This is a genomic window from Shewanella sp. MF05956 (assembly GCF_059758055.1).
In genome coordinates, this window is the sequence record NZ_JCAYNV010000017.1 from 1 (window position 1) to 57,671 (window position 57,671).

A 57,671-nucleotide genomic window follows, 5' to 3' on the forward strand; every position below is an offset into this window, starting at 1 on the left:
ACAAGAAGACAATTTCGAATAACTCAATACCTGTGAATGTCCACACAGATTTCTTGTTTAGATTGTTAAAGAGCGTACTAATACCAAAAGAATCAATCTTTCGCTTAGTGGCCGTTGACGCTAGGTCCTTGGCTTGGGCTGCGTATTCTACGCTTTCCCGTCTCGGCGTCAAGTGTTTTTTCAAACTTTCTTTTCGCCTTGAAGGTTTCAATTTGAATCCTTCAAACTGACTCGTCATTGGCGTGAGCCGCTTGCCGTGTCAGTGGTTGCGCATTATAGGGAGCTTAAAATATTGTGCAAGCGTAAAAAGCATAAATATGACAAAAACATGACCGAGAGGTGTTTTTTCAATCGAAAAGAACAAAAAAGGGACTATTCGTCCCTTTTTTGGCTATTTTGCTCGGTTCTAGCCACCAAAGAATCGTGTTTCCTGTTTGATTTCTATTGGACTACCGTCTATTTGTGCATTGATCTTAATGTCTATCTTGGTAATGGTTCTTTTTAGCTCAATAGGATCAACTGCAATACTAATCGGTAGGGTTAACACTTCACCCGCTTCAATCGCAACATGTTGTGGGCCAATCCACTGAGCGTTTGCTAGACCTTCTACACTTAACTCATATTCTTGAGGTTGTTCTGTCTTATTAAGGATTTTAATGGTGAAGGTATTCTCAGTATTCCCTTGGCTGTTTTCACGGAATAATGAATTACGATCACGAATCACATCCATACGTACCGGTGCAATGGTCGCACTAGCATAAATAAAGACAAGAATCATGACGGTGAGTACCACGCCATAACCGACCAGTTTAGGTCTTAATACTTTCTCTTCTATATTGTCGAGTTTGTTTTCGGTGGTATAACTAATTAAGCCTTTGTCGTAGCCCATGCGCTCCATTGTGTTGTCGCACGCATCGATACACGCACCACAGTTAATACATTCGTATTGCAAACCATTACGAATATCAATACCTGTTGGGCATACCTGCACACACAAGTCACAGTCGATACAGTCACCTAAGCCCATCTCTTTAGGATCTTGCTTGCGTGTTCTTGGACCTCGAGTTTCACCGCGTTTTGTGTCGTAACCTACTATATAGGTATTTTTATCAAACATTGCGGCTTGGAATCGAGCATACGGGCACATGTGAATACACATGATTTCACGCATCCAACCGGCATTACCATATGTAGCAAAGGTAAAGAAGATTACCCAGAAATAGATCCCGCCACTGGCATTAAGGGTAATAAAGTCGATGTAGAGCTCTCGACTCGGAACAAAGTAGGATACGAATGTGGTGGCGGTGAGTAATGAAATTAATAACCACGATGTGTGCTTAGCGGCTTTGCGCCATAATTTATTAACACTCCATGGCATTTGATCGAGTTTGATGCGCTTATTACGTGCGCCTTCGAACTTCTCTTCAAACCAGATGAAGATAAATGTCCATACGGTTTGTGGACAGGTATAACCGCACCAGACTCGACCTAGGTAGGTTGTGACAAAAAACAGCCCAAATGCGGCGATAGTAAAGAGTGCTGCGAGCAAGGTAAGATCTTGTGGCCAAATCGTTAAGCCAAACACGTGAAACTTTTGCTCGGCTAGATTAAACCATACCGCTTGGCGATCTCCCCAAGGTAACCAAGGTAGTAATAGAAAGAATAACATTGCTATCCATCCCATCTGACGACGTAGTGTGGTCCACATACCATCAATAGCGCGTACGTAAATACGGTTGCGCGGATTGAAACGGTCTGCTTTACTGGCATCAGGTTGGTGGATTTTAATACGTTGTTGTTTAGAGAAATCCTTGGGGTTAGATTCTTTCGTCATTTTACAGCCTTACTGCTTTAATATTGAACGATAACTAGCTTATTATATAGGTAATAACACATTATTGGATAAAAAGATGAGAGGCTGGATAGGTTTAGCAATAATCGCGGGCGTTATTTATTATTTCGCGACAGAAACAGACAAACTTGATAAGCCAATTAATGACATCAAGAGTATGTTCACTAAGGCTGACAATAAGCTAGATTCGATGACAGGCACAAAAATCATCCGCGTCGACAAGCATATTCCACAAGTTAAAGCAGAAATTTACGAGCGATTATCGACGATAGAAATTCGCGAGGTAGATGGTATATTTGTGAGCAATGAAAGTATTGCTGAGTTTAAAAATCAATACTGCAATAGCAGTGCCCGTCACCCGGTTTTTAGCAAAGAAAATCTACAATTTATTTGCGATAAAATCTGAGTGAGTTAACGCTTTTACGGTAACAAATTGACCTAAGTATCAAATAAGCCTAGCCTTTGTGTAATATTTACAATAGGGGCTAGGTTTTTTTATGACACAATCACAACCTGAATCAGTATCAGACATCTTTGACCCAGCCTTATGGGATGTTGTCGAAGGATTCAACTTTGAAGACATCACTTATCATCGCGCAAAATCCCAGGGAACTGTGCGTATCGCAATCGACCGTCCAGATTGCCTTAACTCATTTCGTCCTAAAACTGTAGACGAACTCTTTTTGGCTTTAGACCATGCCAGACAATGGTCTGATGTGGGTTGCGTACTCTTAACCGGTAATGGTCCTTCGGCAAAAGGGCAGTATTCATTTTGTGCGGGCGGAGATCAACGCATACGCGGAAAAGATGGCTATAAATACGAAGGCGCTGAAGAAGGTCAACCTGATGTTGCGCGTATGGGCCGCTTACATATATTAGAAGTGCAACGGATGATCCGCTTTATGCCTAAAGTGGTCATTGCGGTTGTGCCTGGTTGGGCTGTTGGCGGCGGCCACAGTTTGCATGTAGTGTGTGATTTAACGTTAGCATCTAAAGAACATGCTGTATTTAAGCAAACCGACCCTGATGTAGGCAGTTTTGACTCTGGATACGGCAGTGCTTACTTAGCCAAGATGATTGGTCAAAAACGCGCTCGTGAAATTTTCTTCCTTGGCTTTAATTACACCGCCGAAGAAGCCTTCAATATGGGCATGGTTAACCGAGCAATACCACATGCTGAACTGGAAACAGAAGCATTAGCTTGGGCCAAAGAGATTAACTCAAAATCGCCGACAGCAATGCGCATGCTTAAATATGGCTTTAACATGACGGACGATGGTTTAGTGGGCCAGCAACTGTTTGCAGGTGAGGCTACTCGTTTGGCTTATGCGAGCGAAGAGGCTCAGGAAGGTCGGGATGCATTTTTAGAAAAACGAGATCAGGATTTTTCGCGTTTTCCTTGGCACTACTAAGGCAGAGCTTATCTGCTAAGCTGGAAAATAGAACACTGCAACCTCATCGATAATAAAGGCTCTTTTAAAGGGCTTTTATTTATTTTCGGTTAAAAACCTTAACCCTAATCGAAATTACCACTTAAAACAATCGAATCGACCCTCTTTACATGATAATGAGAACTGTTATCATTAAATTAAATCAAACGGGGGTCTTCATCATGAAAAAAACAATCAGCTTTGCCATTTTACACTTCAGCGTTGCATTTACGATTACTTACTTATTAACAGGAAGTATTATTATTGGCGGTACGATTGCCCTACTTGAACCAGCGGTAAATACTGTGGTGTTTTATTTCCATGACAAAGTATGGAAGAACATTGAGTCCAAGCAAGCCAATGCGATAGAAATATCTGCTGAGCAGGCTCAGCTTGCGAGCTAGTAACACCATGGCAGGAATAACCATGATGCTACCAAAGTAAAACTATACGAGTTTAACGATTGCGACGTCATAAGCAGCAAGGTTTGCGCTGCCTAGCACATATTGACCTTGTAACTCACTCGGTACGGTTTGTGAGTAGCCTGCATAGTTAAATAAATAAGCATAATTACCACGTTGCACAAGACGCATGTCTTTTGGTAGTGCAATGGTTACTAGCCCTAATTCAGCCGCCAACACAGTAAAATACTCGAGTAAAAATGCACCACATGTCAGCGTTGCCACATAACTGGTATTTTGATGACGCGCGACCGCTGGGTTACCGTCATGATAAGTCGCGACAACACTAACACCCTCAGCAAGCTCTAGCTCTTCACGCCAACACTGACTTTCAAATTTAGCCCCGTTAAAATGCAATACTTCACTGCAATCTGGACGAATGGTTTCGGTTGATAGCACTTTTACAGGCACTAATGTTTGCAACACGCCAGGCGCTAGCGTCGGTACTAATGACAATTCATCGGTTTTACTGCCTGAGCGCGGACCTATCACCAGGTGTACGTTAGCTTGCTGGCATTTATCAACAAATGCTTGTGGCACGATGGGTAAACATGGTGCAACGACGAGAGCATACTGAGTTAAGTCGTGGTCTACAGATACAAAATCAACGGCTAACCCTAATTGGCGTAACGCTGAGTAATAAGCGAATTCAACCCGTTGATGATTATAACTGTCACCCTGGCGTTCAATTTCGGTCACCCACTGACTATTTGCCCCCGTTACTATCGCCACTTTAGCTTGTACAGGATTGCTAATGGTAAAATCAACTTTGGCCAATTCATCACGCATTTGTTCCACTTCTGACCAGGCTGCAGCTTTTGAATTGTCGTTACGTTTAATACCTGCATGCATCTGCTCTTGAGCAAAAGGCACTTGGCGCCAGCGGAAATAACATACGCAGTCTGCGCCATGAGCAAAGGCTTGCCACGACCATAGCCTGACCATGCCTTTTTCTGGACGCGGATTATGGTGCGCCCAGTTTACTGGACCAGGTTGCTGCTCCATCACCCAAAAGTTTTTATTGCTGACGCCACGGCTTTGGTCAAACGAATAGCTTGAAAAGTCAGGGTGACCGGTACGCATATAAGGTTTAAATTGTTCCGCTGGCATATGCTTAAAGAACATGTCGGAACGGCCTAGCGGATAATTATCATAACTCACAAAATCAAGATTTTTGGCTAACGCAAAGTTATCTGCCTGCGTGTCTACCAGCGGAATAAAGTTGTGGGTGACAAAACGGTTAGGGGCATGGGCACGAATGATTTCAATCATCGCATCATGAAACTTAACTACTTGGTCAGAACTAAAACGACGATACGCCAATTGATGTGCAGAGTTGGTTTCGGTCACGGCTAAGATAGGTAATTCGATTTGCTCAAAGTCTTGGTATTCCATCGACCAAAATACATTACCCCATGCAGTGTTGAGCTTTTCAACATCATGCTGGTAATAGTCTTTACACCACTGTTGAAACGCTAACTTAGCGACTAACGAACCGCTATGTGTTGTGTCATGACACGCTATTTCATTGTCGGTTTGCCAACCACATACGCTTGGGTGCTTACCGTAACGCTCAGCAATCACCGTTGAAATACGCATGGCTTCACGGAAATAATTTTGGCTAGAAAAATCATAATGACGACGCGAACCAAAGCCACGTGTAGTGCCGGTGTTAATGTCGACCGGTAAAATGTCTGGGTATTTATCGATTAACCATTTAGGAGGTGTTGCCGTTGGGGTGCACATGATCACCTGTAGCCCTTCATTGGCAAGCGTTTCAATCGCACGGTCTAACCACTCAAACGAATATTCTCCGTCGCGTGCTTCAATTCTAGACCATGCAAACTCGCCAATTCGCACATACTGCAATCCGAGCTGACGCATTTCTTTCGCGTCTTGTTGCCACATAGATTCAGGCCAATGCTCTGGGTAATAGCAAACTCCTAACATGTTAATCTCCAATAAATTGTGCGTAAACCTCAGGTGAACACTAGGGCCTGCTGATCTTTGCTGGTTGAATTTTGTTCGAGTTAAAAACGTTTTAATCGAGACGAATGGATTGATGCCTAGTCATCTAAGCAAAATTCATTCAACAAAGAGTAAAACGTTTTTAGCCGAACCCTTCGGGCAGCGTTTGTTGGCCATTTTTACTGCGTTATCGACTTTTTATGTAGAATAACTACACATCGAAGTCTCTGCCGCGCAGTTGTAAATGTGAGTAATGGCCAACAATTCGCTGCAAAAACAACCTTGAAAGATCAACAGGCCCTAAAATCACAGTTATTTTGTTCTAATGTCATAGCCCGAACAATGGTTATTTGACGAAATTTTAATGACAGATAATATACTAACTTAGTATTTATATGATATATAGTATTTTAAATAACGGGTTCTTTGTAACCGCGGATATCAATGGCTCAATCCATGGTATTACGCTTTCATTATGCAGCACAGAACTGTTAAACGAGACTCTCAATCAAGGAATGTTTACTCATGTCGGATCATCCACAATTCGTTTTGCTAAATGGCCAGCACACCAGCTTGGTTGTTGATTGCAGCAATAAAACCCCAGCAATCTTATATTTTGGCAAAAAGCTATCGTCAAAAACCACCTACGACATGATGAAACAACTTAGCACAAGGCAAGAAGCTAAGTGTTCTGTTGTGGTTGAGGCACCGATTTCGTTGTCGCCTTTAATGGGTGAAGGCTTTACTGGCGCACCAGGCATTGAAGTGTTTGATAATAATATTGCTTGGTCTATTGGCGGCACACTAACCTCAGTTACTCAACCCTCTGCCAACGAAGCGATTTTTGAGTGTATCGACAGTTTGCGTAATCTCAGCGTAAAGCATCATTTAACGCTAGACCCCCATTCTGACGTGCTCAGTGCCACCACCCAACTAACCAATTTAGGTAATAGCACTGTTAATGTGAACTGGTGTGCAGCGCCTACTATTCCAATGCCATTGCACATTGACCAAATTATGTCTTTTGAAGGCCGTTGGTCTAATGAGTTTCAACGTAAATCGTTCGATATGTTCTTAGGCAGCTTTGTGCGTGAAAACCGTAAAGGTAAAACATCGCACGACAACTTCCCTGGCATGGTAATGCACAACAAACTGACCCACGAACAAGGTGGTGAGTGTTATGGCTTCCACTTAGGTTGGAGCGGTAACCACAAAATGCGCGCAGAACTACTGGCTGAAGGTCGCAGTTATGCGCAATTAGGCGAGTTATTAATGCCAGGAGAACTCGCCCTAGCACCCAATGAGTCTTACACCAGCCCGACACTTTATACCGCATACTCAAACCAGGGTTTTAGTGGGTTGTCGCATCATTTTCACCAGTTTGTACGTCAATCATTAATCACCGACAAAGTGCGCCAAAAACCACGCCCAGTGCATTACAACACCTGGGAAGGGATTTATTTTGACCATGATGTCGCGGTTTTACAGTCACTCGCCACTCAAGCGGCAGACATTGGTGCTGAGCGCTTTGTACTTGATGACGGTTGGTTTAAAGGGCGTCGTGGTGACTTTGCCGGTTTAGGTGATTGGACTGTTGACCGTGAAATCTACCCAGACGGTTTGCAGCCATTAATTGATCATGTCAATAACGTGGGTATGGAGTTTGGCTTATGGTTTGAACCAGAAATGGTTAACCCAGACAGTGACTTATATCGTAACCATCCAGAATGGGCACTGCAAACTGCAGGTAACGAGCAACTTAAATTTAGAAAACAGTTGGTGCTAGACATGACCAACCCAGCGGTAACAGATTATTTATTTAATGCGATTAACGACATTTTGGTTGAGTACCCGCAAATCGTCTACATAAAATGGGACATGAACCGCGACTTAAACCACGCGGGTAACCTAGCTGGCAAGCCTGCAGTACACCAACAAACACTGGCGGCTTATGCGTTAATAGAACGCTTGAAGCAAGCACATACTCATGTTGAAATTGAAAGCTGTTCGTCTGGTGGTGCGCGTGTTGATTACGGTGTTTTACGTTATACCGACCGTGTTTGGACGTCAGACTCAAACGACGCATTAGACCGACTTACCATTCAACGTGGTTGCTCATTCTTTTTCCCAGCAGAAGTGATGGGCGCTCACGTAGGTCCACGCGATTGTCATATTACAGGCCGCAATATTAGTATTGCCATGCGCGCCGCGGTGGCGTTCTTTGGTCATATGGGTATTGAAATGGACCCGCGTGAATTAACCGACGACGAACGTCAGCAATTACAACAAATCATTAAACTGCACAAAAAGCATCGTCAATTGATCCACAGCGGTAAGCTAGTACGCTTAAATTCCGATGGAGACTCAATTAATTTTGGTATTGTTAACGATAACCAGTCACAAGGCTTATTTGCTTATAACAGCGTAAAAGAAACTCAACGTACTAATCCGCCTAAGTATCACTTTGCCGGATTAGATGCAGACAAAGATTACACTTTGTCATTAGTGTGGCCAGCTGGGTTCTCGTTCTATTCGCAATCAATATTGAGCGTAATAGAAAACCAAACCTTTAGCGGTGAAGCATTGATGACCTTTGGTATGCAATTGCCGATTACCTTCCCGCAGACTTCATTGATTTTTGAGTTAAACCAAGTCAAATAAAAGGTTTTACCCATTCAACTTATCCCCATAAGCAAAAGAGCATCTAGATTAGATGCTCTTTTTATTATCGGTCTATCAACTTACGATTATAACTTCGACTCAATCAACTCAAGCGCTTCTTCTAAAATCATCGACACCGCAGCACGTGTTTGTTGTGGATTGCGTGCTTTTATCGCTTCAAAAATCTCAGCGTGTTTTTGTACATCTGCGCCCGGTACACCTTTAATTTTATTGGTGTATCGAATACTGACTCTAAGCGCAGTGCTGATAAACTCAGTCAACTGCACAAAAAACCGATTACCACTGGCAATCAAAATACTGGTATGAAAAGCAATGTCGGCTTCTAACGGATCATCTAATCCTTGCTCTGCTTCCACCATCCGTTCGAGGGCTTTTTCGATTGAGGCTATTTGCTCGTCAGACGCATTCATGGCGGCAAGCGCCGCAGCTTGTGGCTCTAACGCAACACGTACTTGAGTAAATTCTTTTAATAAGGCTAATGACGGCTTGCTGCTCAAAATCCACTTTAATACGTCGGTATCAAACATGTTCCAATGGCTTTCTGGCAACACTCGAATACCTTGCTTAGGCCGCGATGATATCAACCCTTTAGCAGACAACATCTTAACCGCTTCACGAGTAGAGCTGCGGCTTACATTATATTCAATACATAAATCAGCTTCTGACGGCAAACCTTCACCAACAGGGTAAACCCCTTTAACAATGGCGATACCTAAATCATGGGTGAGCTGGTGGGTTAAATTTTGACGCGGTGAAGTGCTCATGCCTTTTACTGTCCAATACTTAGTACATAAATCTGTTATATCATATTTAAATGCAATAACGATATAACTTTGTTTTACTCGTTGTTAATGTTAAAAATAACTAAAAATAAATAGTATTTATCGGATTAAGTTGTTAATCCAAAGTACCGCTAGTTAACCATAATCAAAAATAATAGGTTTGGAGCGTTATCTGTGAGTCAGTCCACTCAGTACCAAGACTTAACAAACAAAGTCATCTTTATTACCGGCGGAGCCAGTGGTATTGGTGCGGCAATGGTTGAAGCCTTTGCCCGCCAACATGCCAAAGTCGCCTTTATCGATATAGACCAGCAAGCGGCTGATGCCCTCAAGCAAAAACTGGCACAATATGACCTCACCTCTATTTGGTTTCGAGCCGTCGATGCCACCGATTCAGAGTCACTTCAATTAGCCATTAGGGACGTTGCTAAACACTATGGTCGCTTTGATGTGTTAATTAATAATGTTGCCAATGACGCACGCCAAGATGTTGAAACGATTTCGGCACACGACTGGCACAAATGCATGCAAATCAACCTAGACCCAGCCTTTTTTGCCTCCCAAGCAGCGTACACCCAAATGAAACTCCAGCATTCGGGCAGCATTATTAACTTCAGTTCAATTACGGCATTATTAGGTTCACAACAAATGACCGGCTATGTGACGGCAAAAGCGGGCTTAATTGGGATGACACGATCATTGTCTCGTGAATTTGGTGAGGCAGGGATCCGCGTCAATGCCATTTTACCGGGATGGGTGGCCACAGAAAAACAACTCGCGAGTTGGCTTACCGAGCAAGAAGAACAAAAATGGACCGATGCTATGGCATTAAAACGTCGTATCACCCCAGAGGACGTCGCTAAGTTAGCACTATTTTTAGCATCCGATAACAGTGAACTCATCACCGGACAGTGTATTAATATTGACGGTGGGAGAGCCTAGTTTGTTTACTGAACATCAACACTTTATTGCCGTGGATTGGGGAACAAGCCATTTACGCGCTTACCTGTGTTTGGCCGAAGCCAATAAACCGCTTACCGTACTTGAGCAAGGCAACAATGTCGGCGTAAAGAAAATCATTACCGATTTTCAAACAACGTTAATGGACTGTATCGCGCCTTGGGCAGCACACTTTGGTAAATTACCCATCTTGATGATAGGTCAAATAGGTTCCAGTATCGGCTGGAAAGAAACCCAATACCTAGCCTGTCCGATTTCGCCGACAGAAGTCATTAGCGCAGGCACCCGCTTTAATTGCCAGGGCCACCAAGTGACTATTTATCCAGGTTTGCGCTGTCAATTACACAACCATTTACATGATTCTATGCGCGGCGAAGAGTTCCATTTGCTTGGTTGGTTAGCCATGGCACCACAGCACTTACAAGGTCGACATTTAGTGTGCTTACCTGGTACTCATACTAAATGGGTATTAATTGAAGATGGTAAAGTGGTGTTATTTAAAACGGCGCTAACGGGTGAATTATATGACTTATTGTCGTCTAATAGTGTCCTTATTCAAGAAAGAGTCTCTGATTTAGAGTTTGATTTTGACGCCTTTATTCAAGGGGCAGATTTTAGCTTATCTTCTGCGACCGACAATTTTGCTCATGGATTATTCAGTGTCCGCAGCAAACAATTGTTTGAGGGATACACCACCAAACAAGCCCACGCGTATTTGTCTGGTTTATTAATTGGTGGTGATGTGCGCGCCGCAAAATATGCCACTGAGTGGCAATTAACCCAATTAAGCTCGGTGGCCATTATTGGCCCGGCCCATCTTAATCAATGCTTTGCTAAGACACTTAATTTTTGCAATATCAACACTACATTATGGGATGTCACCGAAGCCACACTCGCAGGCTTCAATGTGGTGTACCAGCAAGCGATAAAAGCCAGTAATGATTAGTATTTCATCTTGTATTGGCGAGCTTATTCAGGTTATTCCCTCACAAAACCAATTGGGGGAAAATGCCTTATGGCACCCGCAGCATCGGGCAATTTATTGGATAGATATTATGGCGGGCGACATCCATAAATACACTATCGATGACCAAACTCACCAACAATATCATTTACCTTACCGTATCGGCAGTTTTGCATTTTTAGCCGACCAGGATGCACATCAAGTGATTGTGGCATTTGAGCAAGGTTTCGCGCTGTATCATCTTGAAACACACGCAATGACCTGGCTTAGCCAACCCGAAGTCACGCTGCTTGGTAATCGTTTTAATGATGGTCGCACCGATCGTTGCGGCCATTTTTGGGCTGGTACCATGGTTGAAACACGCCACACGCAAGAGCAGCAAGGTAGCCTTTATCGTGTAGACCACCAAGGGCAACACCATAAAACCTTTAGCGATATAATGATATCGAACGGCTTATGTTGGAGCCCTGATGGCAGTATCATGTATCATGCTGATTCTGAACGCCATTGTATTTATCAGTACAACTATTGCCAGCAAAGCCATGCATTAAGCCAAAAGCAGCTCTTTGCCACAACAAAAAATCATGTATTCCCTGATGGTTCTACCGTGGATACCGACGGTTTTATGTGGAATGCGCAATGGGGCGATCACAGCGTAGTGCGCTATAACCCTGATGGTGAAATAGTTGAAAAACTGGTTGTTCCTGCGGTGCAGCCATCGAGCGTGGCAATAGGTGGGCCTAACTTAGATTGGCTGATTGTCACCACATCTCGTATCGAATTATCACCACAACAATTATTAGACTACCCGTTGTCTGGTAATGTGTTTATTTACCAATTAAATAATGTCACAGGTATTGTCGACACCCCTTGTGGCCTGCTAAAAGCCTAAACTAAAACACCAATATCAACAGGGATATTGGCGCTTAATATGATTGCAACTTAACCTTAGTTCAGGCTAATACGGCTTACCTAGCCCGCCTGTTGCGAGGTCTCAACCACGTTAGCCTGAGCTGCCTGCATATAGTCGCTCAGGTGCTGTTTTTGCTCTGCAGAAAAATGTAATCCAAGCTTCGTTCGACGCCACAGCACATCATGGCTAGTGCAAGCCCATTCGTTTGCCATCACATAATCAACTTCTGCTTGATAAAGCCCATAGCCAAAATCGATGCCTAATACTTCAGCCGAACTTGCATCATTTAGAATATATTGGGTTCTCGAGCCGTATGTCCGTAATAAACGACCGAGGCTTTTAGGTGTTAGCCACTGATATTGCTGCTGATAAATACGGGTTAACTCGGCTAAATGACTAAAATCACCGCCGGGTAATACTTGCTGCGCAGTCCAAGCCTTGCCCATGTTAGGGTGAAACGGCTTAAGGCGATTCACTGCCGCCTCGGCCAGTTTACGATATGTGGTAATTTTACCGCCAAATACCGACAACAATGCCGCTTTGCCTTTAGGGGCATCAACAATAAAGGTGTAATCACGCGTAACAGATTGAGCCGATTCTGACTCATCATCCATCAAGGGTCTCACCCCAGAAAAGGTATGCACAATGTCTTGTTCACTGATCGTAGTTTTAAAATAATGATTAGTAATATTAACCAGATAATCAATTTCTTGCTGATCAATCTTCACATCTTTGGGATCACCAACAAAATCAACATCCGTGGTGCCAATCAATGAAAAATCATCTTCAAATGGGATCACAAACACAATTCGCTGATCTTCATTTTGTAAAATATAAGCGTGTGGTTGCTGGTGGATTTTAGGCACCACAATATGGCTACCTTTTACTAAACGGATTTTTTGCGGTGAAGGTTGCTTGATGACATGACTAAATAAGCTCGACACCCAAGGGCCTGAAGCATTCACCACGGTTTTAGCCAGTACGTCTCGTAGCGATTGATCCGCTTGGCTTTGTAAGGTTAAACGCCATAGCTCATCTTGACGCTCTGCATTAATACATCGCGTTTGGGTACAAATTTGCGCACCTAACTCTTTAGCCGCTAGCGCATTTAACACCACTAAACGAGAGTCATCTACCCAGGCATCTGAATATTCAAAACCTTGAACAAAGCTTGGTTTTAAAGGACTGTCAGCACTAAACGCAATTTTTCTTGAACCGCTTAACGTAGCGCGCGAGGCCAAATTATCATATAAAAATAATCCAAGGCGGATCATCCATGCTGGGCGTAAATGCGCTTGATGCGGGAGTCTGAACGTTAATGGGGTAATTAAATGCGGCGCTTTTTTCAATAGCACTTCTCGCTCAGCCAAGGCTTCTTTAACTAAGCGAAACTCATAATGTTCTAAATAACGTAATCCGCCATGAATTAACTTACTGCTATTAGACGAAGTCGCCGAGGCTAAATCGTTTTGTTCACAGAGCAATACACTCAGTCCACGCCCTACCGCATCGGCCGCTATTCCAACACCGTTAATGCCGCCGCCAATCACGACAACATCGACTATTTCTATATCGGCTTCCATTTACTTACCCATCCGCTCAAATAAATATGATAAATAATATATATTAGCCACATCATAGAGTGACTCACGACTCATTGACAAGCAGAATTAGAAAGATCTTGTCGAAATTGATTACATCTTGTTAAATAAAATACTTAATAGTAGTATTTATCATATAAATTAAATTTGTATAATTTATCGTCGCATGAATGTTGCCCAACAAAACGGTAAAGCAACAGCATCAACATAGATAAAAGGATTGCCATGAGCCAGTTTGAATTTACCCACAGACGAAAAAACCCGTTAACGGGTAATTGGGTGCTAGTGTCGCCGCACAGAAATAACCGCCCATGGTTAGGTGCGACTGAGAAAAATGCCCCTTCAAACCTACCAGAACACGATGAGACATGCCCATTGTGTCCAGGTAATCAACGCGCTAATGATGTCCATAATCCTCAATATGACAAAACATTTGTGTTCACCAATGACTTTGGTGCACTCATTCCACAGGTCGCGGAGCAAGCAGCACAACTTGAAACAAACCCATTATTTGAAATAGAAGCCGCTACGGGTGAGTGCCGGGTGATTTGCTTTTCACCTAAACACAATAAAACCCTACCCGAGCTGCCTGTTAATGAGATTAAAGACGTTGTCGATACCTGGAAACAGCACTATATAGAATTGTCTGCTCAGTATGCTTGTGTGCATATTTTTGAAAATAAAGGCGCTGTAATGGGCTGCTCACAACCGCACCCACATGGGCAGGTTTGGGCGCACAACCATTTATCGACAGAAATCCAATTAGAACAAGCCAGCCAACATCAATATCAACAAACACACGGCAGCAATTTACTCGCCGATTATGTTAAGCGTGAAATTGCCGATGGTGAACGCGTGGTATACCAAAATGACCACTGGCTAGTTGTTGTACCATTTTGGGCGGCATGGCCATTTGAAACGTTATTAGTGAGTAAAGATGACGTACGTCATTTTGGCCAATTAACTGAAGCGCAATCAACCGCTCTCGCTGACGCCATAAAAGTGCTCACTACTCGTTATGACAACGTGTTTAATTGTAGTTTCCCATACTCAATGGGTTGGCACTGCGCCCCAAGTGACTTAGACGATGATAGCCACTGGCGCATGCATGCACACTTTTATCCACCGTTATTGCGTTCTGCTACGGTAAAAAAACACATGGTCGGCTATGAGATGCTAGCCGAAAGCCAACGCGATTTAAGCCCTGAAACCGCTGCAAAAATATTAAAAAATGCCAGCGACGTACACTACACCGAAGGAAATCAACATGACTAACAACGCGCTGCAGGCATTGTTTACCCAGCAATATGGATCAGATGCGCAAGGTGTGGTCAGCGCACCGGGTCGTGTTAATTTAATAGGTGAATTTACCGATTACAACCAAGGGTATGTTTTACCTTGCGCCTTAACATTTCGCACTCAAGTGCTTTTTCGTTTACGCGACGACAATAACGTTAATGTTATCTCGACCATGTATCCTAATGAGCAAGAAGGCTTTGAGGTTAATCAAACGATTACTCAAGGTAGCTCGCAATGGGGTAACTACATTCGTGCAGTCGCTTTTGTGCTAAACCGGGCGGGCCACCAGCTCAAAGGGGTTGATTTACTGATTGAAAGCAACGTCCCTCAAGGCAGTGGTTTATCATCATCTGCCGCCCTTGAAGTGGCGATTGCAGGTATGTTCAATCACGTGTGTGGTTTGAATCTTAGCGAAGAGCAAATTGCGTTATTTGGCCAAGAAGCCGAAAACGACTTTATGGATTGCCAATGCGGCATTATGGATCAGCTTATTTCAGCAAAAGGTCAACAAGACCAAGCCTTATTGATTGACTGCCAAAATCTACACACTCAAGCGGTAACCATTCCTACCGACTTATCGATTGTAATTGTTAATTCAAACTATCCACGTAAATTAGTCGACAGTGAATACAACCAACGCCGCATAGACTGTGAACAAGCTGCAAGCAAAATGGGCCTAACCACGTTACGCGACGCTAATTTGACATTACTAGCACAAACAAAACCGCAAATGAGCGCAGACGAATTTGCCCGCGCCCATCATGTTATTACCGAAAACGACCGCGTGATTGCCGCCACCAAAGCGCTAGCCAATAACGACATTGAACAACTGCGAATATTGATGACCGCATCGCACCAGTCACTCAAGCATGACTTTGAAGTGACCGTGCCAGCAACCGACGGCCTAGTGCAAATTTGCCAACAAGCTCTGGGCGATCGTGGTGCAGTACGCATGACAGGAGGTGGTTTTGGCGGTGCGATTGTTTGTTTATGTCGTCATGAAGATGTGGCGGTCATTCAGCAAGCGGTTGAACAGCATTACTTTGCCAAGTTTAACCTGCAAGCCGACATCTATGTGTGTACCGCAGGTAACGGACTGACAGTACAGCCATTCTAAATCGACCATCATTAATCAAACAGTCATCTATGCGGGCATGAACTAGCGCCCGCTATGCATCAGCCTAATTGATGCTTATGGAAATGAACTACCGAAAAGGACAGCATTGATATGTTCAAAAAAACACTCATTTGTGCAGCACTTATATGCCTAGGTACGACCTCAGTAGTGACTGCAAAAACACTTAGCACTGACGTAAAACCTGCACCGCAACCAGAACAGCTTTACCCAACACAGTTGCCCAAAGAAGCTTTACCAGAATTAGCTCAAGTTGGCCAATATCCAGTTGGCGTAAAAACCGTTCAGCTGGTGAATAAACAGCAATATAACCCAAGCAGCCAAACCCTTGAAGACCGCAAGCTAACCGTAGAAGTCTGGTACCCAAGCAATAAAACCCCAACGACCACACCCAAAGCGGTTTACCGTGACGAAACGCGCTTAGGCTTACCCTTTGCATTACAAGGCAATGCCACTCGCGAAGCCGAAGTGGTTAACTTAACAGGCCAGCCATTCCCATTAGTGGTGTTATCGCACGGCTATACAGGTTATCGCACCATTATGTTTTATTTGGCAGAGCATTTAGCCTCACACGGTTATGTCGTGGCAGCACTTGATCATACCGACTCGACCAATGCCGACGTCGACATGGTTAATGCACCGTTTAGCGGTTTTTTTAGTACGCTACTGAATCGCTCTCGCGATCAGCAATTTACTCTTGATTATTTTACTAGCACAGACAATTTTGTTAGCAGCATAATCGACACTCAACGTGCTGGATTAATTGGTTATTCAATGGGCGGCTATGGTGCGGTAAATACCGTTGGCGGCTGTTACCAATTTAATCAACAAACCGCGGCCACGTTTACCGGCAGTAAAGATGTGAATGTGATTAATGGTGCGATTGCATTGCTCAATACCTGTGCTGGTGGTCAATCTGCACCAGCAAAAGTCGACCCTAAATGGAAAGCCATGATAGCCATGGCACCTTGGGGCGGTAACTATCAACTGTTTAATCCTGAGTCGCTTGCCAAAATCACTACGCCAACGTTATATGTTTCTGGCGATCTTGATGATATTTCAGGATACAAAGGCATCCAATCGCTATACCAACAAACTGGTGGCGACAGCACTTATATGCTTACCTATCACAACGCACGCCACAACATAGCACCTCATCCTGCACCACAAGTTGCTTACCAAAATGAAATAGACCTTGGCCATTACTTTGAGCCAGCATGGAGCAACACTCAACTCAACACCATCAATAAACACTTCGCATTAGCCATGATGGATTGTCATGTTAAAAATCAACAAGATAAATGTGCATTCTTACAACTCAATGGCCAATCAAACGAACAAGATGCCCAAGGCAACCCAACACCCGCATGGAAAGGATTTGCCCATCGCTACGCGACAGGCATGTCATGGGATATGAAAACGCCTAAGTCTTAGTCATTTGGCGATTACCATTCTGAAAATAAACTGTCGATATTTGACAGTTTATTTTTAAGAAATCACCGTTCTGAATTAACAAGCCATCAACATATATTGAACTGAGCCACATTGAATTCGCTCAAAACAGAGTGACTCAAGCATTTGAAAAATATACAAAAACAACCACGTAAAATAAAGCAACCTGCAATACTGATGTAATTAACGCTCAACAATGAGTAAAAAAAATCAAAAAATGCTAAGCGATCAGTATCACATTGTTAAGAAAAGGTTGATATTTAACCTCAATTACTATATTTATAAGATAAATAAGCTTTAATTAAAAAATCAATATTTATAAAAAAGCAATAACATCAACTGGGGGAAGAAAAATGTCTACAAAAGGAATCGCTACTTTTGGCAAGAGAACGACGTTAGCACTTGCTATTGCTGGGGCAATAGGCAGTGTTCACGGAGTAACAGCAGCAGAAGCTGACACTCAAGCCAATGAGCAAATTGAAGTCATTGCTGTAAAAGGGATCCGCAGCAGTTTAAAAAACTCTATGGCCGACAAGAAATCCGCATCAGTGGTTTCAGATGGCATTTCGGCAGAAGATCTGGGTAAATTTCCAGACTTAAACGTTGCTGAGTCATTACAACGTATTACAGGTGTCTCTATTGACCGTAGCGGCGGCGAAGGTCAAGCCGTTACCGTTCGTGGTTTTGGCCCACAATTTAACACGGTACTGGTTAACGGCCGCCAAATGGCAACCGACAGTGCGGGTCGTGAGTTTAACTTCGACATTTTAGCGGCTGAGCAAATTACCGGCGCCAACGTATACAAAACCACTAATGCTAGCATGCAAGAAGGCGGCATTGGCGGAACTATCGACCTAACAACTGCACGTCCATTTGATTACAGCGGCTTGCAAATTGTAGGGTCAGTAAAAGGCATGTACGAAAGCCTTTCAGAAGACGTATCGCCTGCGTTTTCAGGCTTAATCAGTAACACCTTTAATGACGAAACCATGGGTGTGTTATTGGCTGTAAGCCACCAAGAACGCAGTGTTCAAGTTAACCAAATCAATACAGCTGGCTGGCGCGGTGGTCAAACGATTTCTAACGCACGTGATGGCGTATTATTCACTAATGCCTATATCCCACGTAACTGGGACCAAATCGTTGATGAGCAAGACCGTACTCGTACCAACGCCAGTTTAGTTTTTCAATATGCACCCTCTGACGATGTCAGCATTACTTTAGACGGCTTTATCTCTAAGTTTGAAGTCGACTCACAAGTGACCGATTTAGCCTCATGGTTTGAACCCGATCGTGTCGGCAGTGCCACGATTGACCCTTCTACTGGGACGCTATTAACCTTTAGCCAGGATGTTGGCTTACATCAAGGCAGTGGCGATCCAGCAACCGACTTTGTATCGCACACACGTAACTCTCGCGATGTCACTAACAGCGGTGTTGGCTTAAATGTTAAATGGGATGTCACTGAGCAGTTAGTCGCTAAATTTGACGTATCAAACTCAAATGCAGAAAACGATCGCGCTGGCCGTGACCGCTTTAACGTTGTGGGGATGACCAACAGCTATTCATTTGACGGTACTGGCGGCGTGCCAACGGTATTACACGATGGATTTACAAATGGCAGCTTGCCAGATGCTAATCTAGCGCGCTTACATTACAACGAAAAAGGTAATCAATTCACTGATGAAGATGAAATCACTGAATTCAAAGCTGATTTTGAGTACACCCCAGATTCGTTAGTTTTCACTAAAGCTAAATTTGGTGTTTATCGTCAAGAACGTGAAAAGTCGAGCTATCAAATCTTTGGTAGTCAGTGTCAATTCTGTGGTTACGGCACAGATGCTCCAATCGACGCGATTGACTTTAGACCTTACACAGCCAATAACTATTTCTCTGGCTTAATCGACACCTTCTACACCTATGATGGCGATGCGATGGTGGATTATTTAGCTGCTGAAGGCTATCCCATTACGCCAACATTACAAAACAACCGTTATACCATTAATGAAGATGTCACCAGCCTATACATGAACTTCACGTTTATGTATGACGTTGGCGATATGCCATTAACCGTTGATTTTGGTGCGCGTTACTCAAACACAGATGTGGATGTGAGTGCAGTACAAAGCTATATCTCTGACGTAGTTCCTACCAGCGATGCAACCTTATTTGCTAACGTGTATGGCCCTGCTAATGACATCACTCAAGGTACGTCTTACTCTAACTTATTACCAAGTTTAAACATTAAGTTAGATCTGCAAGATGATATGGTTTTACGCTTTGCAGTGTATGACTCATTAACTCGCCCAACCATGTCTCAGCTTTCGCCTGCGACAAACTTTAATGAGCCACGCCGTCAAAACTTAACCGCAAGTGGTGGTAACCCTGCACTAGAGCCATTCCGTTCTGAAAACTGGGACGTGTCTTACGAGTGGTATTACGACGATGCAAGCTTATTTAGCTTTGCATTCTTCAGCAAAGAAGTTGACGATTTTATCGTGAGCTTAACTGGTGATGAAACGTACCAAATGACCGACCGTAGTGGTCCTGATTTCAACTGTAGCACCACTAACTCAGACCTATGTACTAGCGACGTTGTGGCAACCACAGAAGAGCTAAATGGTCAGTCTGAAGTGTATACAGTGACACGCCCACGCAATGGTGAATCAGCACGTATTACCGGTTACGAAATTGCGTTAACTCACGTATTCGACAACGGTTTTGGTGTAACAGCTAACGCGACCGTAGTAGATAGCAACGTTAAAGTGGATGCTAACTCTACCCAAAGCTTCGCACTTGAAGGTTTAGGTGACTCACAAAACTTAATCGTGTTCTACGAGCAAGATAACTGGCAAGCACGTGTTGCATTTAACAACCGTGAAGGCTTTTTACGTCAGCTAGATAACGGTTTTAACGGTGAGCCAATTAAAACTGAAACCTTCGGACAGTGGGATATTAGCGCGAGCTATGATATCAACGAAAATGTATCTGTTTTTGTTGAAGGCATTAACATCACTGAAGAAGAGCTAGTGCAAACAGGTCGTTTCGCCAACCAGGTTTACTCGGTTGAAGACAACGGTTCACGCTACGCAGTAGGGTTAAGAGGCAAGTTCTAAGTTATAAGCCTTAAAAAGACAGGTGCAAGCGCACCTGTCTTTTTGTTTATAACAAGACCGACAAACTTCACCTTGTGATAGTGTTTAAGCACTCAATTGCAAACAGGATGTTAACCCAATGGCAAAAGCAGTAAAAAAAATAATCATTGTGGGCGGCGGAACAGCGGGCTGGTTAACGGCAGCAATCATTGCATCGCATCATAAAAACCAAACAGGCCAGACACAGACAATAGACATAAGCTTAATCGAATCGTCAGATATTCCGACTGTGGGGGTGGGAGAAGGTACCTGGCCAACCATGAAAAATACCCTACAACAGATAGGGTTGAACGAAAGTGACGTTTTTAGAAAGTGTCATGCGACGTTTAAACAAGGCGGCAAATTTGTCAGCTGGGTGCATGGCAATGGCGACTTTTATTATCACCCTTTTACCGTACCATTGGGCTACGGCCGCCTCGATTTGGCGCCATATATTGATAATATTAAAGATTACGCCGAACAAACCAATTTTCAACATGCTATTTGCGAGTCAGGCCTTGCACCGCGCAGCATGGCAGAGGGTGACTATCAAGGCACATGCAACTATGCCTACCACCTCGACGCTGGCGCCTTTGCCGACTTGCTCAAACAACACTGTAAAAGCCAGCTCAACGTTAATCACATTATTGGTACGGTCGACCATGCTAGCGTCGACAGCCAAGGTAATATCAGCAATGTAACACTTATCGATCAAGCTCCTATCGAAGGTGATTTATTTATCGACTGCACCGGGTTTGCATCGTTATTGCTCGGAAAAACCTTAAACGTTCCTTTTATTAAGCTCGACCATGTACTGTTTAATGACCGCGCAATCGCCATGCAAGTGCCTTACGACAATGCCGACAGTCCCATTGCGTCACACACTATCGCCACCGCACAAGATTCTGGTTGGATTTGGGATATCGGCTTAACGCACCGCCGCGGCGTAGGTCATGTTTACTCAAGCCGCTTTATGAGCGACGAACAAGCAGAAGCCAATTTACGTCGTTATATTGGTCCTAAAGCAGACGGATTACCCGTAAAGCATATTCGTTACCAAAGCGGCCACCGTGAACGTTTTTGGCAAAATAACTGTGTCGCTGTAGGTATGGCGGCAGGATTTGTAGAACCACTTGAAGCGACCGCCATTATGCTGATAGAAATATCAGCCCGCTACATTGCTGATAATTTACCGGTTAACGATAACGTCATGGCATTAACGGCCAAACGCTTTAACCAACAAATGGATTATCGCTGGGGTCGTATCGTCGACTTTTTAAAACTGCATTACATGTTAACCAAACGTCCAGAACCTTATTGGCAGGCGCACTGTAATCCAGACTCTATCCCGCAAAGCCTACAAGACGACCTGAGCATGTGGGCATTTAGAGGCCCCACCAGCAAAGACTTTAATGGGCCAAATGAACTATTCCCTGCGGCCAGTTATCAGTATGTTCTTTATGGTATGGAGTTTACGCCAGACTATTCGCAACACGCCCACTTGTACCAACAACACGCGCAAGCGTCGCAAATATTAAATCGCAATGTTCAGCTCACGCAGCAGATGCTCAATACTCTGCCGCCTCATCGTGACTTTATTGAACAATGGTTAACTCACTCTCAACAGTAGAATAATAATATGAAAACACTGACAGAATTAACCCCACAACAACATCAAGACTTACGCATAACAGACGACTGTGCCATTCAATTTGCCCAGCAGCAAAACATTATGAACCTGCGAGTCACCGAAGTGAGTCAAGCAGCGTGTTGTATGCCGATTTTTTATGTGCGTAATAGCCAAAATGGCCAATGGGTATTAACCGGCTTTACCAGTTTTGAGCAAGGGAGCAACTTGTTTATTGAACAAGGTCAATGGACGGCATTACACACGCCAGCAAACATGCAAACCTTTCCATTTTTCTTAATGAAGTCGCCAGAAAACCCACAGCAATACACCATTGGTGTTGATCAAACGCACTCCGCGTTTTCAACCACCAGCGGCAAGAGTATTTTTGAAGCCAACGGCAAAGCATCGCTGCATTTGTCCAGAGTTAAAACGTTACTTGAAGCCGATATCAAAAACGATATTCGCACCCAAGAATTTAACCAATACATCAGCCAACTTGGCTTATTACGTCCGATAAATATTTTAGTGCAACACCAAGATGGCAGCACACCCAGTTTATCTGGCTTGTACACCATCGACGAAGACAAACTGCAATCACTCGACAAAGATGCCTTATTTGAACTGCACCACAAGGGGTATTTGGCGCCGTTACAAGCCATGTTGATGTCGTTATTTCAGCTTAACAGCCTGATAAAACGCCACAATAAGGTTGCAACATTATCGCCAATTAAAAATATAAAACTAGAAGTTAGTAAAAAAACGGCAGCATAACAATACCCAACACACGATTGGGAAAGGAAAAACAATGTCTGAAAACATGATCCAATTATCGGTATTTGCCTTTGTCACGGCAATTATTGGTTTATTAACTTACATGAAATGTCGCGGTGCCAACCGCCAACAGAGCACACAAAACAAAGAATACTTCTTAGCTGGGGGAGGCCTAAGTTGGGTATTTGTTGCGGGCTCAATTACGTTAACCAATTTGAGTACCGATCAGCTGGTGGGGATGAACGGTAACCAAATGGCATTACTGGCTTGGTGGGAGTTTTCTGCGGTTATCGGGTTAATCATTTTAGCTAAATTGTTTTTGCCTGTTTATTACAAATACAACTGTACAACAACAACCGAACTGCTAGAAAAACGATATAACAACAAACATATACGTGCCGTTATCGGCGCTATTTTCTTTTTAGGTAATGCATTTATCTACATGCCTGCGGTGATTTATTCTGGGGCGCTGTTTATGCAAACCATGTTTAACGTCGACATTCCGTTAATGTATATTGCTGTTGCTTTTGCCACATTGGGTGCGGTTTATGCCTTCTTTGGTGGCTTACGTGCAGTTGCGGTATCAGACACTTATTCAGGCGTATTGCTTTTAGGTATGGCCATTTTTGTGGTGTTTTTAGCCTTAAATGCCATTAACTATGATTTCTCTGACATTCCAGCTGAACGGTTAACCTTTATTGGTGACAATGATTCACCTTTGCCTTGGCATACTCTGCTTACCGGTATGATCTTTATTCAAATGTTTTACTGGGGCACCAACCAAACGATCACCCAACGTGCAATGGCGGCTCCCACCCTTAAAGAGGCACAAAAAGGGGTCTTTGCCGCTGCCGCTATTCGTATTTTAATTGTCCCTGCGATTGTGGTTATCCCAGGTATTGTGTCGTACAAATTGTATGGCGATATCGGCGATGCAGCCTACGGGCGCATTGTTGGCGACTTAATGCCGACATGGTTAACTGGTGTATTTGCTGCCGCTATGGCCGCTGCGGTTTTGTCGACCTACAACAGCTTGCTAAACTCAGCAACTGCGCTGTATGTATGTGATATTCATGAAGCCTATATTAAGAAAGACCCTAATGTAGTGCGCTTGAGTGGTTGGGTAACCTTGTTACTGAGTATCCTGACATTGACTCTGGTACCTATTTATCAACAAGCAGAAAGTATTATTAACTTACTACAACAGCTAAACGGTTTACTCAGCATGCCTATTTTGTCGATATTCATTGTCGGCTTGGTATTCAAAAATATTGATGCTCGTGCAGGCATTGGCGCGGTTATCTTTGGCGTATTGCTGTATGCCTCATTAACGTTTGAGTTTTCACCATTCTATTCAAGCTGGCACTACATTCATTTAATGCCAGTAACGTTAGCAGCCTGCGTATCTTTCGCATTACTCGCTAACCGATTCGTGTTTGGTAAAAAAATCCAATTTGCCTCACGTGATGATATCGAAGTCGCTTAAACCTCGCAGATGTCATCAATAAAAATGAGCACCCATTGTGGTGCTCATTTTTTTAGCTTAAAGAAGTCATCAATCATGCCGATAAATGATATTAAGCCTTAATGAGCTAATATAATAAAACTGAACAAAAAGTGACGTTTATCCGGTCTTAATTTTTAGACAATAATACTAAGGTACTTACTATGCTTAATGCTTTTAACACTATCAAAGCGCGTATTCTATTAGGTTACGCTGCGACGGTGCTTATGACCTTAGTCGCCGCGGGATTACTCAGTAGCAGTAACCAAACGGTTAAACAAGAGGTTGCTGGGTTTGTAGATGGTACTTTACCCGCATTAAAAAGCATTACGAAAGTTCAAAGCCATGCTAAAGAGTTAGTATTAATTGGCTATTCGCTTTACGGAACCACAATAAGTGTCAGTGAGTTTAGTGAACAAAAAAACTTACTGACACAAAACCTAAATCAACAATACCAGCAGCTCAATTCCGTAACATCAGCACAACTCATGCCGCAAATTGACGCCCTTTATGCAGCGTTATCATCATTAGAAAACATCATGAGCAAGCAATCTGTTGATTGGGACACCGCGCGCGAACAACTGAGTAAACTCAATAATAGTGCCAACGACTTAAAAGACCGCCTTGATACACTTGCACAAGATATCTCTGGCCAAGCCAATCAAAATGCGATGAACATCCAAAAAGAATTGGGTGACAATACATTGCTGATATATGTGCTGGTGGGCCTTATGGTATTGGTGGCTGTAGGTGCATATTTAGCGGCGCAAAAACAAATTGCCAGTCCAATCCAACAGCTGTCAAACGACCTGACTCGTATTGCTCAAAACCGTAATCTAAAAGCTCAGCTCTCTGATGAATGCATTGTTGAAATCAGTAATGTGGCCACCAGCGTCAATGGATTAATCAAGGTATTCCGCTTAGGCATGAATGATGTACATGATGCTATCGCCAGTATCAGCCAAACAGTGGCACAGCTGAGTAACACCACCGGAAAGTCATCCGCTTCAGTTGATGAGCTGCAATACACTATTGTCAGTTTAGTGGATGTGATGTCGCAGCTTGAACAACAAATGGAACAGAGTGTTGAGCATTCTCAAAGTGCAGCTGACTCGGCTCAACAAGGTGCACAAAGCATGGTTGAAGGGCAAAAAGAAGTGAAGCAAACGGCAGACAGCATTAGCGTACTCGCGCAAGATATTGAAACAACCGCGAGCATGTTACTGACACTACAAAACTCCGGCAAACAAGTGGCTACAGTGGTAAAAACCATTGCTGATATTGCCTCACAAACGAATTTATTATCATTGAATGCTGCCATTGAAGCCGCGAGAGCGGGCGAAACAGGCAGAGGGTTTGCAGTAGTGGCAGATGAAGTTCGCACCTTAGCGTTGCGCACACATAACTCAACGGTGGAAATCAATTCAATGCTGGCCAATATCGTCGAATCGATTCAATCTGCGGTTGACAACATGGCGTCAAATCAACAAAAAGCACAACAATCTGTATCATTAGCAAACCAATTAGTGTTAACACTTGAACAAAGCCGCCAGCTCATTCTCTCTCTAGCTACTGTTAGCCAAGAATCAGCCATGCTAGCGCAAGCATCCCAACAACAAGCACACACAGTTAAGCTTAAGGTGCAGGACTTCACACTACTAGGGGAGTCGGTATCGACTGGAAATCAGCAAATTAGTGAAGCGGGTAATAAGTTGAGTAATTTAGCCGATAAGCTAACCAACACTGTCGATCAGTTTGAACGTTAAATCGTAGAATAAAATAGTTTATCTTGGCGGTTTTTGTTTTAACCAAATCCAAAAACCGCTCAACGACACCATCAATAATGCGAGGGCAAACAAGTCCCATAGCCATATCGTTAAATGACCAAACAAGCGCCCACTGTGTAAATCAAGCATGACTCGTTGCCAGCTTAAGTTGGCGCTGCGGGCTCGATTAATAATGGCCTTGTCTATCTCATTATTGGCGCTTACCCAGGCATTAAACCCATTCGGTAACGACGCCAATTGCCAGTCAATAAGTTGCTCATCGGCTTGGTAAATACCATTAGCCGTATTAAGCCATACTCGATTATCAACAACCGCTAACCCAAGCAAATCCGCAGGCAGCCCAGTGCTGCTACCTTGGGTTTCTTGTAACTGGCCTTGTTTATCAAATAAATATAACTGCTGCGCATCTATCGCTACGATCATATTACTGGCATACGTGGCACTTATTAGGGTGTCAGCCGCCTCTAAAATCATCTGTTGATTTTGCCACAGTAAGTTGTCGGTAATGTATAAAGCAGAAGAGGCCTGGCCAAATTGAGCAACATGCTTAGGCGCAGCAATGCCGTAATAATCTAATAACCATGCTTGAGTCACACCGGTTTTATCTAAACCTAAGTCGTCACTGTGGTTAATGGCCACACCCGTTAAGGTTAACAGTAGAATAAACAACGCGCTCGCCAAGCCTAAGCGACGATGCCAAGGGCGAAGTACGCGTAAAAATTGAATTCGTAGACTGTTTCTAGAGGGTTTTGTCACGCTAACCTGCTTAAAAATGGCTTATTTATTGATATGGGCATCAAGCAACAATGCGATGCGCGAGAGTTTTGTCAATGCTCTCACCGACAAGGTAGCCCCAGTAATACCGTCAATGTGTTTGTCGAGCTGATGTTGCTCAGTTAATTTTGCCGCTTTAAATTGGTCGGTAAAAAAATCATGGCGTACTTCATCACCACGGCTTTCTCGGTACACCAATACTTTAGTTTGAACAATTTGCTGATTTTTTACGTGAATACCCACCGTAATCGGCGACTCTTTCCCAATCTCATCCATAATCCACACGGTTTCATTATTATGTAACCAATAACGCACGCGCATTTTAGTAAATCGATGGGCTAAAATTGCCTCTACAGCTTGTTTTAAATCATCATCGAGCCATAACACTTTGGCATCACCGCTATTGCCGTTAAATGCCTGGCTTATAAACGCATCATTTGACTGGTATTGGGTGGCAGCCTGCGCACTATGCGTTGGCATATACCCTACAAACAACAGTATAAAAAACACTAACACCGAACGAAACATTGGCACATACCATCCATAAGCAATCATAAAAAATACGGGTGCCGACAATATACACTGTTGGCACCCATTTTTATCGATAATCGGTTTTACCGAAAATAACGTTAAGACTTGTCAGTGCTTAGAACTGATAACCAACGCCTAGGTTAAAGCCGTCTGAATCAGCTGCACCGCTGATTTTTTCAAAGTCAGCTTTAAACACTACGTTTTCGTGTAACCAGTAGTTCACACCCACGTTAGTTTGCTTTTTCTTGGTGTCAGCGCTGTCACCGGCATTGTTGTCCCACTCGTTGTAACGAGCAAATACACCAAACTGGTCATTAATACGGTAAGCAGGCTCAATATAGAAACCATTTTGCTTATCACGACCTAACGCTTCAGCTTCTTGACCGTCGATGTCCCACTGAGCAAACAATGCTTTAACGGTAAAGTTTTCGATGCTGTAAATAGCATGTGCTGTTACTAAGGTTGCAGAGGCAGTATCAACACCCGCTTCACCTTGCGTTAAATCTGATTGATATTGTACTGTGGCAGCAAGCTCTAAACCTGGTACAGCAGTGTACTTAACACGGCCGGTATAGGCTAAATCTTCACCTTTGGCTTCAGATACTTTTTGACGACCATTTCGGATCTTGTAACCCGAGCTTTGGTCTAAATACAAACCAGAAGTCACTGCTGTATCAAATGCTAAACCAGGAGCTGCTTTAACGTTAAGCGTTAAACCACCTTCCCACCATGTTGCTGGGATAATGTCTTTTTCTACCGGGTTACGCTCAACACCGTAAAACGTATTCGGTTCATGAGTTTCGTTAATAATACCGACTGGCATTAAAAATAGACCCGCTTTACCGGTAAGCATTTCATTGAAGTCATGCTCGATATAAGCCTGCTCTAACTCAACCTCGCCTTTTTTACCTTCACCAGCGATGGAGTGCTCAACTTCTAGTTCAGAGAAAAAACGAGTTGAGCTGTTAAATTCATGGCCAACAAATAACACAAAACGGTGGAAATCGAATTCTTTTTTATCGTTACCCGTTTTGTTGTCAGTAATGTTGTTGTAATGCAATTCGCCATAACCACCAATGGTGGTTGCTGACTTGCTAGACGCTGTTGCTTCAACAACATCGGCAGTGGTTTCTACACGCTGTTCAGTTTGTTCTAGACGCTTCTCAAGATCTTTTAACACTTTTTGTTGCTGTTCAATGATTTGGCGTAATTCTGTTGTTTCGTCAGACGCAGTAGCATAGTGGCTAGCAAACAGGCTTAATAAAGTAGCCGCAATTAACGTTTTTTTCATTTGGTTATCCTGATGGCTCAAAGTGAGCACTGTAAGCTTGTGTAAAGCTATGTAAATTTACGCGGATTATACATAATGCACACACTAATGCAAACCATTATCATTAAGATTGTTAACCAACTAAGCACTAGGTCACAACACTTACCAGACAATTGCAACAAACCGGAATAGACGAATTAGTTGCAAAAAAACGGCTTACCCGTTGAAGGTAAGCCGTTTTTATATCTATTTTATCAGTGTAGTAAATCGAACGCCCTCACCTGTTATTTACCAATATGTCTCTTATGATGAGTATTTATTTTTGCCGTTCAGATTGTTAACACTAACTTGCCAACATACTGTTTTTGTAAAAAGACTTCTTGCGCAGCATTAATGTCTTGTAAGGGAAAAGTTTTGGCAATAATAGGGCTCACTTTGCCTTGTTCTATACAATTAACCAGATTTTGAAAGACTTGTGGCTCAAGTACAGTACAACCAAAAAAGCTTAAATCTTTTAAGTATAATGTTCTGATATCCAGCTCAACTAATGCACCACCAATTGCGCCAGATACAGCATAACGGCCACCCGGTTTTAACACCGACAAAAACTGCGGCCATTGTTTTCCCGCCACAAGATCAATCACCACACTAACGCTGTTATCACCTAAAACATCAACCAAATCTGCATCTCTGGCAATAATCTGATCGACACCTAAATCGAGCAATTGTTGATTTTTACTTGGGCTCGTTATCGCAATAACATAAGCGCCGCGAGCCTTAGCTAACTGCACAGCTGCAGAGCCCACACCGCCAGAGGCACCTGAAATAAGCACGCGATCGTTAGCGGTTACATTTGCTCGGGTTAACATGTTTTCTGCAGTTGAATAAGAGCAAGGAAATGAAGCGAGTTCTGCGTCGGTCAACTTGCTGTTAATAGCATAAGCATGTTTGGCATCAACAACAGTATATTCAGCAAACCCTCCGTCACATTCAGAACCAAAATACCAAGGCAAGTCCAGTGACATCCCTTTTACATTAGCACACGCTCGCCAATACGTTGTTGATTTACATTCTTACCGACAGCAACAATCACACCGCAGACATCCGCCCCCTGAATTCGTGGAAAGGTTAACGGATTACCAGACCAACTCGCATCAGCGCTATCGCCTTCGGCTTTGGAATACCAAGCGATACGCGTATTAATGTCAGTATTATTCATCCCTGCGGCTAACACTTGGATTAACACTTCATCAGCATGTGGAGTCGGAACCGCAATATCGGCACGGTATTGCAGCATTTCAGGACCACCATGCCCGAGTAATTGCACGCCCTTCATAACACTTGGAATGGTATTCATTATGAGTTTATCTCCATAAGTTGCTTAACCGTTTGGTGAGCCGACACAATTGCCTCCGCCCCCAATAAAGGCCATGCACTAAAAATGCCTTCATGGAGTAAAAATAACTGCGTGGCTAAGTCGGCTCGCAGGCTTTGTTGAGCTAAAAACTGGCGAACATCTTGTTTATGTTGTTTAACGGCTAGGGTTATTTCAGCATTATCAGGAAAAGCCGCAATGGCGTTCATCGACATACACCCATGTGGCGCATATTGCAGCATCCACTGTTTGAGTTGGGCAAAAATATGATTAATAGCTTCAATTCCAGCAGCTGGTGAGTCTTGTTGTAAAAAATCCAAATAACGTTGATGACGGTATGCAAGCGCACCAATGATCATCGCCTCTTTCGACGGATAATGTTTATATAAGGTACGTAAACTCACCTCACTGGCTGTTTTTAACTGCGCCACACTGGGTTCAGCAAAGCCATACAGGCTAAATGCTTGTTCCAATCGCGCTGCAATTTGTTGCTTTAACATCTGACCCACTTGGTAGAGCGTTTATTCTACATCCAGGGTAGAATACTCACTCTACCCTGTAAAGTGTCGACACTTAAACACTCATTTAGTGCAGCCCTCTGTATGCTTAATTACCACACCACGATTTATAATTGCCGCTACAACAAACAATTCCCTTCGTAGGGAGCTTATTTGTCAGGTTTTTAAACCCAAAACACGCTATGATCTGCACTCATCGCAATACGCTAATGTCATCAATATAAAATGCCTAATCACAATGGCAACGATGACTCGCATCGCGAAATTTTATTCACTTTTTATCGACATTAGGCAATACCATGGCTATCAGAATTAAACTTAAACCCGGCCGCGAACGTTCATTAGACCGTCGCCATCCTTGGGTGTTTTCCAACGGCATTCACAACGTCAATGGCGGCAAACCTCAAGCCGGAGACACGGTTGACGTAGTCGCACATGACGGACGTTGGTTAGGTCGTGGCGCTTGGTCACCCGAGTCGCAGATTCAAGTCAGGGTATGGACTTTCGATAAACAAGAAGAAATTGATAGCGACTTTTTTGCAAGACGCATTAAACGCGCACAAGCCGGACGTGATGACCTGATAATTGAGCAAGGGCTTACGGGATACCGTTTAATTGCAGCTGAGTCAGACGGGTTACCCGGTATCACCATTGACCGTTACGCCAATGTGCTGGTATGCCAACTACTCAGTACCGGCGCTGAAAAATGGCGCGACACCATTGTTGAGCAGCTAGTGCTGCAATATCCAAATTGCGCAGTGTATGAACGTTCGGATGTTGATTCGCGCAAAAAAGAAGGCTTAGCGCCTGTAATGGGGTTACTGCACGGTGAATTGCCACCAATGCCAGTCATCATTGAAGAAAACGGCATTAAAATCGCAGTCGATGTAGTTAAAGGCCATAAGACCGGTTTTTACTTAGACCAACGTGACAATCGCGCTATGGCGGCTCGTTTCGTTAAAGGTAAATCTGTACTCAACTGTTTTTGCTACACAGGCACTTTTGGTTTGTACGCAGCTAAAGCGGGCGCGGCCAGTATTGAAAACGTCGATGTATCGGGTTTAGCACTGCAAACTGCGCGCGACAACATGGCAATTAATAACCTAAATGATGACCACGTTAACTACAACGAAGCTGATGTATTCAAGCTATTGCGCCAATATCGCGATGAAGGAAAAACCTTTGATGTCATCGTACTTGACCCGCCTAAGTTTGCTGATAATAAATCACAGTTAGATGGCGCATGTCGTGGTTATAAAGACATCAATATGATTGCCATGCAGTTAATGAACCCTGGTGGCATCTTGCTCACCTTCTCTTGTTCAGGCTTAATGCAGTCAGACTTATTCCAAAAAGTGGTGGCCGACGCGGCGTTAGATGCCAAGCGTGAAGTGCAGTTCATTGAACGCATGCACCAAGCAAGCGACCACCCTATTAGCAGCGCATTTCCAGAAGGTTATTACCTCAAAGGGCTTGTCGCTCGTGTTTGGTAATCGTTAAATAGACCTAATCAAAAAGGGAACAGTATCTGTTCCCTTTTTTGTTTAATGTAACTCAAGATACTTAACGACTTACTTTTAATGAGGCATAACACAAAACGAATAATTTTCGATAATAGCTCACTAAGATCTATCAACACTAATCAATAAATCACCATTTACCAGACACAATATTGATATACACCCCAACAACAATAACCACCAACATTGATGCTATAAAAGGGGCTGTACTCGGTACCATAAAAGCCATAAAAAGCGCAGCACCGAAGCATAACGTCACAGCAGCCAGTTTTTCTCGCCCAAGATTACTTTTTAACTTCAAGTTAACTCTTCATCTACTGAGCCGATTTATTTAAGCAGACTAAATCTGCTTTAAATTTACAATAAACACTCACACAAGACAGCCATTCAATGGGCTAATAATAATCAAAAAAAGCGACTACTCAATGAGTCAGTCGCTTGTTATCAAGCTTTAGCAGTTAAATACTCACCATTTTGTGGTGCTAAACTAAAAGAGTAAATTATTCATAGTATGTTGTTGTTTGTAATAATATCTCACTAAAATCAAAGATTTGATCTATAGTCTCTATCGGATGCCGAGTTTCATTTTTATCGACATCGAACAACCCAAGATATTTTTGTTTGGCATTAAAGTGCAAACGGCATAAAGGTTTGCGATTATTGTCATCTAATAACACACCAAAATAACTTTGGGTATCTCTTGCAATAATCCTAGTAGCATCAACCTTTTGCCTTAAAATAGCTTTAACAATATTAAAACCTTCAACTTCATCATTGGTAGTAATAATTTTAGGCTTATCATCATCTTGTGCATGTTGAACGTCTTCATCAACTTTAGACGTTTGTTCACCACCTATTGCTGATTTCAACCTGTCATTAATACTATCACTTAAAAATTGTCTTAAGGCTTTTTTAGTAATTTCAGTAAATTGCTGTTTAACTTTAGGTGTAAGTACGCCGTCATATGCTCTTGCAGCGAAAAATTTAATAAACTCTTCTTCTGGTTCTTTAAATTGCTCATTTAACAATTTTTTTATTTGATTTAAATATTTAAGTTCACCAGCCGCACTCACGATAGACTCAACATCAAATGAAGATTTAGTGAGTTTCTTAAGCTCTGGAACCAAATGCTCATCAATATTTAATAAATCTAAGGTTAAAAATGGTTTTTCATCCATCTTATTAGGGGCATCAAGATCGGTAAAAAATTGGTATTCTGTGCCGTTTGTTAAAATGGCCAAACGAGAGTTTGTAACCGAAAAATACCTAAAAAGTTGTCCTGCATGTTTAATGGATAGCTTTTCACCATATTTTTTGCATTCGATAAGAATTTGTACCTCGCCATCCTTAACTAATGCGTAGTCTACTTTCTCACCTTTTTTCGTGGCTATATCGGCAGTAAACTCAGGGATTACCTCGTTGGGATTAAAAACATCATAACCTAATACTGTATGTAAAAATGGCATGATCAACGCATTTTTAGTGGCTTCTTCAGTTTGCAAACTGGCTGCTATTTGAGGAATCCTTTTTGATAAAACATCTATTCGTTCAATAAAATCCATCTCATCGACCTCGTGTTAATGATTAATGTCACTCCAATTTCAAGTTAGCAGATAAAAACCAAATACCATAATAATTTTTTGAGCATTTTTCAGACAATAAAAAAGGCTTCCACAAGAAGCCTTTTTTAATTAAATCAAAAACTTATTCAACCGTAACGCTTTTTGCGAGGTTGCGAGGTTGGTCTACATCGGTACCTTTAATTAAGGCAACATGGTATGACAATAATTGCAGTGGAATGGTGTAAATCAGAGGTGCCATAAACTCATCACAATGTGGTACCTGGATGACTTTCATGGTGTCATCTGATTCAAACTCAGCATCGACATCGGCAAATACATACATTAACCCGCCACGAGCACGTACTTCTTCAACGTTAGATTTAAGCTTTTCGAGTAACTCATTGTTGGGTGCGACAACGATCACTGGCATATCGGCATCAATAAGCGCTAATGGGCCGTGCTTTAACTCACCTGATGCATAAGCTTCTGCGTGAATGTATGAAATTTCTTTAAGCTTTAGTGCGCCTTCCATTGCGATTGGATATTGATCACCACGGCCTAAGAATAGTGCATGTTGTTTGTCGGCAAAGTCTTCTGCTAATTCTGCAATGGCATCATTTAAGCCAAGCGCTTGTTCCACTTTAGCTGGCATTGATAACAAGCTTTGAGTAATAGCGGCTTCCATGTCGCTAGACATGCCATTATGACGACCTATAGCCGTAGTTAACATTAATAAGCCAGCAAGTTGTACGGTAAAGGCTTTAGTTGATGCGACACCAATTTCTACACCGGCTTTCATCATGTAAGCCATGTCAGATTCACGCACTAATGATGAACCAGCCGAGTTACAAATGGTTAAAGTGGCTTTATAGCCCATCTCTTTAGCAAGACGCATTGCCGCTAATGTGTCAGCAGTTTCACCAGACTGTGAAATAGTCACTAATAGACTATTTGGGAATAGGTGCGACTTGCGATAGCGAAACTCTGATGCAATTTCAACGTTACACGATACGCCAGCCCAATCTTCTAACCAATAACGCGCAGCCATACCCGCATGGTAACTGGTACCACAGGCAATAATTTGCACGTGTTTAATGTCTTTTAATAATTCTGCGGCATTTTCACCAAAAGCAGAATCCAATACCTTACCACCAGCGATACGCCCCTCTAAAGTATGGGCAATGGCTGTAGGCTGCTCGTAAATTTCTTTGAGCATGTAGTGACGATATTCGCCTTTATCACCAGCATCATGAGTTACTTCTGACTCTTTCATTTCACGCTGAACGGCGTTGCCGTCAATATCAAAAATATTGACGTCACGACGGGTAATTTCCGCTACGTCACCTTCTTCTAAAAAGGCAAATGAACGGGTAACAGGCAGTAAAGCAAGTTGATCAGAGGCAACAAAGTTTTCGCCTAAGCCATAACCAATCACTAACGGGCTACCACTGCGAGCAACAACCATACGTTCGCTGTCACGGCGGTCGATAACCACGGTACCGTAGGCTCCTTCAAGTTGTTTAACAGTGGCTTGAACTGCAGCTAATAACGTACCAGCTGTTTTAAGTTCGTGGTGCACAAGGTGACAAATGACTTCGGTGTCGGTGTCTGATGAAAACACATAACCTAAACCTTTAAGCATCTCGCGTAGTTTGTTGTGGTTTTCAATAATACCGTTGTGTACAACTGCAATATCACCCTCAGATAAATGTGGGTGCGCATTACGTTCACTTGGTTCGCCATGTGTTGCCCAGCGAGTGTGAGCAATACCGGTTCCGCCAGCCAGTGGCGCAGCGTCTAACGCTGATGACAACTCTTGTACTTTGCCTAAACGACGGGTACGGCTTAATTCACCTTGATGAATAACAGCAACACCTGCAGAGTCATAACCGCGGTATTCAAGGCGACGAAGGCCTTCTACTAAAATTTCTGCAACATCCCTTTGCGCAACAGCGCCTACGATTCCACACATATTAGTTGTTTCCTTTACTGTTTAAATTTAATTTTGTTTACTGAGCATATGGCGCGAGTAAGACTCTAACGCCATGTGCTGAAATAATGTCTACTGCTTGTGGGCTAATGTTGTCGTCGGTGACTAATACATTGACCACATCCCACGGCAGTTCTAGGTTGGGGATCCGTCGACCAATTTTGGTCGACTCTAATAACACCACCACTTCACGTGACATTTCGGCCATCACTTTGCTTAAGCCGGTGAGTTCGTTAAATGTAGTCGTGCCACGATCTAGGTCGATACCATCGGCACCGATAAACAGTTGATCGAAATTATATGAACGTAATACTTGCTCTGCCACTTGGCCCTGAAAAGACTCTGAATGTGGGTCCCAGGTGCCACCGGTCATCAATAATGTCGGCTCATTTTCAAGTTCATGAATTGCGTTTGCCAGTTGCAATGAATTCGTCATCACTACTAGGCCACGCTTATCATTAAGTTGCTGCACAATCCCTGACGTGGTGCTGCCACTGTCAATAATGATTCGGTTATGATCGCGAATAAGCTCAGCCGCTTTAGCGGCAATAGCTTGCTTATTTAACGATAACGTTTCATTGGCTAATTGCGTCATTTCCTGAGGTACCGATACCGCACCGCCATAGCGACGTAACAATAATCCGTGCGTTTCTAGCATGGCCAAATCTTTGCGGATCGTGACTTCTGAAGTAGCGAACAAACTGGCCAGCTCATCGACACTGACTTCACCTTGGTCGTTGACCAATTTAATGATCGAATGGCGACGTTGTTGAGTATTACGTTTGGTCATTTGATTAAAAATCTTTCACACAAGTTTCGAAGCGAAAGATATTTTAGCAGTAAATGAAACTTTATCTAGATCTGAATCGTTAAAATTGAAATAAAAGTACAAAAAAACCTCTGTGGTAAGCAGAGGTTTTAGCAGTAAACGCCAGTATTGAGCTTACGGTTTTACTTTTTAATCTTCACTGGACGTTGCCAACCTGCGATATGGCGTTGTTTTACACGGGTAATAACTAATTCATTTTCTGCTACATCTTTAGTGATAGTAGAGCCGGCACCCAAGGTGGCGTTTTTGCCAATAGTCACTGGGGCAACTAATTGAGTGTCGCTTCCTACGAAGACGCCATCTTCGATGGTGGTAATAAACTTATTAGCTCCATCGTAGTTACAGGTAATGGTACCAGCACCAATATTCACACCAGCACCAATAACAGCATCACCTATGTAACTCAAGTGGCCCGCTTTAGAGCCAACACCTAACACTGATTTTTTTATTTCAACAAAATTACCAATGTGCGCATCTTGCTTCAGTTCCGCCCCTGGGCGTAAACGAGCAAAAGGTCCAGCACTGGCTGCTTGCCCAAGCTTTGCGCCTTCAACGATGGTATAAGGTTTAATTTCAGCGTTATCTGCAATGTCACAATTAATCAGAATCGCACCAGCACCAATCGTGACATTATTACCTAATACCACTTTACCTTGGAATATGACATTGATATCAATCATCACATCCATACCCACGGTAACATCACCACGAATATCGATACGTGCAGGGTCGCGTAAATTGGCACCTTCTAACATGAGTTTTTCAGCAGCGCGAGCTTGGTAAGCACGTTCTAACTGTGCTAATTGCACACGATTATTTGCGCCTTCAACTTCAATGGCTGACTGGGGTTGTGACGTGGTAATAGCGACACCATCAGCATGAGCCATGGCAATAATGTCTGTTAAATAATATTCGCCTTGAGCATTGTTGTTAGATAACCGATTCAACCACGCTTTTAATTGCTTGCCGGGTACCGCCATGATGCCGGTATTCACTTCAGTGATTTTTAATTGGTCCGCGTTCGCATCTTTTTGCTCAACGATACCAACAACCTTACCAAACTCTCTCACAATGCGGCCATAACCTGTTGGATTAGTCAGATTGACAGTCAAAATAGCGAGGCCATTTTTCTCACGCGCGGCAAGCAAGCTTTCGAGTGTTGATTGTTGGATAAGCGGAACGTCACCATAAAGAATGAGTACGGTATCATCGTCGTTAATGTTTGGATTGGCTTGTGCTACCGCATGGCCAGTACCAAGCTGCTCGGCTTGCAATACCCAGTTTAATGTTTGCTCACCTAATGCCGCTTGTAGCTTATCTGCACCATAGCCATAAACTAATTGAATCGCTTGTGATCCTAATGAGTTAGCTGTGTCGATAACATGCTGAACCATACTTTTATGAGCAATTGGATGCAGAACTTTAGGCAAATCAGAGCGCATGCGAGTTCCTTTGCCTGCAGCTAAGATGACAACATTTAACGACATAATTAATCCCTTCAAACAACATAAATTCTAATTGGCGCTATTTTAGCTTAATCTCAATACAAATGGAAAAACTCACGATGTGGTATTTATGTATTATGCCATTCCGCGTTAGTAAGTGATCTCTCAGCGAGAATTTAAAAGGGCTTAAGCAAGGCGAATGACTGAATGAATAGTTATTCTCTTTCGAAGTCATGCAACGCAGTGTAAGCCCTTTTAAAACTCGCCTGAAAGGAATGCCCCAGCGGCTTTTGCTCTGCGTTCTCGCTATTTGAAAGGGAACAACCATTACTACATAGCGACGCCTTAATCAAAAACCGCTGGACGCATTCTGAGTGATCACCTATTAATGCGTAATGGTATTAAACGGCAATAAAAAAGGCGACTCATAATGAGTCGCCTTTTCAGCGTCAAATAATCAGATTATCTGGTGATATTTCGCTTGATGGTTTCAACTACTTTCAATTGAGCCAAAGACTTGGCTAATTCGATAGCAGCAGCTTCATAATTGAAGTCGGCGCCAGCATTAGCAATAGCTTGCTCTGCACGTTCCTTCGCTTGTAAAGCGGCTTTTTCATCAATATCATCGGCACGTAATGCTACATCAGCAAGTACTGAGATTGCAGTAGGTTGTACTTCCAGTAAACCACCTGAAAGGTACAACACTTCTTCACTACCATCTTGCTTGATAAAGCGCGCCATACCAGGCTTGATTGTTGTTAGTAGAGCAACGTGGTTAGGCATAATACCTAACTCACCTTCAGCGCCGTTCACTTCAAAAAAGCTCACTTCGCCGTGGTAGATGCTGTCTTCTGCACTAACAATATCAAGTTGGACTGTTTTGGCTGCCATCAAGTTCTCCTTAAAGAACTAAGCTTTACGGCCTAGTTATTTCTTTTTGTTCGCTTTTTCGATAGCTTCATCGATTGAGCCAACCATGTAGAACGCTTGCTCTGGAATGTGATCGAACTCACCTTCCAAAATACCCTTAAAGCCACGGATAGTGTCTTTTAGAGAAACGTACTTACCAGGAGAACCTGTAAACACTTCTGCTACGAAGAAAGGTTGAGATAAGAAACGCTCAATCTTACGTGCTCTGAATACCATGGTTTTGTCATCATCTGACAATTCATCCATACCCAAAATAGCAATAATGTCTTTCAGCTCTTTATAACGCTGTAATACAGTTTGTACACCGTTTGCAACATCATAATGCTCTTGACCAACAACCTGTGGATCTAACTGACGTGAAGTCGAGTCCAACGGGTCAACGGCTGGGTAAATACCCAAAGAAGCAATTTGACGAGACAATACAACAGTCGCATCTAAGTGAGCGAAGGTTGTAGCGGGTGACGGATCGGTTAAATCGTCCGCTGGTACATATACAGCTTGAACAGAAGTAATCGAACCAGACTTAGTTGAAGTGATACGTTCTTGAAGAACACCCATCTCTTCAGCTAGTGTTGGCTGATAACCTACTGCTGACGGCATACGACCTAATAGTGCAGATACTTCAGTACCAGCAAGGGTGTAACGGTAAATGTTGTCCACGAACAACAATACGTCACGACCTTCGTCACGGAACTTTTCAGCGATACTCAGGCCCGATAACGCTACGCGTAAACGGTTTCCTGGAGGCTCGTTCATCTGACCATAAACCATGGCTACTTTGTCTAATACGCCTGAATCTTTCATTTCGTAGTAGAAGTCGTTACCCTCACGAGTACGCTCACCAACACCAGCGAAAACTGAAAGACCTGAGTGAGCTTTAGCGATGTTGTTAATCAGTTCCATCATGTTAACTGTTTTACCAACACCAGCACCACCGAACAGACCAACCTTACCACCCTTAGCGAAAGGACAAACAAGGTCGATAACCTTGATACCCGTCTCTAAAAGTTCAGTTGAATTTGACTGTTCTTCGTATGAAGGAGCTGCACGGTGAATTTCATAACGCTCTTCTTCACCGATAGGACCCGCTTCATCAATTGGCTCACCTAGTACGTTCATAATACGGCCAAGGGTTGCAGCCCCTACCGGAACAGAAATTGGTGAACCTGAGTTTACTACCTCTAGACCACGACGCAGACCATCAGAAGAACCCATAGCGATGGTACGAACTACACCACCACCTAGCTGCTGCTGAACTTCCAGCACCAAACCATTGCAGGCGCCTTCGCCAGTGATCTTCAGAGCGTCATATACTCGAGGTACAGAATCTTGTGGAAACTCTACGTCCACAACCGCGCCAATTACTTGGACAACAGTACCTGTGCTCATGATTAATCCTCTAAACTTGATTTCGTTACCTAACCTAAACCGCTGCAGCGCCTGATACAATTTCCGACAGTTCTTGCGTAATCGCAGCCTGACGGGCCTTGTTATAGACGAGTTGCAAATCATCGATCATTTCACCAGCGTTATCTGTTGCCGCCTTCATTGCTACCATACGGGCAGCCTGTTCAGAGGCAATATTTTCAACAACGCCTTGATATACCTGAGACTCTATATAACGAGTTAATAATACATCCAAAATTTCTTTTGGATCTGGCTCGTAAATATAATCCCAAGGATAACTAGCTACTTCTTCATCTGATTTAGGTAAAGGTAGCAGCTGTTCGATCACAGGAGTCTGGGACATTGTATTAACAAATTTGTTAAACACAATATACAGACGATCCAGTTTACCTTCGTTGTAAGCTTTTAACATGACACGTACTGTGCCAATCAAATCAGCAAGTTTTGGCGCATCGCCTAAACCTGATGCATGGGCAGATATTTCACCACCAAAGCTTTTAAAAAACTGAACAGAACGGGCACCAATTGGGCAAAACTCAACATCTGCACCTTGTTCTTTCCATTTTTTAACGTCTGACACAACCTTTTTGAAAAGGTTGACGTTCAAACCACCACAAAGACCACGGTCGGTTGCTACTACTATGTAACCAACCCGCTTGGCATCTCTCACCTCTAAATAGGGGTGTTTATATTCGAGAGTACCTTGCGCTACGTGACCGATCACCTTACGCATATTTTCTGCATATGGACGGCTTGCTGCCATGCGTTCTTGCGCTTTACGCATTTTGCTGGCTGCTACCATTTCCATAGCGGAAGTGATCTTCTGAGTATTTTTAACACTCGCGATCTTGGTTTTAATCTCTTTAGCGCTGGCCATCTCTACTCTCCAATCTGGGACCTGAGGTGCCTAATGACACCCCGTGTTCATTATTACCAGGTTTGGGTTTCAATGAACTTGTCCATGCCTGCCTTTAACTCACCTTCGATATCAGCGTTATAATCGCCAGTAGCGTTGATGGTGTTCATTAGGTCAGCATGTTGACTGTTCATGTATGAAAGCAGAGCGGCTTCGAAGCGACCGATTTCATTTAAAGCAACACCTTTCAGGAAGCCTTTTTCAGCTGCGAAAATAGACACAGACTGAGCAGCAACACTCATAGGAGCATATTGTTTTTGCTTCATTAATTCGGTTACACGCTCACCATGCTCAAGCTGAGCACGAGTTGCATCATCTAAATCAGATGCAAACTGTGAGAACGCTGCAAGCTCTCGATACTGTGCTAGTGCAGTACGAATACCGCCAGACAGTTTCTTGATGATCTTAGTCTGCGCTGCACCACCAACACGAGAAACAGAAATACCTGGGTTAACTGCTGGACGTAAGCCCGAGTTAAACAAGTCAGTCTCAAGGAAGATCTGACCATCTGTAATAGAAATTACGTTGGTCGGTACGAACGCTGATACGTCACCAGCTTGGGTTTCAATAATAGGTAACGCGGTTAACGAACCGGTTTGGCCTGTTACTGCACCATTTGTGAACTTTTCTACATAGTTCACGTTTACACGTGAAGCCCGCTCTAATAAACGCGAGTGTAGATAGAATACGTCACCTGGGTACGCTTCACGTCCTGGTGGACGCTTCAATAGCAATGAAATTTGACGGTAAGCAACTGCTTGCTTAGACAAATCATCATATACGATTAAAGAATCTTCACCGCGGTCACGGAAATATTCACCCATAGAACAACCAGAATATGGTGCTAAGTATTGCAGAGCGGCAGCTTCAGAAGCTGATGCAACTACAACGATAGTGTTAGCTAGTGCGCCATGTTCTTCAAGTTTACGTACTACGTTAGCGATGGTAGAAGCTTTCTGACCAACAGCAACATAGACACACTTAATACCTGAATCTTTCTGGTTGATAATTGCATCGATAGCCATCGCTGTTTTACCAGTCTGACGGTCACCAATAATCAATTCACGTTGACCACGACCGATTGGGATCATGGCATCAACGGCTTTATAACCAGTTTGGATTGGTTGGTCTACTGACTTACGCTCAATAACACCTGGAGCAATCACTTCAACAGGAGAGAAACCGTCGTTGTCGACAGGTCCTTTACCATCAATTGGCTCACCAAGCGTGTTAAGAACACGGCCAAGTAGTCCACGACCAACAGGTACTTCAAGAATACGACCAGTTGTTCTTACTTTTGCGCCTTCTGCTAAATTAGCATAAGGGCCCATTACTACGGCACCGACAGAATCACGTTCTAAGTTCAACGCGATTGCAAAACGGCCACCAGGCAGTTCGATCATTTCACCTTGCATTACATCGGCTAGGCCGTTAATGCGAATGATTCCGTCGCTTACTGCAACAATAGTACCTTCGTTGCGAGCTTCACTAACGACGTTGAACTGCTCGATCCGCTGCTTAATCAGATCGCTGATTTCAGTGGAATTCAGTTGCATGCTTAAACTCCCAATTACGACTGCAGCTTGTCAGACAAACGCGATAACTTACCGCTTACCGAGCCATTAATGACTAGGTCGCCTGATTTAATAATCACACCGCCAATGAGCGATGCGTCGATGCTGCAATTCAGCTTAACTTTGCGTGCGAGACGTTTCTCTAGAGAAACACTAATTTGCTGTTGTTGCTCAGAAGTCAACTCAAAAGCAGAAACCACATCGGCTTCAACTTCTTTCGCCCACTCATTACGGTATTCAGCAAAAAGTAGCGATACTGCTGACAGTATCCCTAAACGACCGTTTTCAGCCATTACCTTTATCAGGTTTTGACCTTGCTCATTGACTTGCTCACCGCATACGTTAATAAACAGTGTGGCAAGTTGTGTACTCGCAAGAGTACCATTAAGCAATGGCTTGATTGATTCGTTTTCACTCACCAATGAAGCGAAAGTTAACATTTCTGTCCAACTTTCTACTGCTTTATGCTCAACAGCAAAATCAAAAGCTGCCTTTGCGTAAGGGCGAGCGATGGTGCTTAATTCAGCCATAACTCAACTCCCTTAATCAAATTTCAGCAACTAGTTTATTAACTATGTCACTGTGGGCTTCTGCATCGATTACACGTTCAAGGATTTTCTCAGCACCAATAATGGCTAGAGAAGCAACTTGCTTACGCAAGTCATCTTTTACGCGATTACGTTCGTTTTCAATTTCTGCTTGACCCTGAGCGATAATTTTAGCGCGCTCAGTTTGTGCTTCAACTTTAGCTTCTTCAACGATTTGAGCTTTACGCTTGTTAGCTTGCTCAATAATTTCGTTGGCAGTTACTTTTGCTTCTTTAAGTTGCTCAGTAGCTTTAATTTGTGCTAACTCTAGATCTTTTGCTGCACGGCCGGCATCTGCCAGACCATCAGCAATTTTCTTCTGGCGTTCTTCGATGGCATTCATCAACGGAGGCCATACAAACTTCATGCAAAACCACACGAAGAGAATAAAGGCAACCGTCTGACCGAGTAAGGTAGCGTTGAAATTCACAACAGCCTCCTAGTTAGATTAAAGACAGAAGCGTTAGTTAAAGCATTGCACCCAATGGGTTAGTAAATAGCATAAATAGCGCAATACCTACACCAATCATAGTTACGGCATCTAAAAGACCCGCTACGATGAACATTTTAACTTGTAACATAGGCGCCATTTCTGGCTGACGAGCTGCACCTTCTAAAAACTTTCCACCTAAAAGGCCGAAACCGATAGCTGTTCCTAATGCACCCATACCAATAAGTAGAGCAACAGCAATAGCCGTCATTCCTAATACAGTTTCCATATCTATCTCCAATATTCTAAATCGTTGTTATTAATGATTTAGGTCAAAAAAATTTTCGGTTACCCTTAGTGATCTTCATGCGCCATGCTTAAATAAACAATGGTCAACATCATGAAAATAAATGCTTGTAAAGTAATAACTAAAATATGGAATATTAGCCAACCTAGTTGTAAACCTACACCTAGAGCAGATAACGCCACGTTAGAACCATACATCAATGCAATAAGGATAAATATCAACTCACCAGCATACAAGTTACCAAATAGTCGCAAAGCCAATGAAATCGGTTTCGCAATTAAGGTGACTGTTTCTAGTAATAAGTTGACGGGTATCATTGCCCAATGGTTAAAAGGCTGAAATGTTAGTTCTTTAACAAAACCTGAAACACCTTTGACTTTAATGCTGTAGTAAATAATCAGCACAAACACACCAAGAGCTAAGCTAAAGGTAATGTTAACGTCAGTAGTCGGAACTACTTTAAGGTATGGGATACCCATTAGACTTGCTGCATGAGGCAACCAATCAACAGGGACCATATCCATGAAATTCATCATGAAAATCCACACAAAAATAGTCAGAGCTAAAGGCGCAATAACAGGATTGCGGCCGTGAAAGGTTTCTTTTACGCTGCTATCAACAAACTCAACAATCATCTCGACAAAACATTGAAACTTGCCAGGAACGCCTGTTGTCGCTTTCTTGCCAACACTGTAAAACAGCCATAAGAACAACATCCCAAGCCCAACCGAAAAGAGCAACGAATCAATGTGCCATGTCCAAAACCCTTCACCAACGCTTAAATTGGTAAGGTGATGTTGGATATAGCCCTGCGGTGTTAACGCTTCACCAGTTGCAGCCATGATTCATCCCACTTAACTTTGCTTGAAATATAAAGGTGCTATCCAATGCACAACTAACGCTAACGAATAACAGGTAAAAAGCGGCATAAAACCGACTTTCATATTGATAAACGCCAACGAAAACAATGCAATGGTCAAGAGCATCTTTACCGCTTCCCCCCAGTAAAAGCTTTTAACCACTTTTGCTGCAGAGCTTGCCCCACTATGTGAGAAAGCTAGGGTTGCGAATACAAAATTAGGAAGTACAGCGATAGTCGCACCTGCTAACGCAGACTGACCATACTGTGCTCCCCACATTACGAAAAATAGTATTGAAATAATACCCGCGACAATCGCTTGTACCAGCACTAATTTATAGGCTGCTAACCTACCACGACGCGCTAAAACATTACCCAACTTCATATCTCCGCATTATGCTTTTCGCGGTCCTAATGTTAAATTTAATATATTAAACTAGCCTTAAGATACAAAAAGCCTGCAAAGTATACCTTTTCGCGCTTTGTTTGCAACTTTGATGATGGGAAAACAACGATTTAATGAGTGAATTAGCGCTAAATATATAAAAGTAAAAATTAGCGCTGTGTCACAAAATTACTACATGAAATGGTTTAGTCAGCTTTTTAACGGATTTTACTTAAAATACCGTCTAATTCAGCGAGATTCTGGTAGTTTATTACAATTTTCCCTTTGCCTTTAGTACCATGGTTAATGGCAACTTTGGCACCGAGCCTTTCAATTAACTCTTGTTCTAAACGGCTAACATCATGATCTTTAGCATGAGTTTCGGCGACTTTAGCCGGATTTAAGGCTTTATTAACTAATCGTTCAGTTTCTCGAACAGTCATTTCCTTTGATGCAACTAATCGAGCTAAATTAGTCTGTTCATCCCCCTCAATGGCCAATAAAGCACGGGCATGGCCCATATCAATGTCACCGTATTCTAACAAACGCTTAACAGGCTCATTGAGACTGTTTAATCGCAATAAATTAGAGACACTAGCCCTAGATTTACCAACCGCATCTGCAACTTGTTGATGGGTTAATTCAAATTCTTCTAACAAACGCTGTAAAGCGATTGCTTCTTCCATGGCATTGAGATCTTCACGTTGAATATTCTCAATCAGCGCGATAGCAACCGCGGCTTCGTCAGCCACCTGTTTAACAATACACGGGACTTTATCGAGTTTTGCTAGTTGTGCAGCACGCCAACGGCGCTCACCGGCAATAATTTCATAATTACCATTTGCCACTTTACGTACAACAATAGGTTGAATAACCCCTTGTGAACGGATGGACTCCGCAAGCTCTTCTAATGCTTCTGGAGACATATCTTTACGCGGTTGGTATTTTCCTGTTTGAAGTTTATCCAGATCAAGGTGTATAAGTTCGCCTGCAGTCGTTAATGGCAAAGTATCTTCTGGTTGTTCGCTCTTACGACTTGCAGCATTGCTGTGGCTTAATAAGGCATCCAAGCCTTTACCTAAACCGCGTTTTTTTAACGTCATTTTTATGTCCTACGCTTGTTTGGGTTGTGTTTGCTGCTCAGCACGACGAATAATCTCACCCGCAAGGGCTAAATAAGCTTTGGCTCCAGCACTCGATTTGTCGTAATACATTGCAGGCGCACCAAAACTAGGGGCTTCTGCTAGACGAATATTTCGAGGAATGACCGTTCGATAAACCTTATCACCAAAATGTTGCTTCAGTTGGTCTGATACATCATTAGATAGACGATTTCGAGGGTCATACATGGTGCGTAAAATGCCTTCTATGGTTAACGTCGGGTTTACCATAGCACCAAGCTTAGTAATGGTATCAATTAACGCTGTAAGCCCTTCTAATGCATAATATTCACATTGCATTGGTACAAGTACAGAATCAGCGGCTGACATGGCATTAACTGTTAACATATTTAATGACGGTGGGCAGTCGATAAAAATATAATCGTAATCGTCTCTAATTGGCGCTAATGCATTGCGTAAACGGATCTCGCGAGCATAAAACTCCATTAACTTAATTTCTGCCGCCGTGACATCACCATTACCAGCGATCAAATCAAACTTACCTACGGTATTTTTGATCACGATGTCTGCAAAGGGTTTTTCTTCTACGAGGAGCTCATAGGCGGTATTGTCGACATTGTATTTATCAACGCCACTGCCCATAGTTGCATTGCCTTGAGGATCTAAATCGATCAACAACACTTTACGCTTTGTGGCGGCAAGTGATGCGGCTAAATTTACGCAAGTTGTTGTTTTTCCTACGCCACCTTTTTGGTTGGCTACGGCAATGATTTTACCCACAATGTCATCCTGTCTTTAAATTATTGATGTCCGGTTAGCTTAATTAGCGAAAGAAATGCACTTTATTGCTTAGCAATTTTTAATAAATGTCGCTGTTCATCTAACTTTGGTACATGCAATACAATGGTTTCGACCAGCGAAAAACCTGCTGGCATTTGCTGTAATTCTTGTTCGTTTAACTGACCTTTTAAGGCGTAGTAGATGCCTTTTTCAGTTGGTAAATGATGACACCAACTGAGCATATCTTGTATTGACGCGAATGCTCTGCTTAAAACACCATCAAATTTTTCATCAGGTTGATAAGCTTCAACTCGACTTTCTACTGAGGCTATATTATTAATTTTTAGTTCAAATTGAACCTGTTTCTGAAAACGGATCCGTTTACCTAAACTGTCCAATAATACAAATTGTTTGTCTGGGTTCATGATTGCTAACGGGATCCCAGGTAAACCAGGACCCGTGCCCACATCAATAAAACGCAGTCCTTCAAGATAAGGAGAAACGGTTAAACTGTCCATAATATGACGGATTAACATTTGCTCAGGATCGCGAACCGAGGTGAGGTTATAGGCTTTATTCCATTTAGCGAGCATTTCAACAAAACCGATTAATTGTTTTTGTTGTAATTCAGTGGCCGATATTTTCATTTCAGCTAAATAAGTTTGGAGTTGGGCAGATAACACAGAAAGCCTCGTAAAATGCATGAACAGACGGCGGTTATTATGAAGCCGTAAAAGCACTAAGGGAAGCCTTATGGCTTCCCTTGTGTTATTGAGTCGAAAAAATATCTGAATTTAAGCGCTTTTTCTCAATAAACCGCGTTTTTTCAAATGTACTAGCAAGATTGAGATCGCTGCCGGAGTAATACCCGATATGCGCGAGGCTTGTCCTACCGTTTCAGGTTTGTGATTATTGAGCTTTGCTATCACTTCATTTGAAAGGCCTGGCACTTCTTGGTAATCAAGATCCAGTGGCAATAATGAGCTTTCATGACGGATCGCTTTATCAATTTCATCTTGTTGACGCTGGATATAACCAGAATACTTCACTTGAATTTGCACTTGCTCAGCAGCTTGTGGATCTTCAAGACCAGGGCCAAAACCTTCTAATTGCATTAATTTACTGTAATCCATTTCAGGACGACGCAGTAAATCTTCAAAAGAAGCTTCGCGAGATATTGGTGTATTCAATTGTGGATTAAGCACATCCAGCAATGGAGAATTTGGGTGTACCCACTGTCCACGTAGACGTTGTAATTCAAGTTCGATCGCTTCTTTTTTCTTACTGAACATTTCCCAACGTTTATCATCCACTAAGCCAAGTTCACGGCCTTTTTCTGTTAAACGAAGATCAGCATTATCTTCACGAAGTAATAAGCGATATTCTGCACGGCTGGTAAACATGCGGTACGGTTCTTTGGTACCTAATGTTGATAAATCGTCAACTAATACACCAAGATATGCTTCATCACGACGAGGACACCAAGTCTCTTTACCTTGTACTTGTAATGACGCATTCATACCCGCTAATAAACCTTGAGCACCCGCTTCTTCATAACCTGTTGTGCCGTTGATTTGGCCTGCAAAGAATAAACCGGCAATGGTTTTGGTTTCTAATGAGTTTTTAAGATCGCGCGGATCAAAATAATCGTACTCAATTGCGTAACCTGGACGAACAATTTCAGCATTTTCCATGCCTTTAATTGAACGAACTAAATTGAGCTGAACATCAAACGGTAAGCTGGTAGAAATACCATTCGGGTAAATTTCGTTGGTACTCAAGCCTTCTGGTTCGATAAAGATCTGATGTGATGATTTATCTGCAAAACGGTGGATCTTATCTTCAATCGATGGGCAGTAACGTGGACCAATACCTTCAATAACACCTGAATACATTGGACTTCGGTCTAAACCACCACGAATAATATCGTGAGTTTTTTCATTAGTGTGAGTAATAAAACAAGAAACCTGTTTTGGATGCTGACTCACATCGCCAATAAATGACATAACAGGCAATGGTGTATCACCTTTTTGTTCAGTCATTTGCGAAAAATCGATAGTGTTAGCATCAATACGTGGTGGTGTACCTGTTTTTAAACGGCCAACACGGATAGGTAATTCACGTAAACGATTTGCTAATGCAATTGCTGGCGGATCGCCTGCACGACCACCGCTGTAATTTTGTAAACCAATGTGGATCTTGCCACTTAAAAACGTGCCTGTCGTTAATACAACAGTTGGTGCTTCAAATGCTAATCCCATTTGTGTGACTACACCAACAACTTTATTATTTTCAACAACTAAGTCATCTACTGCTTGTTGGAAAATGCGTAAGTTAGGTTGGTTTTGTAAGATAGATTGGATTTTTTGACGATATAAAGCTCTATCTGCTTGTGCACGAGTTGCACGAACGGCAGGGCCTTTACTTGAATTTAATGTTCTAAATTGAATTCCGGCAAAATCTGTGGCTGTTGCCATTGCGCCGCCTAATGCATCGATCTCTTTAACCAAATGGCCTTTACCAATACCACCTATGGCTGGATTACAAGACATCTGACCTAATGTGTCGATGTTATGGGTTAACAATAATGTTTTTGATCCCATTCTTGCTGCTGCTAGTGCTGCCTCTGTACCGGCATGACCACCACCAACGACAATTACATCAAACCGTTCATGAAAATGCATTATGCGACCTTTGATTGCTAAGAAAGTTAAATTCTATTTGAAACGTTATTCAATGAGGACATTTTAGCACTTGCTTGTCTGAACGTGAACGATCATTTTTCATAGATTGATCAAGATGGGTTTGCTTAATAGATCTTAAGATCTTTATATAGATCTTTTTATTATGTTTATTATTAGGATCGCCATTTTCTGTTAGTAACTTTTATTCTTTATTAAAATCAATAGTTAACAGCTAACGAAACCTGTGATCTGATCGCGATCAAACTCAAGATAACATGGGGATAGATCGGGTAGTTATCCACAAGGGTGATCTTTAAGCGGATCGGAGTGTGAATAGTACAGAGTTATGATCGCTAAAAATAATAGCTTATCCACAAAGTTATCATTAAAAATAGTAATTTGTGGATAAGTAAGATCTAAATTGTGAGTTGATCTGAGTTTATACAATTAAAGATCGATTTTTTTACAGATTAATTTTAGATTGCCATTGTGTTAACCACGCTAGCGCAGGCTCTTCAGGCACAGGGTCTTGTTGAACATCAATTTGGATCTTATCCACAATAGGTTTAGATCCGCATTGCACAAGTAGATCAATTATTTTTTCAGGCCCTTGGCAGAAAGTGTCATAGCTTGAATCACCAATGGCACATAATGCATGCTGGATCGATGTAAGATCCGGCATATTGAGCATTAATTGCTTATAAAAAGGCACTATATTGTCGGGTAGATCGCCTGCACCATGGGTAGAACTGACAATGATCCATACTGAAAAGTCGCTTAATTGATCCCATTGTGGGTCAATTAACACCTCAGTTTGGTGGTTTAATTGGCCTAATTGCGCTGCCATTTCATCAGCGACATATTCTGCGCTGCCCAACGTTGTACCTACTAATAACGCTATTTTTGCCATTTTGACTCCGAATAATTGATAAATTTGGTCGTTTTAACGTCGGTTTTGTTCACTATGGAGTTATTTTACTCGCTCAATTACGCTTGATGTTGGCTTATTTACACTTTTTAACGCGAAACTTAGTACAAAATAATCGTTCATATGATTGGCTTGATACTGTTATCAACATTTTTTAAGCTTATGAAGTAAAAAAACGAGCCATAAAGGCTCGTTTTGGGTGACTGGTTAGTTAGCATTAACAGAGTTAGACTAAGTTAAATTGCCGCTTAATCCTTGTTAAGCAATTGCTCGCCTTAGTTAATCTGTAAATGTTTAGCATGGAAGCGCAGGTGATCTTCAATGAAGGTCGCGATAAAGTAGTAGCTATGGTCGTAACCAGGCTGCATGCGCAATTCAAGTGGGTAGCCTTTGTTTTTAGCGATATTGACGAGTGCTTGTGGCTTTAACTGCTCATCTAAAAAATTGTCATTACTGCCTTGGTCCACCAGCGCAGGCACAAATTGTTGGCTGTTTTGCATCAGCTCACAGCTATCATATTGTTGCCATTGTTGTTGGTCATCGCCCAAATAACCGCGAAACGCTTTAATTCCCCATGGGCAATCCATAGGATGACAAATCGGGCTAAATGCCGAGACGCTGTTAAATTGATTTGGATTTTTTAATGCAATAGTCAGGGCACCATGGCCGCCCATTGAATGCCCACTAATGCTACGTTGATTCGTCACGGGGAAATGCGCTTCAATTAATGCTGGCAGTTCAGATACCACGTAGTCGTACATTTTATAGTGCTGATCAAACGGTGGTTTGGTGGCATTGAGATAAAATCCGGCACCTAAACCAAAATCATAAGCACCATCTTTATCGTCGGCTACACCTTCGCCACGTGGGCTGGTATCTGGTGCGACAATAGCTATTCCAAGTTCTGCAGCAATACGTTGTGCGCCTGCTTTTTGCATAAAATTTTCGTCAGTGCAGGTGAGCCCTGACAACCAATACAATACTGGCACATTTTGCTGTTCGGCTTGTGGCGGTAAGTAAATAGCAAAACGCATTGTGCAATTGAGTGCTGCCGATTGATGACTGTATTGTTTATGCCAGCCACCAAATGCCTTGGTGCTGCTGATATTTTCAATGGTCATTATGTGTCCTTATTTGTCATCACGCAGTTAAGTCGTTTTATACTTAACTGCGTCTGTCATCATAAATGAAGCGTTACTTAGCAAAGTGGATAACACTGCGGATACTTTCGCCTTTGTGCATTAAATCAAATGCATCGTTAATCCCTTCAAGGCCCATTGTGTGGGTAATAAAGTGGCCTAACTTAAACTCGCCAGCTAAATACTGCTCAACAATACCGGGTAATTCGCTACGTCCTTTTACACCGCCAAATGCACTGCCACGCCATACACGGCCGGTCACTAATTGGAATGGACGCGTTGATATTTCTTGGCCTGCACCTGCTACACCAATAATAACTGACTCACCCCAGCCTTTATGACAACATTCTAATGCACTGCGCATCACGTTAACGTTACCAATACATTCAAATGAGAAATCAACGCCGCCATCGGTCATTTCAACAATCACATCTTGGATTGGTTTATCAAAGTCTTTAGGGTTTATACAATCAGTTGCGCCGAGCTTTTTAGCTAATTCAAACTTAGATTCGTTTAAGTCGATACCAATAATACGGCTTGCTCCCGCCATTGTTGCGCCAATAATGGCTGATAAACCAATGCCACCAAGACCAAAAATAGCCACTGTATCGCCTTTTTGAACTTTAGCTGTTTTCAATACTGCGCCCATACCGGTAGTGACACCACAACCTAATAAGCACACTTCTTCTAATGGCGCTTCTTTACTGACTTTAGCCAGTGAAATTTCGGGTAATACTGTGTATTCAGAAAAGGTTGAGCAACCCATGTAGTGGAAAATAGGTTCGCCATCTTTAAAGAAGCGCGTGGTGCCGTCTGGCATTAAGCCTTTACCTTGTGTGGCACGTACTGCACTACATAGGTTAGTTTTGCCTGAAGTACAGAACTTACATACACCACATTCTGCGGTGTATAACGGAATAACATGGTCGCCCACTTTTACACTGGTGACACCTTCGCCAACCATATGAACAATCCCGCCACCTTCATGACCAAGAATTGCTGGGAATACGCCTTCAGGATCATCACCCGATAAGGTGAATGCATCGGTATGACAAACACCCGATGCCACAATACGCACCATAACTTCACCGGCTTTTGGGTACATAACATCGACTTCTTCAACCGATAACGGTTGACCTGGTCCCCAAGCAATTGCGGCTTTTGATTTAATAAATTGTGCAGACATAGATAGCTTCCTTAAACGTAAACACCATGAAATATGGATGATAAACATCACTACAGTGTAGTGTATTTATCCATTGTATTTGTTTATCATCAAATGATAATCGGCTAGTTTTGTAAATGACTTTTACGAGAATGTAATAATGATGCAGTGGGAAGGGATTTTTGAGTTTGTTGCAGTAGCAGAAACCGACAGTTTTACTGCCGCAGGTAAGCGTTTAAGTATTTCGACGGCGCAAGTGAGTCGTCAAGTGAGTCAACTTGAAAATCGCTTAAACACTAAACTGTTTTATCGCACCACGCGCAAGGTGTCGTTAACCGAAGAAGGCTCGGTTTATTATCAGCATTGTCGTCAAGTGCTAGACAGTCTTGATGAGGCTGAACGGGCTATTTCAAGTTTAAAAGATAAACCCCAAGGCTTAATAAGAATGACGGCACCGGTAACTTACGGCGAAAAGTTTGTTATGCCGATTGTTATCGATTTTATGCAGCAGTATCGTGATATTGAAGTGGTGTGCGAGTTAACTAATCGTCAGCTTGATTTAGTAGAAGGTGGTTTTGATTTAGCCATTAGGCTAGGGCGGTTAACTAACTCGTCAATGATGGCCAAGCGCTTAACTAATCGCAGCCAATATGTGTGCGCTGCGCCGAGCTATATTGCCCAATTTGGTACGCCTTATACCTTGTCGGAACTCAGTCAACATAATTGTTTAATTGGTAGCCAATCGCATTGGAACTTTATAGATCAAGGTAAATCTAAAGCCGTTAAGGTACATGGTTCGTTGAGTTGCAGCAGTGGATTAAGCTTATTATCTGCCGCAATAAGTGGTTTAGGTATTGTGCAATTACCTGGTTATTACGTGAATTATGCAATTGAATCTGGGCAATTGGTGGTGTTACTCGCGCCATATCAACAACCTAAAGAAGGCATTTGGGCTTTGTACCCCCACAACCGTCATTTGTCACCCAAAGTACGGTTGTTAGTGGATAAATTAGCGCAAGACTTGTAATAAACGCTGGGCTAGGGATTATCAGCGAGCCATTGTTTGGTAGTAGCGGTTTATTTGTGTTTTAGGCAGGCTAGATATTTTATTGATAATATCTAAAGTAATAGGGTGTTGTGGCAGTTGTTGTTGCAGTATGTCGAGTTGATGTAACCAAAGGTGGCTGGTCATTGTGGCGTCAGCTAAGGCGCGGTGAAACACACCATCGTTAGGCAATTGATGATAACTCACCAAGGTACCCAGTTGGTGATTAGGTGCATCTTGGCTTATCCGGCGCGATAATAATAATGAGCAGGCAAACTGGCCGTTATAGTGAAGTTTATTATGTTTGAATTCAGCATCTAAGAACTTTTTATCAAAGCTGGCGTTGTGCGCGACTAAATTGAATCCATCAATAAACTTGGCAAATTGTGCCATCACCTCTTTAGATGATGGCGCATGCTTGAGCATGTTATTGCTAATACCTGTGTACTGTTCAATAAAGCTGTTTACCCGTTTACCTGGGTTTATCAGCTCTTGAAAGGTATCCACTATTTGGCCATCAACCAGCTTTACCGCGCCTATTTCAATGGCTCTGTCACCATTGTCGGGTGATAAACCTGTGGTTTCAAAGTCGAGAACGACAACTTGATTAGCCAATGTCATGTGTTTATTCCTACTGAGCTATACACGATTTACCAATGCATTACTTACCAATACACTATTTACCAATACAGAATGAACTAAATATTTTGCCGAGTAAGTCATCTGAAGTGAATTTACCGGTAATTTCAGATAGTGCCATTTGGCACATGCGTAACTCTTCTGCCAGTAATTCACCGGCGAGATACACTTCAAGCTGTTCTTTACCCAGTTGTAGGTGGCTGGCGGCTAAATCTAAAGCTTCCAAATGACGACGGCGGGCAATAAATCCGCCTTCTAGATTACTTTGGTAACCCATTAATGACTTAAGGTGTTGCTTTAACTCTTCAACTCCCAGGCCTGTTTTCGCTGATATACGGTAAACATCGTATCCTTGCTCTTGCGACATTTCGAGTGTTTCACCGGTTAAATCGGCTTTGTTGCGCACCACCGTTACACCCAGTCTTGAAGGTAAACGGTCAATAAAGTCGGGCCAGATATTATGTGGATCAACGGCATCTGTCGTCGTACCATCAACCATAAACAAGACTCTATCGGCACTGGCAATTTCTGCCCAAGCACGTTCAATACCTATTTGCTCAACGGTATCTGTGGTTTCACGTAATCCAGCGGTGTCGATAATGTGTAATGGCATACCATCAAGGTGAATATGCTCACGTAATACATCACGGGTAGTACCTGCAATTTCAGTTACAATGGCTGACTCTTTACCGGCTAGTGCATTAAGTAAACTTGATTTACCGGCATTAGGGCGCCCTGCAATGACCACTTTCATGCCTTCGCGAATAATTGAACCTTGCTTAGCACTGGCTTGAACGGTAGTGAGTTTGTCGATAATGCGATACAAGGCATTGGCAATTTTTCCATCCGATAAAAAGTCGACTTCTTCATCAGGAAAATCTATAGCGGCTTCTACATATAAGCGTAGGTTAGTCACTTGTTCTACTAATTCATGAACTTCTTTAGAAAACTCACCTTGCAATGATTGCAGTGCACTTTTTGCCGCTTGCTCACTGGTAGCATCAATTAAATCGGCAATCGCTTCTGCTTGAGTTAAGTCGAGTTTGTCATTCATAAAGGCTTGTTCACTAAACTCACCGGGTTTAGCAATACGAATACCGTCGATTTCCATGACACGCTTAATCAACATATCGAGTACGATTTGGCCGCCGTGACCTTGTAGCTCTAATACGTCTTCACCGGTAAATGAATTTGGGCCTTTAAAAAACAGCGCAATACCTTGGTCGATAACATGGCCGTCGCTAGTGTTAAAGTCACAATATTCAGCGTAACGGGTTTTAGGCACATGACCAATAATGGCTGTCGCCACATTAGTTGCTAAGTCGCCAGATACACGAATAATACCTACACCACCACGCCCTGGTGCTGTGGCTTGCGCTACAATAGTGTCTGTTGTCACGGGAAATACCTGCTAAATCATTAAAGGAAAAGGCGGCCTATTAAGCCGCCTTTTTATTCATTTAACTACTGAGTGAGTTAACTGTAGAGCTTAGGCTTATTTTAAGCCTTTTTTCTCTAAACCTGCATAAATAATCTTTTGCTGCGTAATCGCAACTAAGTTACCCACTAACCAGTAAAGTACTAGGCCTGCTGGGAACCATAAGAAGAATACAGTAAAGATAACTGGCATCCATTGCATCATCTTAACTTGCATTGGGTCCATGGTCGGTGCCATTGGTTGCATTTTCTGCATCAAGAACATCGATACACCCATTAGCAATGGTAATACATAGTATGGATCTTGTACTGATAAGTCAGTAATCCATAGCATGAACGGCGCGTGGCGTAATTCATAGCTTTCAAGTAATACCCAGTACAATGCGATGAAGATTGGCATCTGTAGCAAAATAGGTAAGCAACCGCCCATAGGGTTTACTTTCTCTTTTTTGTACAGTTCCATCATGGCTTGACCCATCTTTTGACGGTCATCACCAAAGCGTTCTTTCATCTCAGCTAATTTTGGCTGTAGGTTACGCATTTTAGCCATTGAGCTGTATTGCGCTTTAGTTAATGGATATAACAAACCACGTACCGTTAGGGTGATTAAAATAATTGCCATACCCCAGTTACCCACAAATGATTGATAGAACATCAATAACCAGTGAATAGGTACTGCTAACCACCACAAGAAACCATAATCAACAACTAAGTTTAAGGTATCAGAGATAGCTGAAAGCGCTTTTTGGTTTTTAGGGCCAACATAAAATTGTGAGCTAATTTCTTGAGTTGCACCTGGAGCAATATCATATACCGCGCCACGGAAACCAATGTTAGCTAAACCGCCAGCACTCACACTTGAGAAAATCGTGTTTGAGTCTGTTGCCGGTGGGATCCAAGCTGATACAAAGTAGTGTTGTAACATTGCCGCCCAGCCACCTAGTGTTACTTTACCTAGGTTTTTGTCTGCCATGTCTTCAAAGTCATACTTTTCGTAGCGAGTATCTTGAGTTGAGAATGCACCACCACGATAAGTAGGCATCATCATGCTGCCTTCAGATTCTTTGATACTCTGTTTTATTTGACCATACATTTGCACTTGTAATGCAGTATCTGAAGTGTTGCTAATGCTGTAATCAACGCCAACATCATATTGACCACGGGTAAACGTAAAGGTTTTTACGTAAGTGACACCGTTG

At 42.6% G+C, this 57,671-nt stretch carries 50 protein-coding genes and 1 pseudogene (1 of these 51 running past the window's edge); 17 read left to right on the forward strand and 34 right to left on the reverse strand.

The window, feature by feature from the left end; genetic code table 11:
- Both AC19MX_RS17100 and ccoG read right to left on the reverse strand, forming a co-directional pair.
- On the reverse strand, positions 1–211 hold a 211-nt coding region (locus tag AC19MX_RS17100), incomplete at its 3' end, for a hypothetical protein (RefSeq protein ID WP_498299256.1).
- 195 nt (positions 212–406) lie between these two features.
- A complete protein-coding gene (gene ccoG, locus AC19MX_RS17105; protein WP_498299257.1) occupies positions 407–1,834 on the reverse strand; it encodes a cytochrome c oxidase accessory protein CcoG in 1,428 nt (475 codons plus the stop codon).
- A gap of 76 nt (positions 1,835–1,910) precedes the next feature.
- Here ccoG and AC19MX_RS17110 point away from each other — a divergent pair, with 76 nt between their 5' ends.
- The 3 genes from AC19MX_RS17110 to AC19MX_RS17120 all read left to right on the forward strand — a co-directional run bounded on the left by AC19MX_RS17110 (position 1,911) and on the right by AC19MX_RS17120 (position 3,686).
- Positions 1,911–2,258 (forward strand): hypothetical protein, encoded by a 348-nt coding sequence (locus AC19MX_RS17110; RefSeq protein WP_498299258.1) that lies wholly within the window; start codon positions 1,911–1,913, stop codon positions 2,256–2,258.
- Between the two features lie 91 nt (positions 2,259–2,349).
- A complete protein-coding gene (locus AC19MX_RS17115; RefSeq protein ID WP_432403438.1) occupies positions 2,350–3,264 on the forward strand; it encodes a 1,4-dihydroxy-2-naphthoyl-CoA synthase in 915 nt (304 codons plus the stop codon).
- Positions 3,265–3,464: 200 nt separating this feature from the next.
- The gene (locus AC19MX_RS17120) at positions 3,465–3,686 is read left to right on the forward strand and encodes a DUF2061 domain-containing protein (protein ID WP_498299259.1); all 222 of its coding nucleotides are present in this window, start codon (positions 3,465–3,467) and stop codon (positions 3,684–3,686) included.
- A gap of 42 nt (positions 3,687–3,728) precedes the next feature.
- Here the strand turns inward: AC19MX_RS17120 and AC19MX_RS17125 are convergent, their stop codons facing one another.
- A complete protein-coding gene (locus tag AC19MX_RS17125) occupies positions 3,729–5,693 on the reverse strand; it encodes a beta-galactosidase (protein WP_498299260.1) in 1,965 nt (654 codons plus the stop codon).
- A gap of 543 nt (positions 5,694–6,236) precedes the next feature.
- On the opposite strand from AC19MX_RS17125, the gene AC19MX_RS17130 reads away from it, so the two are divergent.
- The gene (locus tag AC19MX_RS17130) at positions 6,237–8,372 is read left to right on the forward strand and encodes an alpha-galactosidase (protein ID WP_498299261.1); all 2,136 of its coding nucleotides are present in this window, start codon (positions 6,237–6,239) and stop codon (positions 8,370–8,372) included.
- Between the two features lie 86 nt (positions 8,373–8,458).
- Here AC19MX_RS17130 and AC19MX_RS17135 read toward each other — a convergent pair whose 3' ends face one another.
- The gene (locus tag AC19MX_RS17135; RefSeq protein WP_432403429.1) at positions 8,459–9,157 is read right to left on the reverse strand and encodes a FadR/GntR family transcriptional regulator; all 699 of its coding nucleotides are present in this window, start codon (positions 9,155–9,157) and stop codon (positions 8,459–8,461) included.
- A gap of 192 nt (positions 9,158–9,349) precedes the next feature.
- Here AC19MX_RS17135 and AC19MX_RS17140 point away from each other — a divergent pair, with 192 nt between their 5' ends.
- The 3 genes from AC19MX_RS17140 to AC19MX_RS17150 are packed head-to-tail and all read left to right on the forward strand — an operon-like array spanning position 9,350 to position 11,991.
- Positions 9,350–10,117 carry an SDR family NAD(P)-dependent oxidoreductase gene (locus AC19MX_RS17140; RefSeq protein ID WP_498299262.1) on the forward strand — a complete coding sequence of 256 codons (768 nt, stop codon included), beginning with the start codon at positions 9,350–9,352 and terminating at the stop codon, positions 10,115–10,117.
- A gap of 1 nt (position 10,118) precedes the next feature.
- Positions 10,119–11,081, forward strand: coding sequence for a 2-dehydro-3-deoxygalactonokinase (locus tag AC19MX_RS17145; protein ID WP_498299263.1), 963 nt, complete (start codon positions 10,119–10,121; stop codon positions 11,079–11,081).
- Positions 11,074–11,991, forward strand: coding sequence for an SMP-30/gluconolactonase/LRE family protein (locus AC19MX_RS17150; RefSeq protein WP_498299264.1), 918 nt, complete (start codon positions 11,074–11,076; stop codon positions 11,989–11,991). Before AC19MX_RS17145 ends, AC19MX_RS17150 begins: the two co-directional genes overlap by 8 nt.
- Positions 11,992–12,071: 80 nt before the next feature.
- Here AC19MX_RS17150 and glpD read toward each other — a convergent pair whose 3' ends face one another.
- Complete coding sequence (gene glpD, locus AC19MX_RS17155) at positions 12,072–13,595, reverse strand: glycerol-3-phosphate dehydrogenase (RefSeq protein ID WP_498299265.1); 1,524 nt, start codon at positions 13,593–13,595, stop codon at positions 12,072–12,074.
- A 243-nt stretch (positions 13,596–13,838) separates the two neighbouring features.
- On the opposite strand from glpD, the gene AC19MX_RS17160 reads away from it, so the two are divergent.
- From AC19MX_RS17160 to AC19MX_RS17195, 8 genes are all read left to right on the forward strand, one after another.
- Positions 13,839–14,888: a UDP-glucose--hexose-1-phosphate uridylyltransferase gene (locus AC19MX_RS17160; RefSeq protein WP_498299266.1), complete on the forward strand. Its 1,050-nt coding sequence runs from the start codon at positions 13,839–13,841 to the stop codon at positions 14,886–14,888.
- Positions 14,881–16,029 (forward strand): galactokinase, encoded by a 1,149-nt coding sequence (galK, locus tag AC19MX_RS17165; RefSeq protein ID WP_498299267.1) that lies wholly within the window; start codon positions 14,881–14,883, stop codon positions 16,027–16,029. The genes AC19MX_RS17160 and galK overlap by 8 nt, the downstream gene beginning before the upstream one ends.
- Positions 16,030–16,140: 111 nt before the next feature.
- Positions 16,141–17,481: an alpha/beta hydrolase family protein gene (locus AC19MX_RS17170; RefSeq protein WP_498299268.1), complete on the forward strand. Its 1,341-nt coding sequence runs from the start codon at positions 16,141–16,143 to the stop codon at positions 17,479–17,481.
- A 371-nt stretch (positions 17,482–17,852) separates the two neighbouring features.
- Positions 17,853–20,615 carry a TonB-dependent receptor gene (locus AC19MX_RS17175; protein ID WP_498299269.1) on the forward strand — a complete coding sequence of 921 codons (2,763 nt, stop codon included), beginning with the start codon at positions 17,853–17,855 and terminating at the stop codon, positions 20,613–20,615.
- A gap of 118 nt (positions 20,616–20,733) precedes the next feature.
- Positions 20,734–22,263 carry a tryptophan halogenase family protein gene (locus AC19MX_RS17180; RefSeq protein WP_498299270.1) on the forward strand — a complete coding sequence of 510 codons (1,530 nt, stop codon included), beginning with the start codon at positions 20,734–20,736 and terminating at the stop codon, positions 22,261–22,263.
- Positions 22,264–22,272: 9 nt separating this feature from the next.
- Positions 22,273–23,034, forward strand: a complete 762-nt coding sequence (locus tag AC19MX_RS17185) for a SapC family protein (protein ID WP_432403409.1) — start codon at positions 22,273–22,275, stop codon at positions 23,032–23,034.
- A 34-nt stretch (positions 23,035–23,068) separates the two neighbouring features.
- The gene (locus AC19MX_RS17190) at positions 23,069–24,520 is read left to right on the forward strand and encodes an SLC5 family protein (protein ID WP_498299271.1); all 1,452 of its coding nucleotides are present in this window, start codon (positions 23,069–23,071) and stop codon (positions 24,518–24,520) included.
- Positions 24,521–24,702: 182 nt separating this feature from the next.
- Positions 24,703–26,304, forward strand: a complete 1,602-nt coding sequence (locus AC19MX_RS17195; protein WP_498299272.1) for a methyl-accepting chemotaxis protein — start codon at positions 24,703–24,705, stop codon at positions 26,302–26,304.
- Between the two features lie 18 nt (positions 26,305–26,322).
- Here the strand turns inward: AC19MX_RS17195 and AC19MX_RS17200 are convergent, their stop codons facing one another.
- The 5 genes and pseudogenes from AC19MX_RS17200 to AC19MX_RS17220 form a co-directional block, all read right to left on the reverse strand.
- Positions 26,323–27,081, reverse strand: a complete 759-nt coding sequence (locus tag AC19MX_RS17200) for a PepSY-associated TM helix domain-containing protein (RefSeq protein WP_498299273.1) — start codon at positions 27,079–27,081, stop codon at positions 26,323–26,325.
- Positions 27,082–27,102: 21 nt separating this feature from the next.
- Entirely contained in the window at positions 27,103–27,579 is a 477-nt protein-coding gene (locus tag AC19MX_RS17205) for an FMN-binding protein (RefSeq protein WP_498299315.1), read from the reverse strand.
- A 166-nt stretch (positions 27,580–27,745) separates the two neighbouring features.
- Positions 27,746–28,921, reverse strand: coding sequence for a porin (locus AC19MX_RS17210; protein WP_498299274.1), 1,176 nt, complete (start codon positions 28,919–28,921; stop codon positions 27,746–27,748).
- 308 nt (positions 28,922–29,229) lie between these two features.
- Positions 29,230–30,257: pseudogene (locus AC19MX_RS17215) on the reverse strand (alcohol dehydrogenase family protein).
- Positions 30,257–30,775: a TetR/AcrR family transcriptional regulator gene (locus AC19MX_RS17220; protein WP_498299275.1), complete on the reverse strand. Its 519-nt coding sequence runs from the start codon at positions 30,773–30,775 to the stop codon at positions 30,257–30,259. Before AC19MX_RS17220 ends, AC19MX_RS17215 begins: the two are co-directional and overlap by 1 nt.
- A gap of 317 nt (positions 30,776–31,092) precedes the next feature.
- Here AC19MX_RS17220 and AC19MX_RS17225 point away from each other — a divergent pair, with 317 nt between their 5' ends.
- Complete coding sequence (locus AC19MX_RS17225; RefSeq protein WP_498299276.1) at positions 31,093–32,286, forward strand: class I SAM-dependent rRNA methyltransferase; 1,194 nt, start codon at positions 31,093–31,095, stop codon at positions 32,284–32,286.
- A 157-nt stretch (positions 32,287–32,443) separates the two neighbouring features.
- Here AC19MX_RS17225 and AC19MX_RS17230 read toward each other — a convergent pair whose 3' ends face one another.
- The 21 genes from AC19MX_RS17230 to AC19MX_RS17330 all read right to left on the reverse strand — a co-directional run bounded on the left by AC19MX_RS17230 (position 32,444) and on the right by AC19MX_RS17330 (position 53,372).
- Complete coding sequence (locus AC19MX_RS17230) at positions 32,444–32,614, reverse strand: hypothetical protein (RefSeq protein ID WP_498299277.1); 171 nt, start codon at positions 32,612–32,614, stop codon at positions 32,444–32,446.
- A gap of 199 nt (positions 32,615–32,813) precedes the next feature.
- Positions 32,814–33,875: a type I restriction endonuclease gene (locus tag AC19MX_RS17235; RefSeq protein WP_188958529.1), complete on the reverse strand. Its 1,062-nt coding sequence runs from the start codon at positions 33,873–33,875 to the stop codon at positions 32,814–32,816.
- A 142-nt stretch (positions 33,876–34,017) separates the two neighbouring features.
- Positions 34,018–35,847: a glutamine--fructose-6-phosphate transaminase (isomerizing) gene (gene glmS, locus AC19MX_RS17240; protein WP_498299278.1), complete on the reverse strand. Its 1,830-nt coding sequence runs from the start codon at positions 35,845–35,847 to the stop codon at positions 34,018–34,020.
- 37 nt (positions 35,848–35,884) lie between these two features.
- A complete protein-coding gene (locus AC19MX_RS17245; protein ID WP_498299279.1) occupies positions 35,885–36,655 on the reverse strand; it encodes a DeoR/GlpR family DNA-binding transcription regulator in 771 nt (256 codons plus the stop codon).
- Positions 36,656–36,816: 161 nt separating this feature from the next.
- Positions 36,817–38,181, reverse strand: a complete 1,365-nt coding sequence (gene glmU, locus AC19MX_RS17250) for a bifunctional UDP-N-acetylglucosamine diphosphorylase/glucosamine-1-phosphate N-acetyltransferase GlmU (RefSeq protein WP_498299280.1) — start codon at positions 38,179–38,181, stop codon at positions 36,817–36,819.
- A 420-nt stretch (positions 38,182–38,601) separates the two neighbouring features.
- Complete coding sequence (locus AC19MX_RS17255) at positions 38,602–39,030, reverse strand: F0F1 ATP synthase subunit epsilon (protein WP_432403385.1); 429 nt, start codon at positions 39,028–39,030, stop codon at positions 38,602–38,604.
- A 36-nt stretch (positions 39,031–39,066) separates the two neighbouring features.
- Positions 39,067–40,458 (reverse strand): F0F1 ATP synthase subunit beta, encoded by a 1,392-nt coding sequence (gene atpD / locus AC19MX_RS17260; RefSeq protein ID WP_160055766.1) that lies wholly within the window; start codon positions 40,456–40,458, stop codon positions 39,067–39,069.
- Between the two features lie 34 nt (positions 40,459–40,492).
- Positions 40,493–41,353 (reverse strand): F0F1 ATP synthase subunit gamma, encoded by an 861-nt coding sequence (atpG, locus tag AC19MX_RS17265; protein ID WP_432403383.1) that lies wholly within the window; start codon positions 41,351–41,353, stop codon positions 40,493–40,495.
- Positions 41,354–41,406: 53 nt separating this feature from the next.
- Positions 41,407–42,948: a F0F1 ATP synthase subunit alpha gene (gene atpA, locus AC19MX_RS17270; RefSeq protein ID WP_498299281.1), complete on the reverse strand. Its 1,542-nt coding sequence runs from the start codon at positions 42,946–42,948 to the stop codon at positions 41,407–41,409.
- A gap of 14 nt (positions 42,949–42,962) precedes the next feature.
- Positions 42,963–43,496 carry a F0F1 ATP synthase subunit delta gene (gene atpH, locus AC19MX_RS17275; RefSeq protein ID WP_432403379.1) on the reverse strand — a complete coding sequence of 178 codons (534 nt, stop codon included), beginning with the start codon at positions 43,494–43,496 and terminating at the stop codon, positions 42,963–42,965.
- A gap of 16 nt (positions 43,497–43,512) precedes the next feature.
- Positions 43,513–43,983 carry a F0F1 ATP synthase subunit B gene (gene atpF / locus AC19MX_RS17280; RefSeq protein ID WP_432403377.1) on the reverse strand — a complete coding sequence of 157 codons (471 nt, stop codon included), beginning with the start codon at positions 43,981–43,983 and terminating at the stop codon, positions 43,513–43,515.
- 37 nt (positions 43,984–44,020) lie between these two features.
- Positions 44,021–44,272: a F0F1 ATP synthase subunit C gene (gene atpE / locus AC19MX_RS17285; protein ID WP_011639455.1), complete on the reverse strand. Its 252-nt coding sequence runs from the start codon at positions 44,270–44,272 to the stop codon at positions 44,021–44,023.
- Positions 44,273–44,337: 65 nt separating this feature from the next.
- On the reverse strand, positions 44,338–45,132 hold the full coding sequence (gene atpB / locus AC19MX_RS17290) for a F0F1 ATP synthase subunit A (protein WP_432403375.1): 795 nt from the start codon (positions 45,130–45,132) through the stop codon (positions 44,338–44,340).
- 12 nt (positions 45,133–45,144) lie between these two features.
- The gene (locus AC19MX_RS17295; RefSeq protein WP_432403446.1) at positions 45,145–45,528 is read right to left on the reverse strand and encodes an ATP synthase subunit I; all 384 of its coding nucleotides are present in this window, start codon (positions 45,526–45,528) and stop codon (positions 45,145–45,147) included.
- Positions 45,529–45,752: 224 nt separating this feature from the next.
- Complete coding sequence (locus tag AC19MX_RS17300; RefSeq protein ID WP_498299282.1) at positions 45,753–46,637, reverse strand: ParB/RepB/Spo0J family partition protein; 885 nt, start codon at positions 46,635–46,637, stop codon at positions 45,753–45,755.
- Positions 46,638–46,646: 9 nt separating this feature from the next.
- Complete coding sequence (locus AC19MX_RS17305; protein ID WP_432403373.1) at positions 46,647–47,435, reverse strand: ParA family protein; 789 nt, start codon at positions 47,433–47,435, stop codon at positions 46,647–46,649.
- A gap of 62 nt (positions 47,436–47,497) precedes the next feature.
- Positions 47,498–48,118 (reverse strand): 16S rRNA (guanine(527)-N(7))-methyltransferase RsmG, encoded by a 621-nt coding sequence (gene rsmG / locus AC19MX_RS17310; protein WP_498299283.1) that lies wholly within the window; start codon positions 48,116–48,118, stop codon positions 47,498–47,500.
- A gap of 111 nt (positions 48,119–48,229) precedes the next feature.
- Positions 48,230–50,119: a tRNA uridine-5-carboxymethylaminomethyl(34) synthesis enzyme MnmG gene (mnmG, locus tag AC19MX_RS17315; protein ID WP_498299284.1), complete on the reverse strand. Its 1,890-nt coding sequence runs from the start codon at positions 50,117–50,119 to the stop codon at positions 48,230–48,232.
- Positions 50,120–50,582: 463 nt separating this feature from the next.
- On the reverse strand, positions 50,583–51,029 hold the full coding sequence (gene mioC / locus AC19MX_RS17320) for an FMN-binding protein MioC (protein WP_432403367.1): 447 nt from the start codon (positions 51,027–51,029) through the stop codon (positions 50,583–50,585).
- A gap of 293 nt (positions 51,030–51,322) precedes the next feature.
- On the reverse strand, positions 51,323–52,168 hold the full coding sequence (gene fghA, locus AC19MX_RS17325; protein ID WP_498299285.1) for an S-formylglutathione hydrolase: 846 nt from the start codon (positions 52,166–52,168) through the stop codon (positions 51,323–51,325).
- A gap of 73 nt (positions 52,169–52,241) precedes the next feature.
- Positions 52,242–53,372 (reverse strand): S-(hydroxymethyl)glutathione dehydrogenase/class III alcohol dehydrogenase, encoded by a 1,131-nt coding sequence (locus tag AC19MX_RS17330; RefSeq protein ID WP_498299286.1) that lies wholly within the window; start codon positions 53,370–53,372, stop codon positions 52,242–52,244.
- 139 nt (positions 53,373–53,511) lie between these two features.
- Between AC19MX_RS17330 and AC19MX_RS17335 the strand changes: the two genes are divergently transcribed.
- A complete protein-coding gene (locus AC19MX_RS17335; protein ID WP_498299287.1) occupies positions 53,512–54,378 on the forward strand; it encodes a LysR substrate-binding domain-containing protein in 867 nt (288 codons plus the stop codon).
- A 21-nt stretch (positions 54,379–54,399) separates the two neighbouring features.
- On the opposite strand, the gene AC19MX_RS17340 is transcribed toward AC19MX_RS17335, so the two are convergent.
- The 3 genes from AC19MX_RS17340 to yidC all read right to left on the reverse strand — a co-directional run.
- Positions 54,400–55,017, reverse strand: a complete 618-nt coding sequence (locus tag AC19MX_RS17340) for a 3'-5' exonuclease (RefSeq protein ID WP_498299288.1) — start codon at positions 55,015–55,017, stop codon at positions 54,400–54,402.
- 55 nt (positions 55,018–55,072) lie between these two features.
- Positions 55,073–56,434, reverse strand: a complete 1,362-nt coding sequence (gene mnmE, locus AC19MX_RS17345) for a tRNA uridine-5-carboxymethylaminomethyl(34) synthesis GTPase MnmE (protein ID WP_498299289.1) — start codon at positions 56,432–56,434, stop codon at positions 55,073–55,075.
- Between the two features lie 96 nt (positions 56,435–56,530).
- Positions 56,531–57,671 carry the 3' portion of a membrane protein insertase YidC gene (yidC, locus tag AC19MX_RS17350; protein ID WP_432403326.1) on the reverse strand. Its footprint extends 488 nt past the window's final position, so 1,141 of the gene's 1,629 nt are visible here — the last part of the coding sequence; the start codon falls outside the window, past its right edge; the stop codon is at positions 56,531–56,533.

Excerpts from the sequence above, each read along its gene's own strand:
- glpD (WP_498299265.1), bottom strand. The coding sequence starts at position 13,595 with ATGGAAGCCGATATAGAAATAGTCGATGTTGTCGTGATTGGCGGCGGC.
- atpE (WP_011639455.1), bottom strand. The coding sequence starts at position 44,272 with ATGGAAACTGTATTAGGAATGACGGCTATTGCTGTTGCTCTACTTATT.
- AC19MX_RS17300 (WP_498299282.1), bottom strand. The coding sequence starts at position 46,637 with ATGACGTTAAAAAAACGCGGTTTAGGTAAAGGCTTGGATGCCTTATTA.
- AC19MX_RS17190 (WP_498299271.1), top strand. The coding sequence starts at position 23,069 with ATGTCTGAAAACATGATCCAATTATCGGTATTTGCCTTTGTCACGGCA.
- AC19MX_RS17170 (WP_498299268.1), top strand. The coding sequence starts at position 16,141 with ATGTTCAAAAAAACACTCATTTGTGCAGCACTTATATGCCTAGGTACG.
- AC19MX_RS17120 (WP_498299259.1), top strand. The coding sequence starts at position 3,465 with ATGAAAAAAACAATCAGCTTTGCCATTTTACACTTCAGCGTTGCATTT.
- AC19MX_RS17115 (WP_432403438.1), top strand. The coding sequence starts at position 2,350 with ATGACACAATCACAACCTGAATCAGTATCAGACATCTTTGACCCAGCC.
- ccoG (WP_498299257.1), bottom strand. The coding sequence starts at position 1,834 with ATGACGAAAGAATCTAACCCCAAGGATTTCTCTAAACAACAACGTATT.
- galK (WP_498299267.1), top strand. The coding sequence starts at position 14,881 with ATGACTAACAACGCGCTGCAGGCATTGTTTACCCAGCAATATGGATCA.
- AC19MX_RS17150 (WP_498299264.1), top strand. The coding sequence starts at position 11,074 with ATGATTAGTATTTCATCTTGTATTGGCGAGCTTATTCAGGTTATTCCC.
- AC19MX_RS17160 (WP_498299266.1), top strand. The coding sequence starts at position 13,839 with ATGAGCCAGTTTGAATTTACCCACAGACGAAAAAACCCGTTAACGGGT.
- fghA (WP_498299285.1), bottom strand. The coding sequence starts at position 52,168 with ATGACCATTGAAAATATCAGCAGCACCAAGGCATTTGGTGGCTGGCAT.
- glmU (WP_498299280.1), bottom strand. The coding sequence starts at position 38,181 with ATGTCGTTAAATGTTGTCATCTTAGCTGCAGGCAAAGGAACTCGCATG.
- AC19MX_RS17335 (WP_498299287.1), top strand. The coding sequence starts at position 53,512 with ATGATGCAGTGGGAAGGGATTTTTGAGTTTGTTGCAGTAGCAGAAACC.
- AC19MX_RS17135 (WP_432403429.1), bottom strand. The coding sequence starts at position 9,157 with ATGAGCACTTCACCGCGTCAAAATTTAACCCACCAGCTCACCCATGAT.
- atpG (WP_432403383.1), bottom strand. The coding sequence starts at position 41,353 with ATGGCCAGCGCTAAAGAGATTAAAACCAAGATCGCGAGTGTTAAAAAT.
- AC19MX_RS17210 (WP_498299274.1), bottom strand. The coding sequence starts at position 28,921 with ATGAAAAAAACGTTAATTGCGGCTACTTTATTAAGCCTGTTTGCTAGC.
- atpD (WP_160055766.1), bottom strand. The coding sequence starts at position 40,458 with ATGAGCACAGGTACTGTTGTCCAAGTAATTGGCGCGGTTGTGGACGTA.
- AC19MX_RS17185 (WP_432403409.1), top strand. The coding sequence starts at position 22,273 with ATGAAAACACTGACAGAATTAACCCCACAACAACATCAAGACTTACGC.
- AC19MX_RS17235 (WP_188958529.1), bottom strand. The coding sequence starts at position 33,875 with ATGGATTTTATTGAACGAATAGATGTTTTATCAAAAAGGATTCCTCAA.
- atpB (WP_432403375.1), bottom strand. The coding sequence starts at position 45,132 with ATGGCTGCAACTGGTGAAGCGTTAACACCGCAGGGCTATATCCAACAT.
- AC19MX_RS17175 (WP_498299269.1), top strand. The coding sequence starts at position 17,853 with ATGTCTACAAAAGGAATCGCTACTTTTGGCAAGAGAACGACGTTAGCA.
- AC19MX_RS17245 (WP_498299279.1), bottom strand. The coding sequence starts at position 36,655 with ATGACCAAACGTAATACTCAACAACGTCGCCATTCGATCATTAAATTG.
- AC19MX_RS17195 (WP_498299272.1), top strand. The coding sequence starts at position 24,703 with ATGCTTAATGCTTTTAACACTATCAAAGCGCGTATTCTATTAGGTTAC.
- AC19MX_RS17130 (WP_498299261.1), top strand. The coding sequence starts at position 6,237 with ATGTCGGATCATCCACAATTCGTTTTGCTAAATGGCCAGCACACCAGC.
- glmS (WP_498299278.1), bottom strand. The coding sequence starts at position 35,847 with ATGTGTGGAATCGTAGGCGCTGTTGCGCAAAGGGATGTTGCAGAAATT.
- AC19MX_RS17110 (WP_498299258.1), top strand. The coding sequence starts at position 1,911 with ATGAGAGGCTGGATAGGTTTAGCAATAATCGCGGGCGTTATTTATTAT.
- AC19MX_RS17220 (WP_498299275.1), bottom strand. The coding sequence starts at position 30,775 with ATGTTAAAGCAACAAATTGCAGCGCGATTGGAACAAGCATTTAGCCTG.
- AC19MX_RS17330 (WP_498299286.1), bottom strand. The coding sequence starts at position 53,372 with ATGTCTGCACAATTTATTAAATCAAAAGCCGCAATTGCTTGGGGACCA.
- AC19MX_RS17255 (WP_432403385.1), bottom strand. The coding sequence starts at position 39,030 with ATGGCAGCCAAAACAGTCCAACTTGATATTGTTAGTGCAGAAGACAGC.
- AC19MX_RS17205 (WP_498299315.1), bottom strand. The coding sequence starts at position 27,579 with ATGCCAACGCATAGTGCGCAGGCTGCCACCCAATACCAGTCAAATGAT.
- mioC (WP_432403367.1), bottom strand. The coding sequence starts at position 51,029 with ATGGCAAAAATAGCGTTATTAGTAGGTACAACGTTGGGCAGCGCAGAA.
- AC19MX_RS17180 (WP_498299270.1), top strand. The coding sequence starts at position 20,734 with ATGGCAAAAGCAGTAAAAAAAATAATCATTGTGGGCGGCGGAACAGCG.
- AC19MX_RS17125 (WP_498299260.1), bottom strand. The coding sequence starts at position 5,693 with ATGTTAGGAGTTTGCTATTACCCAGAGCATTGGCCTGAATCTATGTGG.
- AC19MX_RS17340 (WP_498299288.1), bottom strand. The coding sequence starts at position 55,017 with ATGACATTGGCTAATCAAGTTGTCGTTCTCGACTTTGAAACCACAGGT.
- atpA (WP_498299281.1), bottom strand. The coding sequence starts at position 42,948 with ATGCAACTGAATTCCACTGAAATCAGCGATCTGATTAAGCAGCGGATC.
- atpH (WP_432403379.1), bottom strand. The coding sequence starts at position 43,496 with ATGGCTGAATTAAGCACCATCGCTCGCCCTTACGCAAAGGCAGCTTTT.
- mnmG (WP_498299284.1), bottom strand. The coding sequence starts at position 50,119 with ATGCATTTTCATGAACGGTTTGATGTAATTGTCGTTGGTGGTGGTCAT.
- AC19MX_RS17225 (WP_498299276.1), top strand. The coding sequence starts at position 31,093 with ATGGCTATCAGAATTAAACTTAAACCCGGCCGCGAACGTTCATTAGAC.